Origin of the sequence: Sphingomonas sanguinis NBRC 13937 (assembly GCF_001591005.1) — a bacterium.
Classification (GTDB): Bacteria; Pseudomonadota; Alphaproteobacteria; order Sphingomonadales; family Sphingomonadaceae; genus Sphingomonas; species Sphingomonas sanguinis.
Map to the genome: position 1 here is coordinate 229214 of NZ_BCTY01000001.1, position 57671 is coordinate 286884.

At 64.6% G+C, this 57671-nt stretch carries 50 protein-coding genes (2 of these 50 running past the window's edge); 36 read left to right on the plus strand and 14 right to left on the minus strand.

Going from position 1 to position 57671, the window contains the following annotated elements; all coding sequences use genetic code 11:
• The 6 genes from SSA01S_RS01000 to SSA01S_RS01025 all read left to right on the plus strand — a co-directional run.
• On the plus strand, positions 1–527 hold the 3' end of the coding sequence (locus SSA01S_RS01000; protein ID WP_061778787.1) for a tryptophan halogenase family protein. The gene continues 991 nt to the left of window position 1, outside the view; the window shows 527 of its 1518 coding nt (coding positions 992–1518); its start codon lies off the left edge, out of view; its stop codon occupies positions 525–527.
• A complete protein-coding gene (locus SSA01S_RS01005) occupies positions 527–1246 on the plus strand; it encodes a SapC family protein (protein ID WP_061778788.1) in 720 nt (239 codons plus the stop codon). The genes SSA01S_RS01000 and SSA01S_RS01005 overlap by 1 nt, the downstream gene beginning before the upstream one ends.
• Positions 1239–2270, plus strand: coding sequence for a cupin-like domain-containing protein (locus tag SSA01S_RS01010; protein WP_061778911.1), 1032 nt, complete (start codon positions 1239–1241; stop codon positions 2268–2270). The genes SSA01S_RS01005 and SSA01S_RS01010 overlap by 8 nt, the downstream gene beginning before the upstream one ends.
• Positions 2267–3748 carry a tryptophan halogenase family protein gene (locus SSA01S_RS01015; RefSeq protein WP_061778789.1) on the plus strand — a complete coding sequence of 494 codons (1482 nt, stop codon included), beginning with the start codon at positions 2267–2269 and terminating at the stop codon, positions 3746–3748. Before SSA01S_RS01010 ends, SSA01S_RS01015 begins: the two co-directional genes overlap by 4 nt.
• 8 nt (positions 3749–3756) lie before the next feature.
• Entirely contained in the window at positions 3757–4809 is a 1053-nt protein-coding gene (locus SSA01S_RS01020; protein ID WP_061778790.1) for a LacI family DNA-binding transcriptional regulator, read from the plus strand.
• A 322-nt stretch (positions 4810–5131) separates the two neighbouring features.
• Positions 5132–6973, plus strand: coding sequence for a HAMP domain-containing methyl-accepting chemotaxis protein (locus SSA01S_RS01025; protein ID WP_061778791.1), 1842 nt, complete (start codon positions 5132–5134; stop codon positions 6971–6973).
• Between the two features lie 100 nt (positions 6974–7073).
• On the opposite strand, the gene SSA01S_RS01030 is transcribed toward SSA01S_RS01025, so the two are convergent.
• A complete protein-coding gene (locus tag SSA01S_RS01030; protein WP_061778792.1) occupies positions 7074–9914 on the minus strand; it encodes a TonB-dependent receptor in 2841 nt (946 codons plus the stop codon).
• Between the two features lie 582 nt (positions 9915–10496).
• Between SSA01S_RS01030 and SSA01S_RS01035 the strand changes: the two genes are divergently transcribed.
• The 3 genes from SSA01S_RS01035 to SSA01S_RS01045 are packed head-to-tail and all read left to right on the plus strand — an operon-like array spanning position 10497 to position 12275.
• Positions 10497–10913 carry a DUF4383 domain-containing protein gene (locus SSA01S_RS01035; RefSeq protein ID WP_058733574.1) on the plus strand — a complete coding sequence of 139 codons (417 nt, stop codon included), beginning with the start codon at positions 10497–10499 and terminating at the stop codon, positions 10911–10913.
• A complete protein-coding gene (locus SSA01S_RS01040; RefSeq protein WP_061778793.1) occupies positions 10910–11980 on the plus strand; it encodes a hypothetical protein in 1071 nt (356 codons plus the stop codon). The genes SSA01S_RS01035 and SSA01S_RS01040 overlap by 4 nt, the downstream gene beginning before the upstream one ends.
• Positions 11964–12275: a hypothetical protein gene (locus SSA01S_RS01045; protein WP_244885495.1), complete on the plus strand. Its 312-nt coding sequence runs from the start codon at positions 11964–11966 to the stop codon at positions 12273–12275. Before SSA01S_RS01040 ends, SSA01S_RS01045 begins: the two co-directional genes overlap by 17 nt.
• Here the strand turns inward: SSA01S_RS01045 and SSA01S_RS01050 are convergent.
• From SSA01S_RS01050 to SSA01S_RS01060, 3 genes are all read right to left on the minus strand, one after another.
• Positions 12203–13828 (minus strand): FAD-binding oxidoreductase, encoded by a 1626-nt coding sequence (locus tag SSA01S_RS01050; protein ID WP_244885497.1) that lies wholly within the window; start codon positions 13826–13828, stop codon positions 12203–12205. The genes SSA01S_RS01045 and SSA01S_RS01050 overlap by 73 nt on opposite strands.
• Before the next feature lie 655 nt (positions 13829–14483).
• Positions 14484–14948 (minus strand): metal-independent carbonic anhydrase family protein, encoded by a 465-nt coding sequence (locus SSA01S_RS01055; RefSeq protein WP_061778795.1) that lies wholly within the window; start codon positions 14946–14948, stop codon positions 14484–14486.
• A gap of 242 nt (positions 14949–15190) precedes the next feature.
• Positions 15191–16288, minus strand: coding sequence for a CobW family GTP-binding protein (locus tag SSA01S_RS01060; RefSeq protein ID WP_061778796.1), 1098 nt, complete (start codon positions 16286–16288; stop codon positions 15191–15193).
• Between the two features lie 245 nt (positions 16289–16533).
• Here SSA01S_RS01060 and SSA01S_RS01070 point away from each other — a divergent pair, with 245 nt between their 5' ends.
• From SSA01S_RS01070 to SSA01S_RS01085, 4 genes are all read left to right on the plus strand, one after another.
• Positions 16534–17769, plus strand: a complete 1236-nt coding sequence (locus SSA01S_RS01070; protein WP_061778798.1) for a GTP-binding protein — start codon at positions 16534–16536, stop codon at positions 17767–17769.
• 441 nt (positions 17770–18210) lie between these two features.
• Positions 18211–23148, plus strand: a complete 4938-nt coding sequence (locus tag SSA01S_RS19950) for a DUF8508 domain-containing protein (RefSeq protein WP_061778799.1) — start codon at positions 18211–18213, stop codon at positions 23146–23148.
• Between the two features lie 89 nt (positions 23149–23237).
• Complete coding sequence (locus SSA01S_RS01080) at positions 23238–24977, plus strand: type I secretion system permease/ATPase (RefSeq protein ID WP_240954732.1); 1740 nt, start codon at positions 23238–23240, stop codon at positions 24975–24977.
• Positions 24974–26326 carry an HlyD family type I secretion periplasmic adaptor subunit gene (locus SSA01S_RS01085; protein WP_061778800.1) on the plus strand — a complete coding sequence of 451 codons (1353 nt, stop codon included), beginning with the start codon at positions 24974–24976 and terminating at the stop codon, positions 26324–26326. Before SSA01S_RS01080 ends, SSA01S_RS01085 begins: the two co-directional genes overlap by 4 nt.
• Before the next feature lie 182 nt (positions 26327–26508).
• Here SSA01S_RS01085 and SSA01S_RS01090 read toward each other — a convergent pair whose 3' ends face one another.
• The 7 genes from SSA01S_RS01090 to SSA01S_RS01120 all read right to left on the minus strand — a co-directional run bounded on the left by SSA01S_RS01090 (position 26509) and on the right by SSA01S_RS01120 (position 35862).
• Positions 26509–27336: a MipA/OmpV family protein gene (locus tag SSA01S_RS01090; protein ID WP_206378975.1), complete on the minus strand. Its 828-nt coding sequence runs from the start codon at positions 27334–27336 to the stop codon at positions 26509–26511.
• Between the two features lie 43 nt (positions 27337–27379).
• Positions 27380–28807 carry an efflux transporter outer membrane subunit gene (locus SSA01S_RS01095; protein ID WP_061778802.1) on the minus strand — a complete coding sequence of 476 codons (1428 nt, stop codon included), beginning with the start codon at positions 28805–28807 and terminating at the stop codon, positions 27380–27382.
• Positions 28800–31841, minus strand: coding sequence for an efflux RND transporter permease subunit (locus SSA01S_RS01100; RefSeq protein ID WP_061778803.1), 3042 nt, complete (start codon positions 31839–31841; stop codon positions 28800–28802). The genes SSA01S_RS01095 and SSA01S_RS01100 overlap by 8 nt, the downstream gene beginning before the upstream one ends.
• A 3-nt stretch (positions 31842–31844) precedes the next feature.
• A complete protein-coding gene (locus tag SSA01S_RS01105; RefSeq protein ID WP_244885499.1) occupies positions 31845–33020 on the minus strand; it encodes an efflux RND transporter periplasmic adaptor subunit in 1176 nt (391 codons plus the stop codon).
• Complete coding sequence (locus SSA01S_RS01110) at positions 33020–34081, minus strand: AraC family transcriptional regulator (RefSeq protein WP_240954740.1); 1062 nt, start codon at positions 34079–34081, stop codon at positions 33020–33022. The genes SSA01S_RS01105 and SSA01S_RS01110 overlap by 1 nt, the downstream gene beginning before the upstream one ends.
• 186 nt (positions 34082–34267) lie before the next feature.
• A complete protein-coding gene (locus SSA01S_RS01115) occupies positions 34268–34762 on the minus strand; it encodes a hypothetical protein (RefSeq protein WP_061778805.1) in 495 nt (164 codons plus the stop codon).
• Between the two features lie 77 nt (positions 34763–34839).
• Positions 34840–35862, minus strand: a complete 1023-nt coding sequence (locus SSA01S_RS01120) for a hypothetical protein (protein WP_061778806.1) — start codon at positions 35860–35862, stop codon at positions 34840–34842.
• Positions 35863–36428: 566 nt separating this feature from the next.
• Between SSA01S_RS01120 and SSA01S_RS01125 the strand changes: the two genes are divergently transcribed.
• From SSA01S_RS01125 to SSA01S_RS01135, 3 genes are all read left to right on the plus strand, one after another.
• Positions 36429–37169 (plus strand): helix-turn-helix domain-containing protein, encoded by a 741-nt coding sequence (locus SSA01S_RS01125; RefSeq protein ID WP_156477604.1) that lies wholly within the window; start codon positions 36429–36431, stop codon positions 37167–37169.
• Between the two features lie 554 nt (positions 37170–37723).
• Complete coding sequence (locus SSA01S_RS01130) at positions 37724–38140, plus strand: LexA family protein (RefSeq protein ID WP_082794854.1); 417 nt, start codon at positions 37724–37726, stop codon at positions 38138–38140.
• On the plus strand, positions 38137–39405 hold the full coding sequence (locus SSA01S_RS01135) for a Y-family DNA polymerase (RefSeq protein WP_061778808.1): 1269 nt from the start codon (positions 38137–38139) through the stop codon (positions 39403–39405). The genes SSA01S_RS01130 and SSA01S_RS01135 overlap by 4 nt, the downstream gene beginning before the upstream one ends.
• A gap of 196 nt (positions 39406–39601) precedes the next feature.
• On the opposite strand, the gene SSA01S_RS19390 is transcribed toward SSA01S_RS01135, so the two are convergent.
• The 3 genes from SSA01S_RS19390 to SSA01S_RS01145 form a co-directional block, all read right to left on the minus strand.
• Positions 39602–40333, minus strand: coding sequence for a hypothetical protein (locus SSA01S_RS19390; protein WP_156477605.1), 732 nt, complete (start codon positions 40331–40333; stop codon positions 39602–39604).
• Positions 40334–40477: 144 nt separating this feature from the next.
• Positions 40478–41326 (minus strand): phage portal protein, encoded by an 849-nt coding sequence (locus tag SSA01S_RS01140; RefSeq protein ID WP_244885502.1) that lies wholly within the window; start codon positions 41324–41326, stop codon positions 40478–40480.
• A complete protein-coding gene (locus SSA01S_RS01145) occupies positions 41292–43376 on the minus strand; it encodes a terminase large subunit domain-containing protein (protein ID WP_244885505.1) in 2085 nt (694 codons plus the stop codon). Before SSA01S_RS01145 ends, SSA01S_RS01140 begins: the two co-directional genes overlap by 35 nt.
• Before the next feature lie 172 nt (positions 43377–43548).
• Between SSA01S_RS01145 and SSA01S_RS01150 the strand changes: the two genes are divergently transcribed.
• From SSA01S_RS01150 to SSA01S_RS01245, 20 genes are all read left to right on the plus strand, one after another.
• Positions 43549–44415 carry a GPO family capsid scaffolding protein gene (locus tag SSA01S_RS01150; protein ID WP_061778810.1) on the plus strand — a complete coding sequence of 289 codons (867 nt, stop codon included), beginning with the start codon at positions 43549–43551 and terminating at the stop codon, positions 44413–44415.
• Positions 44416–44458: 43 nt separating this feature from the next.
• The gene (locus tag SSA01S_RS01155) at positions 44459–45556 is read left to right on the plus strand and encodes a phage major capsid protein, P2 family (protein WP_061778811.1); all 1098 of its coding nucleotides are present in this window, start codon (positions 44459–44461) and stop codon (positions 45554–45556) included.
• A gap of 47 nt (positions 45557–45603) precedes the next feature.
• Positions 45604–46503 (plus strand): phage terminase small subunit, encoded by a 900-nt coding sequence (gene gpM / locus SSA01S_RS01160; RefSeq protein WP_061778812.1) that lies wholly within the window; start codon positions 45604–45606, stop codon positions 46501–46503.
• 1 nt (position 46504) lies between these two features.
• On the plus strand, positions 46505–46885 hold the full coding sequence (locus SSA01S_RS01165; protein ID WP_061778813.1) for a hypothetical protein: 381 nt from the start codon (positions 46505–46507) through the stop codon (positions 46883–46885).
• 113 nt (positions 46886–46998) lie between these two features.
• Positions 46999–47235 (plus strand): hypothetical protein, encoded by a 237-nt coding sequence (locus SSA01S_RS01170; RefSeq protein ID WP_061778814.1) that lies wholly within the window; start codon positions 46999–47001, stop codon positions 47233–47235.
• Positions 47232–47723, plus strand: a complete 492-nt coding sequence (locus SSA01S_RS01175) for a head completion/stabilization protein (RefSeq protein WP_061778815.1) — start codon at positions 47232–47234, stop codon at positions 47721–47723. The genes SSA01S_RS01170 and SSA01S_RS01175 overlap by 4 nt, the downstream gene beginning before the upstream one ends.
• Entirely contained in the window at positions 47723–47932 is a 210-nt protein-coding gene (locus SSA01S_RS01180) for a tail protein X (RefSeq protein WP_061778816.1), read from the plus strand. The genes SSA01S_RS01175 and SSA01S_RS01180 overlap by 1 nt, the downstream gene beginning before the upstream one ends.
• A 2-nt stretch (positions 47933–47934) precedes the next feature.
• A complete protein-coding gene (locus SSA01S_RS19955; RefSeq protein WP_061778817.1) occupies positions 47935–48276 on the plus strand; it encodes a hypothetical protein in 342 nt (113 codons plus the stop codon).
• Positions 48273–48788 (plus strand): glycoside hydrolase family protein, encoded by a 516-nt coding sequence (locus SSA01S_RS19960; RefSeq protein ID WP_061778818.1) that lies wholly within the window; start codon positions 48273–48275, stop codon positions 48786–48788. Before SSA01S_RS19955 ends, SSA01S_RS19960 begins: the two co-directional genes overlap by 4 nt.
• On the plus strand, positions 48788–49261 hold the full coding sequence (locus tag SSA01S_RS01195) for a hypothetical protein (protein ID WP_061778819.1): 474 nt from the start codon (positions 48788–48790) through the stop codon (positions 49259–49261). Before SSA01S_RS19960 ends, SSA01S_RS01195 begins: the two co-directional genes overlap by 1 nt.
• A complete protein-coding gene (locus SSA01S_RS01200) occupies positions 49233–49505 on the plus strand; it encodes a hypothetical protein (protein WP_061778820.1) in 273 nt (90 codons plus the stop codon). Before SSA01S_RS01195 ends, SSA01S_RS01200 begins: the two co-directional genes overlap by 29 nt.
• Positions 49502–49828 (plus strand): hypothetical protein, encoded by a 327-nt coding sequence (locus tag SSA01S_RS01205; RefSeq protein ID WP_061778821.1) that lies wholly within the window; start codon positions 49502–49504, stop codon positions 49826–49828. Before SSA01S_RS01200 ends, SSA01S_RS01205 begins: the two co-directional genes overlap by 4 nt.
• Positions 49825–50277: a hypothetical protein gene (locus SSA01S_RS01210; protein ID WP_061778822.1), complete on the plus strand. Its 453-nt coding sequence runs from the start codon at positions 49825–49827 to the stop codon at positions 50275–50277. The genes SSA01S_RS01205 and SSA01S_RS01210 overlap by 4 nt, the downstream gene beginning before the upstream one ends.
• A gap of 2 nt (positions 50278–50279) precedes the next feature.
• Positions 50280–51989, plus strand: coding sequence for a hypothetical protein (locus SSA01S_RS01215; RefSeq protein ID WP_061778823.1), 1710 nt, complete (start codon positions 50280–50282; stop codon positions 51987–51989).
• Positions 51989–52477 carry a phage tail protein gene (locus tag SSA01S_RS01220; protein WP_061778824.1) on the plus strand — a complete coding sequence of 163 codons (489 nt, stop codon included), beginning with the start codon at positions 51989–51991 and terminating at the stop codon, positions 52475–52477. Before SSA01S_RS01215 ends, SSA01S_RS01220 begins: the two co-directional genes overlap by 1 nt.
• Positions 52474–53139: a phage virion morphogenesis protein gene (locus SSA01S_RS01225; protein WP_061778825.1), complete on the plus strand. Its 666-nt coding sequence runs from the start codon at positions 52474–52476 to the stop codon at positions 53137–53139. The genes SSA01S_RS01220 and SSA01S_RS01225 overlap by 4 nt, the downstream gene beginning before the upstream one ends.
• 72 nt (positions 53140–53211) lie before the next feature.
• Positions 53212–54105, plus strand: coding sequence for a baseplate assembly protein (locus tag SSA01S_RS01230; protein ID WP_061778916.1), 894 nt, complete (start codon positions 53212–53214; stop codon positions 54103–54105).
• Positions 54102–54746 (plus strand): phage tail protein I, encoded by a 645-nt coding sequence (locus SSA01S_RS01235; RefSeq protein WP_061778826.1) that lies wholly within the window; start codon positions 54102–54104, stop codon positions 54744–54746. The genes SSA01S_RS01230 and SSA01S_RS01235 overlap by 4 nt, the downstream gene beginning before the upstream one ends.
• Positions 54743–55825 carry a gp53-like domain-containing protein gene (locus tag SSA01S_RS19925; RefSeq protein ID WP_174521617.1) on the plus strand — a complete coding sequence of 361 codons (1083 nt, stop codon included), beginning with the start codon at positions 54743–54745 and terminating at the stop codon, positions 55823–55825. Before SSA01S_RS01235 ends, SSA01S_RS19925 begins: the two co-directional genes overlap by 4 nt.
• On the plus strand, positions 55826–57671 hold the 5' portion of the coding sequence (locus SSA01S_RS01245; protein ID WP_061778827.1) for a hypothetical protein. Its footprint extends 11 nt past the window's final position; 1846 of the gene's 1857 nt are visible here — the first part of the coding sequence; it begins with the start codon at positions 55826–55828; the stop codon falls past the right edge of the window.

Here is a 57671-nt window from a genome sequence, read left to right on the forward strand (position 1 = left end):
GGTTCATGGAGCCGCTGGAGGCATCGGCCATCGTCATGATCGAGCTGTCGCTCGACGCGCTGCTGGACGATTTCCCGGTGGACCGGGCGGTGATGCCGATCCAGGCCCAGCGCTTCAACGCGCTGGGCCGCTATCGCTGGGAGCGGATCGTCGACTTTCTGAAGCTGCATTACGTACTCAGCCAACGCGACGAGCCCTATTGGCGCGCGCACCGCGATCCCGCCTCCATCCCCGACAGGCTGGTCGAGGCGCTGGTGCTGTGGCGGCATCGTGCGCCCTCCGCGCTCGACCTGCCGATGCAGGAGGAGCTGTTTCCGGCGGCCAGCTATCGCTACATCCTGTGGGGTATGGGTTTTCCCGCGCCCCTCCCCTCGCCCGTCCGTCGCGCGGCCCGTCCCGACCTGCCGAACCAGCTTCGTCAGATCGATCAGCGTGCCCGTGCGCTGACAGCGAGCTTGCCGACCAATCGCGCCTATCTCGATGCGCTGCGCGCCGAGCAGGCACCTCTTGCTGAAAGAACCGCCTGATGGCCCGCCACGAAGCCCTAAGCGCCGATGATCATCGCGACTTGCGCATCCTGGAGCGACGCGACGCCGCGCTAGGCGATGCGCGCATGGCCTGCATCACCGTTCCGGCCGAATTTCGCGCGGTGCAGGCGGAATATCCCATCCTGTTCCGTCTCAACGACACCCGCGATCAATTCAGCGCGCTCGCCTTGTTCGGATTTGAGAATGGCGAGAACCTCTATGTGGCGGAAGGCCGCTGGGACGCGCGCTATCGCCCGCTGGCGATCGATATCCAGCCGTTCCTGATCGGCGGCAGCTCCGACGATGATGGCCCCAAGCAGGTGCATGTCGACCTCGACTCCCCCCGCATCGCGACCGGAGAAGAAGGCGTGCGCGTGTTCGACAAGCACGGCCGCCCCACCCCCTATCTGGAGCGGGTCATCGAACAGGTCGGCGCGCTCGACCACGGCTTTCGTGAAGCGGGCGATTTCTTCGCCGCGCTCCAGCGCTACGAACTGCTGGAGCCCTTCACGCTGGACGTGACGCTGGATGACGGATCGGCCAACCGGCTGATCGGCTATCATATCATCGCCGAGGAGCGGCTGGCCGCGCTCAGCGGTACGGCGCTCGCCGAGCTTCAGGCAGCGGGCTATCTGGAGCCCATCTATATGGCAATGGCCTCGCTCAGCCAGTTCAGCGGACTGATCGCACGGCGCAATCGGCGGGGTGCGCGTGGCTGAGGCCGACCCTGGACTATTGAGCACCCTGCCGCGGGTGCCCGAGGTGACGGTTGTCGATGCGGCCGAACTCGACCGCGTACTGCGCGAGGCCGACCGCCCCTTCGTCGTACGCGGGCTGGCCGCCGACTGGCCGCTGGTTCAGGCGGGCCGACGCTCGGCGGAGGCGGCGCGGGCCTATCTGCTCGACCATCGTCGCGACCGGCCCTTCACCGTCTCAGTCGGCGTGCCAGGCAGCGGCGGGCGACTGTTCTACGACGACGCGATGGCGATGAACTTCCGGACGATGGAGGCGGGGCTTCCCGAAATCTTCACCCGCATTACCGAATTTGCTGGCAAGCCGGACGCGCCGTCCATCTATCTCGCCTCGATCGATATGCAGCGCTATTTCGACGGGCTGCACGAGGCGAACCAGATCGATCTGGGCGAGCGCGAGTTGCTGGCCAGCATCTGGATCGGCACGCGCACGCGGATTGCGGCACATAATGACGTCCCGCATAATCTGGCGGTCTGCGCGGTCGGGCAGCGGCGCTTCACGCTCTTCCCACGCGATCAGTTCCGCAACCTCTATCTCGGCCCGGTCGACAACACGCCTGCGGGACGCGCGGTCAGCATGGTCGATTTCCACGCCCCCGATCTCGACCGCCACCCCCGCTTCGCCGAGGCGCTGGCAACCGCGCAAGTGGCCGAGCTGGAGGCTGGCGATGCGGTCTTCATCCCCGCCCTTTGGTGGCACCATGTCGAGGGAACCGCGGATTTCAACGTGCTGGTCAATTACTGGTGGCGCGACGCGCCCCGCTGGCTGGGCCAGCCGCAAGAGGCTTTGAACCACGCGATGATGACGATCCGCGACCTGCCCGCCGACCAGAAGGCGCATTGGCGGGAGATGTTCGACCATTATGTCTTCGCCAATGACGAGAGCGTCGTGGCCCATATTCCCGAGGGCGGTCGCGGTATCCTTGATCCGATGACACCCGATCTCGCGGGCCGTATCCGCGCCTTCCTGCTGCGGGCACTTAGCCGATGAGCGCGCCCCGCCGGATCGTCATCGCTGGCGGCGGCACCGCCGGTTGGATGGCCGCCGCCGCCCTTGCCCGCACACTGGGTCGCGCGGTCAGCGTCACGCTGGTGGAATCGGACGCGATCGGCACGATCGGCGTCGGCGAGTCGACCATTCCGCCGATCATCACCTTCAACCGGCTGCTCGGTATCAACGAGGCCGAGTTCATGGCCGCGACCCAGGCGACCTTCAAGCTGGGCATCCAGTTCGACGGGTGGAAGGGACCGGACGACCGCTATTTCCACTCCTTCGGGCTGACCGGCAAGGATCACTGGGCGGCGGGGTTCCAGCATTTCTGGCTGGACGGCGTCCGCCGGGGTCATGACGAGCCCTATGACGAATATTGCCTGGAGCTGGTCGCCGCGCGTGAGGGCAAGTTCGCGCATCTGCCCGACGAGCGAATGAACTATGCCTATCAGCTGGACTCGACGCTCTACGGCCGGTTTTTGCGACGCATGGCCGAGGGGGACGGCGCTACGCGGATCGAGGGGCGGATTGCCGAGGTCGACCTGAACCCCGACACCGGCGATATCGCCGCTTTGGTGCTGGACGACGGACGACGGGTCGAGGGTGACCTGTTCCTCGACTGCACCGGCTTTCGCGCGCTCCTGATCGAACGCGCGCTGCATGTCGGGTTCGACGATTGGAGCCATTACCTGCCCTGCGACGCCGCCGTCGCGGTACAGACCGAAAGCGTGCGGCCGCCCGTCCCCTATACCCGCGCCATCGCGCATGAGGCCGGGTGGCAATGGCGTATCCCGCTGCAACATCGGCCAGGCAACGGCATCGTCTATTGCAGCCGCTATATGGATCACGACGCGGCGCGAACGAAGCTGCTGGACACCGTCGAGGGCAAGGTCCTGACCGAGCCTAACATGCTGCGCTTCCAGACGGGCGCCCGCCGCAAGCAGTGGCATCGCAACTGCATCGCGGTCGGCCTGTCCGGTGGCTTCCTGGAGCCGCTGGAGTCGACGAGCATCCACCTGATCCAGCGTGCGATCCTGCGGCTGATCCGCCTGCTTCCCGGCGGTCCGATCAGCGCGCATGACGTGGCCGAATTCAATGACCAGCAGATGACCGACATGCTGCAGATCCGCGACTTCCTGATCCTGCACTATAAGGTCCATGAACGGCGCGACAGCGCCTTCTGGCGGCAATGCGCGGACATGGACGTGCCCGACAGCCTGGCGCACAAGATCGCCCTTTTCCGCGAGACGGGCCGCGTCTTCCGCCGCAACGACGAACTGTTCGCCGAGAATAGCTGGGTGCAGGTCATGATGGGCCAGGGCATTACCCCAGAGAGCCATCACCCGATCACCGCGCGCCTCAGCGACGAGGAGTTGGAGCGGCTGCTGTCCACGCTGCGCCAGAATGTCGCGACGACGGTGCGCAGCCTGCCGCCGCACGCCGATTATGTCGCGCACCACTGCGGCACGGTGGCCTGACCCCGACCATGCCGCCCCGTCGTCGCCAGTCCGTCACCATCCGCCATGTCGCCGCCGATGCGGGCGTGTCGCTCCAGACCGTCAGCCGGGTCATCAATAAGGAGCCCAATGTCCGCCCCGAGATGATGGAGCGGGTGCAGGCATCGATCGCCAAGCTCGGTTATGTCCCCTCGATCGCGGCGCAGCGCATGGGCGGATCGCGCTCCTATCTGATCGTCGCGCTCAACGACCGGGAGCGGACCATTGCCGACTGGCGCAATCGCCAGGGCACCGACTGGGTCGACCAGATGATGCTGGGGGGTATGCTGACTTGCGCCGAGCACGGCTATCGCCTGATCGTCGAGTTGGTCGACACCCATAGCGACCATATCGAGCGCGAACTGCTCGGCGCGATTGCCTCGCTTCAGCCCGATGGCGTGATCCTGACGCCGCCGCATTCGGAAAATCCGCTGATCACACAACTGCTGGAGGCCCATGGGATCAGCTTTGCCCGGATCGGGTCGCTCAAGCCGGGCGGCGGCTTTGCGCTGTCGATCGACGATGAGGGCGCGGCGCGGATGGCGACGGACCATCTGATCGCGCTCGGCCATCGGCGGATCGGCTTCATCGCCGGGCCGGACGACTATGAACTGAGCGGCTGGCGGGTCGAGGGGTGGCGCAAGTCGATGACGGCGGCGGGCCTGTCCTGTGAGGGGCAATTGGCAAAGGGCGATTTCAGCTTCGCCTCGGGCCGGATCGCGGCTGGCACACTGCTCGACAGTGCGACCGCCCCGACTGCCATCATCGCCAGCAACGACCAAATGGCTTTGGCGACGCTGGAGCTGGCGCGCGAACGGGGGCTGGCGATCCCGGACGACCTGTCGCTGGTCAGTTTCGACGACACACCGATCGTGCGCTTCGTCCACCCGCCGTTGACGGCCGTTGTTCAACCTATCGCCGATGTCACCGCCCGTGCGGTCGAACTCATCATCGCCGAGCAAGCCGGGCGCCCTACTCCCACCGGTCCCGTCATCACCCCGGCCGAACTCGCCATCCGCGCCTCGACCGCGCCATTGCGATAAGGAAGGCTGCCGGGTCTGCATAGGCCAGGAAATCACCTCGCCCTTAGCGAAGCCACTCGATAAGAGACGAACAGATGCGGGCTGGGACGCTCTGCCGAGGATTCAGCGTTCGCCCTCCTTACCGCCCTGGCAGACGTCTTCGACATGCTCTCCTCTCGCACCAATAGGAATGGCTCTATCGGGACGAGTGCGACCCAAGCTTCTCAATTTAAAGAAATATCCCAGATCAACTCATTGGCAGTTGACTTCTGATAAATTCCGTTTTGCAGTCAAAGTTAAATTTTAAGCATTGGGAAATATACGGCTCCTTCAGGAGGACCGTATGACCATCCGTAGCAAACTCTTCGCCTGCCTGGCGGCGCTGGCGTTGTCGATTGTGCTGCTCGCGACCTTATCGTTCTGGAGCATGAGCACCAACAAGACGGCACTCGACTCGATCCTTCAGGATCGCCTCGTACCCATGCGCGACCTCAAGACGGTCGCCGACAAATACGCCGTCGACATCGTCGATGCCTCACACAAGGCGCGCAACGGCAATTTCACTTTTGCCCAGTCGGCCGCCAAGGTGCGAGATGGCTCGGAAAACTTGCATAAGCATTGGAAGGCGTATCGCGCCACCCAGATCAACGGGGAGGAAGCTGCCCTTGCGACGGAGGCCGAGACCCGGATGCGGGTCGCCGACGAGCATGTCGCCGAACTCCTCACGATCCTCAACAACGGAGACCGCGCCGCCCTTGACGGTTTCGTCCTGAACAAGCTCTATCAGAGCATCGATCCTGTATCCGACTCCATTGGCAAGCTGGTCAACCTCCAGCTCAAGATCGCGGAAAACACCGGCAACGCCGCCACCGCCACCGCGCGGACGAACCGCACCATTATGATCGCACTCGTACTGGGCGGAATTGCGGTGCTGGCCATGTCGCTGATCATCATCTCGTCGAAAGTGGTCGTTCCGATCCGGCGACTGGCCGAAACGATCCGGGGACTGGCGTCGCAGAACGGGACGGCGGATGTGCCGCACCTCGACCAAAAGGACGAGATCGGCGACATCGCGCGATCCGTCGACGTGTTCCGCCAGTCGGTCGTCCGGGCCGAGCAGGAAAAGGCCGTCGCTGCCGCACAGGCGACCGAGGCCCTGGCCACCGGCCTCGCCGCGCTGGCCGACGGCGATCTGACCTTCCAGTTGAAGCAGGATTTCCCGCCCGCCTACGCCAAGCTCCAGTCGGACTTCAACGAAGCGGCAGCCTCTTTGCGCAATGCCCTCTGGCAGGTCACCGAATCCGCGAGCGGGATCAACAGCGGTGCCAACGACATCCGCCAGGCCTCGGACGATCTCTCGAAGCGTACCGAGCAACAGGCAGCGTCGCTGGAGGAGACGGCAGCGGCCATGGACGAGATCACCACGACGGTCCGTTCGACCGCGGAGCGCGCCAACCGTGCCGACTCCGCCGTTCGCGACGCCCGTGACGAAGCGGAACGGTCGGGCGCGGTCGTGCGCCGCGCGGTGGACGCCATGGGCGGTATCGAGCGTACGTCGAACGAAATTTCCGAGATTATTTCGGTCATCGACGGCATCGCGTTCCAGACCAACCTGCTGGCGCTTAACGCCGGCGTGGAAGCAGCGCGCGCAGGCGACGCTGGCAAGGGTTTCGCAGTGGTTGCCTCCGAAGTGCGCGCCCTGGCGCAGCGTTCCGCTGAGGCCGCCAAGGACGTGAAGGCTCGGATCACCGCATCGTCCGTACAGGTGACGGCGGGGGTGCAGCTCGTCGGCGAGACGGGCGAGGCGCTTGAGCGTATCATCGGCAAGATCGGCGAGATCAACGGCCTGGTTTCGGCAATTGCGGCATCGGCCGAGCAGCAGGCCACCGGCCTCCAGCAGGTCAACACCGCCGTTTCCGAGATGGACGGTGTGACGCAGAAGAATGCGGCGATGGTGGAGGAGGCAACCGCCGCGGCGCGCAGCCTTGCCTCCGAGGTCGACGGGATGAGCCTCCAGATCGCCCGGTTCCGGGTGGGCAACGCGCCCGTCGCATCCGCCTCACCGGTCCATGACCTGCAACATCGCGCGGCGACCGCCGCACGCCGTATCGCCAAGCCCACGCCGCCGCGAACGGCAGGCAACACCGCGCTTGCGGTGTCCGAGGACGAGTGGTCCGAATTCTAAGCGGGTGATACGGTCTCGGGCGTGGACGTCATGGTCATCCATGAGGTCCACGCCCGGTCGCGTTCGCCTACGCTTCCCGAGGTGCCGGCTGAGCCATGGATCAGAAGCGCATCCGCACGCCGCCCGTAAAGCGACGGCCGGTGAAGCCGCTATAGGACAGAAGGCCAAAGGAATTGTCCTGATAGGACTTTTCGTTCAGCAGGTTCGTCACGTCCGCACTCAGATCGACATTCTCGGTCAGCTTGTAGCTGATCGACCCGTCCAGCTGCCCATAGGGTCGCACGAAATTGCCGTCGCCGAAGGTGCCGCCGCCATTCGAGTAGCGACCGCGATACGAATAGGAGCCACGAACACCGACGCCATATTTCTCGAAATAGGCGCCGACATTATAATTGTGCCGGGCGACGCCATCCAGCGGAAAGGCCTGTCCGCCCTGCGTGCGGGGGATGGAGGGCGCATCGATATAGGTGTAGTTTCCGAACAGCCCGAACCCGTCCAGCGTCCCCGTGACATAGGACAGCGGCAATTGCGCCGCGACTTCCAGGCCCTTGACGTCGCCGCTGAGCAGGTTGAGCGGCTGGTTCCGCCGGAACTCCAGCGTCGCGCTGCCCCCCGAGCGGTACGTGACCGTATGGGTCTCCGTCGTCTGTCCGGAGACGATATAGTCGGTCAGGTGCTTGTAGAAGCCCGCCACCGACAGCAACCCGCCGCGCGCGAAATAATATTCCAGCGACAGATCGAGCTGATCGGATTTGTAGGGCCTCAGCGCCGGATTGCCCGAAGAGATCGAGCGGATATTCGCATCGACCGAGGTGCCTGCGTTCAGCTGGCCCAGCCCGGGTCGCCCGATCACGCGCGCGGCGGCTCCACGGATGACCAGTTCCGGCGTCAGATTGTACCGGATGTTCAGGCTGGGCAGAAACGAACTGTATTTCGCCTTCAGCGAGGTCTGGCCTGCGGCGGGCACGGTCACCGTCACCCGATCCGCCTCGACGATCAGCGCGTCCAGGTTCGGGACCAACCCCTCCGAAGACGTCCGCGTCTGTACCCAGCGCACGCCGAAGTTACCGGCCAGACGATCGTCCATGCCGGCAAAGTCGACTTGGCCGTACGCGGCCAGCGTCTTCTCCTCGACATTGAACCCTGCGCCCGGCTGCACCGGGATCACCTGATCGTCGTAAAAGGCGGATCGCGGGACCACCGATGCGAATTTGCCCACATCGAACACCAGAAGGCGCGCATTGCCCGGCAATCCCGAGAAATCGCCCGCCGACAGAAAGGCTGCGGCCGGAATGCCCCCGCCGCCCTCGACACCGGGCGTGACGGTCAGCTTGCCATTCGATAGGGCCGCGATCTGCTGAGCGTTCAGGACCGAGAAGGCCGAGGTGTTCCTGAAGCGGCGGCCGCTGGCAAACACGCCGCCCTTGACCGATCGGATGAAGGAATCATCGCCCAGCGCGTAGGTAGCGTCGAACCGCCCTTCGATATTGCGGTCGGGGCTGGTGAAGGCCCCCAGATCCTCGGCATTCAGGTAGAAATTGCTACCGTTCAACGGGTCATAGCCGCGCGAAAAGCCGACCAGGGGACCTCCGCCCAGGCCGTTCGGGAAGGTGAGCTGTGCCGAGGCGCGACCCTGCGCCTGAAGGCCGAAGGTGCGGGTGTCGTTGGTCGCCCGGAAATAGGAACCCTGCGCCTCCAGCGTCAGGTTGCCGCTCTTCCATTTCGCGCCCTGCGCCACCGAGAAGACGTTGATCTTCGAGTTATATTCACGGGCGGTCGCCTGGATGCTGACGCCATCGGCATCCAGTGCGGTCAAGAAGCCCTGCGAGCCGCCGAGCAGCTGGCCGACGAAGCTCGTGTCGATCGTGCTCGATCGGACGCCGTAGTTGGTTCCGCCCGGAATCTGCGGTGCGATATCGGTGAAGCGGACCTGCGCGCGGCTGACATATTGGGTGCTCTTCAAGCTGCTGTAAAAGGCATCGCCATAGAGTTCGAGCTCTTCGGTCGGCTTCCACTGATAACCCAGGATCGCGGTCAGTCGGTCGCGACGCCCTTGCGTATTCCAATTATCGAAGCCGTGCTGGAAACTATAGGTATCGTTAAAGTCGCCATCGACATTGTAATCGATCGGCGGCGACTTGCCGCCCTGTACCGCGCGTCCGCTGCTGTCGAACAGCGGTGACTCGCGACTGGTTTCGGCGCCATAGGTGTTGAGGAACTTCTCGCGGTAGTCGCGGCGCTCAAAGGCGATGCCCGCGTTGACCCCGAAGGTGCCGCTGGCGTTCACCCAATTGCCGAGCGCGGCCACACGCGGCGTCAGCTTCCCGCGATTTTCCTCGTAAACACCTTCGATGGAGGCGCTGAGCGTGGTCTTGCCGATGTCGAGCGGCCTTGCGGTCTTGACATTGACCGTGCCCGACAGGCCGCCTTCGATCATATCGGCGGTCGGGGACTTGAGCACCTCGACCGAGCTGGTGAACAAGGACGAAAAGGCGGTGAAGTCGAACGACCGCGTGCCGCCGCTTCCCAGCGTCCGGCCATTATACTGGACGCGGGTAAATTCCTGCGGAAGGCCACGGATGGACGCGCCAGAACCTTCACCTGCCGACCGGGTGATCTGAACGCCGGTGATACGCTGAAGCGATTCCGCGAGGTTCAGGTCGGGGAATTTCCCGATATCCTCCGCAGAGATGACGTCGCTGACCACATTGGCGTTGCGCTTGATCTGGTTCGCGATGTCCAGCGATCGACGAAAGCCGGTGACGACGATTTCCGCGCCCTGTTCCGAGCCGACGTCGGCGCTCCCGACGCCAGGCGTCGCCTGTGCGGGGGCGGCCGTTGCCGTGGTGGCGTCGATCGGGCCGTTCGTCTGGGCATGCGCGGTCGATCCGACCGCCAGGCACGCCCCCGCTCCGATAAGAAGGCTGAATTTATAGCGCATGCTCTCTCCTTTTTATAAGTGAGAGTGCACCCGCCCATTTGTCACCAATTCGTGACAAAAGCTTGTGCGAGACCGGGCTGGCCCTCCCCCCTCACCGCCACGCTTCCCTGTCCGAGAAATCTTTAATGGCGCATATGAAAGTGTAACGTTACACATGAGAATGCAAGTGGATTTTTGAGGGCCTATTCATCGGCTTGCATCACGGCGGAATTTCTTCGCCATGGGTTGGCTGACGCCGAGGCAGCTTGCGCGGCGCCGGTCGGCGCGGTCCCGTCACGCTTGGGGGTGCATCCAGGATTGTCAGATCCGAAATCACCCGCCGCAACCGAGCGTGTCTTTTCCCAGACCCTTCGCCCCACCCCTCTCATCAGCCAAATTTCAGCGGGTGGTCACATGGGCAGGACTTGCCCAGCCCCCGACTTGCCGAGCCGCGACGTCGATTGGATCGGAGAAGTCGCCGAAGGGCGAAGCCCCCTTGGCGTCACCAAGGAGAAGGCAAAGCCAGCACCCTGATATGCGTTCTTTTGACGAGACGGACTATGCAATAAGCAGGGCCAAAAATACGCGGGAGGAACATCGGCGATGAAGACAGTGCGTGCGATCGGTGCGGCCTATTGCGTCGGCTTTATGCTGGTGGTGGCGATCGGACATATTCCGCCGTTTCTGGATGCGAACGGCAATCTGTTCGGGCTGTTCAAACTCGACCTGTATGACGACAGCCTTCACTTTTTCTCGGGCGTCTGGGCGGGCGTTGCGGCCTGGTGGTCCTATGGCGCGGCGCGGCGCTATTTTCGGCTGTTCGGCCCGCTCTATTTCGCCGACGGCGTGATGGGGCTGTTTCTGGGCAGCGGCTATCTCGACGGTGGCATCTTTCTCTACGGGCCGATCCAACAGTCGGTCGCCGTCCACATCTTCGCCAATCTGCCTCATCTGGTGATCGGTGGCGTGGCGATCTGGGTCGGGTATCGGCTCGCCCGTCGTCCCGAACCGGCACGGTGAAGCGCCGCTGGAAACTGACGATCGCAGCGGCAGCGCTCGTCGCGGGCGCGGTGAGCGTACCGGTCGTCTATATCGAAGGGGGCTGCCGCACGCCCCCGGCGGACCGGGGCAGCACCCCGCCCTATCGTTCGATCCTGCCGCCTGCCGACCGGCGACCGCTGGCAGCGACCTTTCTGACCTATCCCGAATGGCACATCGTCTATGAGGCGGAGAGCTATGCGCGCCATCTGGACCGCGGCGCGCCACCGAGCGCCTTTCCGTTCGGACGGCACATCGCGTCCTTCTGGACCAGCTATTGCACGGTCAACCAACTGACCATGGGTAGCCCGACCGCGAGCGACTACAAGCTGACCATCTATACCATCGGCATCAGCTACACCGCCGAACTGCTGGTCAAGGCGGCCTATGAACGCTCCATCGGGCGCTTATTCGAATCGCTGAGCGGATGGACAAGCGCCGACGACCGCCACGCCGCCACGGTCCAGCGACGCTATGGCGCATTTCTGCACGAAACGCCGTGGTTCCGCTTTCCCTTCGGTCAGGCGCTGCGGGACGAGTGGCGGACCGCCGAACCGGTCCAGCATGCGCGGCATTGGGAACGGCGTTTCGCGCTTTCGGCCGAATATGGCGTGAAGGCTCTCTATGCGAAGGCGATCGACGCGGCCACCCGGGCAACGGTGGGACATGATGAAACCACCTTGCGCTTCGTCGCCCGTGCAGCACCGCAGGCTCTGCGCGCCGTCGATCCCCGGATCGTGCCCATCGGCTCGAGCGCGGACGGTCTCACGATTGCGCAGGCACCGCGATACCAGCAGTTCAACGATATCCTGGGCAAGCTCGCCGACGCGCGGATCGACCTGATGGAGATTGCGGGTAACGGCGAGATATTCGTCACCCTGCTCCTTCCCGCCACCGCCGCGCCGCCGGGCAAGGTACGGCTCTCGCTGCCCATTGACCGGGCGGGATGGTGGCGGGTCGGGATCGTCGTGCCGGTGCGCGCGCTGACCGCCACGCTGCGACAGGTGCGGCAAAGCGGTGGCGAGGTCGAGCATGTCTATGATTATTGAGCGAGCTCTACGCTTCACGGCGCAAGCGGCGCTGGTCCTTGGCCTATGGGTCGGCGTGATGATCGCCATGCCGTTCATCGGCCCCGCCGGACGGCAGGTGGCGGTGGTCGGCGATGGCGCACGGGCGGTCCGGATCGTTGCCGAGGCGGGTGGTCAGGTCGTGGAAGTCCGTCACGGCGCAACCCTGGCGCGCAGCGACGCCCCCGACTTCGTAAGGCGTCTCTACGCCTTGGGCGCGCCGGCCGTCATCGAGGGGCGCATCGCGGCAGGCTGTTTCGCGAAGAAAGGCGCGTAGCGCGCATACCATGTGTTGCTGAACAGGCCTTTCGGGTCCCAGCTGCGCTTGGCCGCGAAGAACGTGCCGATCTCGGGATAGGAGCGCGCAAGCTGCGCCGGGGTATAATGAAGCTGATAGGGCAGGAAGAACCGCCCGCCCTCGCGCAGGCACAGATCGATCAGGTCGCTGGTCAACCGCCGCATCGCCGCCGTCCCCTCGGGCGTGGTGGGCTGGTTGAGATACAGGACCACCGAGAAAGCCGGTTCGGGTGCATAGCTGAGCGCATTGTCCTCGCGCCCGACCGCACGGATCGAGGCATTGACCAGATTGGCCTGATCGGCCCGAAGGATCGTCCGCATTCCATCGATGAACGGGATGATCCGGGCGCGCGGCACGAAATATTCATGGAGGATGTCCGTCTCGCCCGGCAGATTGTTGGCCAGATAGGCGACAGAGTCATGCATCGGGTCGTTGCGCGCGACCAGACAGGCCTCGCCCGAGCCTTGCGCCTGCGCCCGCGACACCGTGCACTGCTCAAACCGGTGTTCGAGATGCTTTTCGCTCCACCATTTCACCCGCTTGAACAGGTCGTTCCGCTTGGCGAGGTTGACGGTCAACCGCCGTATCCGGGTCGCGGCGACTTCGGACAGGGCGGCGCGGTCGAGCCCTTGGTCCTCCGGGTGGCGGGTATAGGTATAGACCAACGCCTCACGCAGCAGGCTGTCGGGTGCGGTCGAGAGATGGACGTAGCTGAGCCCCACGGCCGGGTCGGCGGCGATCCGTCGGAACGTGTCTGGAAATGCGCGATAGTCGATCCGCTTGCGACCGGAACGATAGACATCGTTGGGGACGACATCCAAGGTCGCGGACAAGATGACCCCGAACAGCCCGTATCCACCCACGACGTGGCGAAACAGGTCGGCATTCTCGGTCCGTGACGCAGTGACCACGCGTCCGTCCGCGAGCATCAGTGTGACGCGGCGCAACGATCCCATCACCGCACCCGCCCGGTGATCCATCCCATGCGCATTGACACTGATCGAACCGCCGACGGAGAAGATGTCGGTCGACTGCATCGCCTGGACCGCGAAACGGGGATGGAGGGCAAGCTGGATCGCGTGCCAGGTTGCGCCTGCCCCCACCGTCACCGTGCGCGCCTCCGGATCGAGATGGATCGCGTCCATTCCCCGCATGTCGAGCATCACGCCACCCGCACGGAAGGCCTGCCCGCCCATCGAATGGCGCACCCCCGCCGCCGATACGGTCAGCCCATGTGCGGCGGCATAGCGCAAGGCGGTGGCGACATCGGCTTCGGTCCTGATACGAACGACGCCCGCGACCGGGGTCCGGCTGAGGCAGCTGGCATCGTTGACATGGCCGCCGCGCTGCGACCAGTCGGGTTCCGGAACATTTGCGGGAAGCGGCGAAAGAGGCGAAAGCCGCGGCAGAATTCCGCTGCAATCCTTTGCCCCCACGGGGCCCGCTGCCAGCGGCGCGATGTAAAGTGCAGTACCTCCGGCAACAAGTGCAAGCATCGACACGCCGATGAGCAGATGCTGGTGTTTCGACACTGGCGCTCCTTTCTGCCACAGATGCTTGACGGCGGCGTCTCGTATCTCTGGCTTTCCTAAACCCTGTTGCTATGCCGGTCGCGGTTTCACAACCAGCGAGTATTTCGAGCGTTCGATGATTCTCATTCCTCTCGCTGCCTGAATGGCGCTCGCGGCCTGCTGCAAAGGTGGCGAAAGCGTGTCCATGACCAACGCCTCGATGGAGCAGGTCGCCAAGGTTTGGGTCAACGATCCGATCAATTGGTTACACAACATCCGTTGAAGGCCCACATCCTTGGGCGCATCACGCCGGGGCCGCCCGTTTCCGTTCCTGACAAATATTCCGTTTATCGCCCGGTGATGAACGCTGTCCCAAGCTTGGTGCGATGATGTCTCATCTCAACGTGACGACCCTGACCGCCGCACGCCGCCAAACAGCGTCGGGTCGGTGAAGCAATGAGCGAATAAGCCGGCATTCGCCCGCTCGTTGAGTGGGAAGCGCGCCGCGTCGAACGGCGAGTGGTGGCGTTCCCCAATGGCAATTGCCTGGGTTGGGTATATTCGGATCGAGATATTGTGGGGTGAATGGAAAACGCATGTAAGGTTGGCCGATGGCCCCCGCAGATAGGCGGCAGCCATTCGGCGCAAGGACCAAGAACGCTGCCGCAAGGCCCCATCAGGGTCGATATGGCAAGGACGATTGGTGGAGGATGATGCGAACCCTGCCGTCTTCACATTCCTTGAACACGAAACTCTTGTTCACGAAAATGTGGGTATCGTCCTGTCCGATGAAATGGACATTGCATTGCACGATCGCCAAATCGCCATGCAGGATGAAATCCTCTTTGCTATACCAAACCTTGACCCACGGCTTCAGCTTGAAGCCCGTGTCATCGGGGAATGCCTCGTTCCCCCCGATGAAATAAGCCAGAGCGCCCTCCTTTGTCGGACGAAAAGTCTGGGTGCCGAAGGTCAGGGTCGGTTTGAACAGAACCTTCCCATGGTCATAGTCGTAATTGTCGCTGAGCACCTGCATTGCAACGGCGCGCGCGTCGCCACCCTCGGAATGAGCCCTGCCGACCGCCACCACATTGTCGCACCAAGTCTGCAACGCCTTGTACACCATCGCTTCGGTAAACATCCATTCGTTCCTTCTGAAAGGTTCTGCCGGCTCTTTCGCCGGAGCGGTTGCCGACGCTGATGCTCCCCGCATGACGGCCTCTTCCAACGCATCGAAAGAGAAACAGCAAAAGCCCAGCCAGGACTGATCGCGTCCGCACCTGTCCGCATCGCAACGGCCAGCGGTCCCACGAAACCGTCATGTTAACGCCATGTCGGAGGGGCTCGGACAGTGTCGCAGGCTCAGCATGCTTAAGCCATGAATCAGGCCGGTATCTCCGGGGACACGCTTTCTATCAGCCCTTGAAGCTCGACATTCTGCAACCCCATCGTCATCAGCGCCAGCGTGCCACGCAATTCCTCCGGATCGATGTTGCGGGTGATGAACACCATTCGCGTACGCCGATCCGCCGACGGCCACCGGTCGAGCTCGACCGGTGGGTGAAAGACGTGCTGCACGCCATGGACGACCACGGGTGCGTCATATCCGACCAGGTTGACGATCCCCTTCACCCGCAGCAGATCCGCCCCCTTGAACATGGTGAGAAGTCCTAGCCAGCGATCGAAGGCGATCGGCTCCAAGGGCATATCGAATGTCAGGCAGGTAGCGCGGATACCGGCATTATGTCGGTTCACGTCATGATGATGGTGATGATGATGATCGGCGTGAGATGCTTCCTCCGCCAGCCAGCGGAGAACATCCTCGCTCTTGCTGGCGGGGTCCCATAGGCCGACGTCAAACAATAAGGCGGACTCCACCGCCCCATTGGTAACCGCGATGATGGGCGCAAACGGATTGAGCGTCGCAAGCCGGTCACGGATCATCTGCTGTGCGGCCTCGTCGGCCAGGTCGGTCTTCGTCAGCAGCAGTCGGTCGGCGACAGCCGCCTGCTTCACCGCTTCCGGCTGGGCATCGAGCGTGGCCATACCGGCCGCAGCGTCCACCGTCGTGATGACGGCATCGAGCCGGTAAAGCGGCTCCAGTCGCGGATCGGTCATCAGGGTGTGCAGGATCGGCGCGGGGTCGGCCAGGCCGGTGGTTTCGATCATCACCCGGTCGAACCAGCATTGTCCGTCGCGCGCGAAACGCCATGGTGCATCGCGCAGCGTCTGCGAAAGGTCACCGCGGATGGTGCAACACAGGCACCCGCCCATCATCTCGACCACCAGATCCTCATTCGATCGTGCGATCAGTTCATGATCGAGTCCGACTGCGCCGAATTCATTGATGATGACCAGCACACGCGCCATGTCGGGCGAACGGACCAAGTGATTGAGCACGGTCGTCTTGCCACTGCCGAGAAAGCCGGTCAGCACCGACACCGGGATGCGCGCGTTTGCGTCCGATACGACAGCGCTCATATCGTGCCCACCCTCGCCCCGGCCCGCTGGGTCGCAGCCGCACGCGACAGGATGCGCGAGCGCTGGACATGCGCCGTTATCACGCCCCGCAGCCCTAAGTAGCGGGTCAAGCTCACGACCGAAGCGGTTGCCAAATGGCCCAAGTGCCAGCGTTGCCCGCCAATCCTCTTCGTCGCTATACCACTGGACATCAAGCTGCGTCTCCATATATGTAATGTTGTAACATGTCTCACCGGATACGTGTCATGACAAGCCTCTCTTCGTCCGATCGCCGTCTTCCCGTCACCGTATTGTCGGGCTTTCTCGGCGCGGGAAAGACGACTCTGCTCAACCACATCCTGGCCAATCGCAAGGGACGGCGGGTTGCGGTCATCGTGAACGACATGTCGGAAGTGAATATCGACGCCGACCTCGTGCGTGGCGGCGAGGCTGCCCTTTCACGATCTGAGGAAGCGCTGGTCGAAATGACCAACGGCTGCATCTGCTGCACGCTGCGTGATGACCTGCTGGCCGAAGTCAGGGCGCTCGCCGAAGCCGGCCGGTTCGATTATCTGGTCATCGAGTCGACTGGTATTTCCGAGCCGCTTCCTGTCGCGACGACCTTTTCGTTCCGCGACGAAGCGGGCGTCTCGCTGGGGGATGTTGCACGGCTCGACACGATGGTCACGGTGGTCGATGCCCTGAACCTGCTTGCCGATTATTCGAGCCAGGATTTCCTTGCCGATCGCGGCCAAACAATGGGTGAGGACGATACCCGCAGCCTGGTCGGCCTGCTGGTGGAACAGATCGAGTTCGCCGATGTCGTTATCGTCAACAAGGCGTCGTCGGTATCGCCGGAGCAGCTTGGCATCGTAAAGAAGCTGGTCGCCAGCCTCAATGCGGACGCGGTCATCGTCCCGGCGGATCATGGGCGCGTGGAGCTGGATCTGATCCTCGCCACCGGGCTGTTCGATGAGGAAAAGGCCGCACGCCACCCACTCTGGGCAAAGGAACTGTACGGCTATGCCCATCATCAGCCGGAAACCGAGGAATATGGGATCGAAAGCTTCGTCTATCGCGCCCGCCAGCCCTTTGATCCGGCTCGCTTCCACGCCTTTCTGACCGATGGCGGCCTCGACCATGTCGTGCGGGCCAAAGGCCATTTCTGGCTGGCGACCCGGCCCGACTGGGTGGGTGAACTGGCAGTGGCGGGCAGCCAGACCGAAACGGCCCGTATGGGCCGCTGGTGGGCGTCGATCCCCAAGAATCAGTGGCCCGATGATGGCCGTTTCGAGGAGTTCGTCGCCAGACACTGGGACATGATCTGGGGCGACCGACGGCAGGAACTGGTCTTTATCGGCATCGGCATGGATGAGGCGCGAATTCGAGCCAGGCTGGATGCCTGCCTGGTATCAGGCGTGGCCTTCACGCCCGCGCTCTGGACAAACTTGCGCGATCCGTTCCCGGCCTGGGGCGAACGACAGTTGGAAACGGCCGACTGACGTTCGTGATACCCTCAGGGCGTCATCGCGTCCGTCTATCCCGCGCACGATCGGCAAGCACCGGACTTTGCCCCCCGTGCTGCGATGCTGGTGACCAGGAGCAGAATGCCTGCCGCGATCGGCAAGGCCTACAGGGCCGGGGGCGCGGTTGCTTGGCAACATCCGCGCTTTCCGGGACGATGGTCTATAAGGGAATGACCTCAGGAAATTTGCAACTCCCCAACACCTGACGTCCCTTCACACCGACCTCCTTTGCAGGCCAAAGCCGAAAGCAGGTCCGGAAAAATCCGAGCGGGCTCGCTTAATCGCAGCTCAGGAACGAACAGCGTCTTATGCCGACCCAATTCATCGGATCGCAATATTCCTGTCACGGTGGAATTATAACGTAGCTGTCATGTTCGACGCAGCGCTCGGAAGCTGCGGGGTGTGGGGAAAGCAGTTATGCCGACGTCGGTCTTCATCAACGAATTCCATTACGACAATGCGGGAAGCGATACGGGCGAGTTCGTGGAGATCGCGGGCGCGGCTGGCACCGATCTGACCGGCTGGAAGATCGTGCTGTACAATGGCAACCCTGCCCAGCGCTCGGCCTATGGCACGGTGGCGTTGACCGGCACCATCGCCGATCAGGGCAACGGCATGGGCACGGTGAAGGTCGCCTATGCGGCGAACGGCATCCAGAACGGCGGCTCGGGTGCCGCCGGAGAGCCCGATGGCCTCGCGCTGGTCGATGCGGCGGGCAATGTCGTGCAGTTCCTGAGCTATGAGGGCAGCTTCGTCGCCGCCGATGGCCCCGCCAAGGGCATGACCAGCGTTAACATCGGCGTCTATGAGGACGGGACGCAGAGCGGCACCGCGCTGGGGCTGGTCGGCACCGGTACGACGGCGGAAGACTTCCACTGGGCGCTGATCAACACCGCGACCGCCGGGGCGGTGAATGCGGGCCAGACCTTCGGCAGCGCCGCGCCGACCCCGATGCCCGGCACGTTGGCGATCGCCGACGCCAGCCTGACGGAAGGAGACAGCGGCACGCGGGAGATCGTCTTCACCGTGACGCGCAGCGATGGCACCGCAGGCGGCGTATCGGCGACCTGGACGCTGAACCTGGGCAGCGGCGCGAGCGCGGCCGACGCGAGTGACTTCGCCGCCGATCTGGTGCGCACGGGCACGGTGACGTTCGCCGAAGGCGCGACCACTGCCCAGATCCGGCTGCCCGTGCTGGGCGATACGGTGTTCGAGGGCGACGAGAGCTTCTCCGTCACACTCTCCGATCCGCAGGGCGGCGCGACGCTGACCCGTGCCGTCGCGACGGGAACGATCGCCAACGACGATGCCGCGCCGCCTGCCCCGCGCGCGAACGTCTTCATCAACGAAATCCACTACGACAATAGCGGCACCGATGTCGGCGAGGCGATCGAGATTGCCGGGGCGGCGGGCACCGACCTGTCGGGCTATAAGCTGGTGCTGTATAACGGCACGAACACGCCCGATGCGGCACCGGTCTATGCGACGACCACCCTGTCGGGCACGATCGACGACGAGGGCAACGGCTTTGGCGCGGTGTCCTTCCGCTATCCGGTCAACGGTCTCCAGAACGGCCCGGCCGACGGCGTGGCGCTGGTCGCGCCGGACGGCACGGTGGTGCAGTTCCTGTCCTATGGCGGCACGATCACCGCGGCAGCGGGCACGGCGGCGGCGGGCCTGACCAGCACCGATATCGGCGTCGCCGAGTCCCCCGCGCCCGGCGCGGGCTTCTCGCTGCAGCTCAAGGGGTCCGGGTCGAGCGCGGGCGATTTCACCTGGACCGCGCCGAGCACCGACAGCTTCGGATCGGTCAATGCGGGGCAGAGCTTCCTGTCGGCGACCGGCACGGGGCATCTGCGCGTCAACGATGCCCGCGTCGTCGAGGGCGATAGCGGCACCAGCAACCTGGTCTTCACCGTGAACCGCGCGGGCGGCACCGCCAACGCCGCCACGGTCGACTATGCGGTCCATCTGGACGGGACCGCCAACGCCGCCGATCTCGGGGCCGCGGCGGTGCTGGCAGGCACGCTTCGCTTCGCGGCGGGCGAGACGAGCAAGCAGATCGTCGTGCCGATCGCGGGCGATACCGTCGGCGAAGGCAATGAAACGCTGTCGGTGACGCTGGGCACCACCAGCGGCGATGTCGTGATCGATCGCGGTACCGCGACCGGCACGATCGTCAACGACGACCCGATCGCACTGTCGATCGGCCAGATCCAAGGCGAGGGTCACAGCTCCGCCTATGTCAACCAGACGGTGGCCACCAACGGCGTCGTGACCGCTGTCGACTCCAACGGCTTCTACCTGCAGTCGGCGGTCGGCGACGGCAATGACCGCACGTCCGACGCGATCTTCGTCTTCACCAGCACCAAGCCGACCGTCCTCGTCGGCGACGAGGCGACGGTGCGCGGCAAGGTGGCGGAATATGCCGGGGACGCCAAGGGCCTGACGGTCACGCAGATCGTCACCCCGACGGTCACCGTTGCCAGCCATGGCAATGCGCTGCCCGCTGCAGTGCTGATCGGGACGGGCGGCGTCCTGCCCCCGGCGCACACGATCGATCACGACCCGCTGACACATTACGACCCCGCGAACGACGGCATCGATTTCTGGGAGTCGCTGGAAGGGATGCGGGTGACGATCGATACGCCCCAGGCGGTATCGAACACCAACGCCTATGGCGAGACCGACGTCGTCGCGTCGCATGGCGTCGGCGCCACCGGCATGAACGATCGCGGCGGCATCACCATTGCGCCCAATGCCGACGGCACGATCGACTACAACCCCGAGAAGATCCAGATCGACGACGACAGCGCGATCTTCGCGGGCTTCAAGCCGGGCTACACCATCGGCGACCAGCTCAGCAGCGTGACCGGCATCGTCCATTATTCGTTCGACAATTACGAGGTGCTGGTCACCGAAGCGGTCACCGTCACGAAGGACGTGACGCTGACCAAGGAGGTCACGCAGCTTCAGGGCGACGCCAACCACCTGGCGATCGCCACCTATAATCTTGAAAATCTCGACACGTCGGACAACAAGTTCGACGTGCTGGCGAGCAACATCGTCTATAATCTGCGCGCGCCCGACATCCTGGCGGTGCAGGAGATCCAGGACGCCGATGGTGCGGGCAGCGGCAGCGACCTGTCGGGCACCGTCACGGCGCAAGGTCTGATCGACTCGATCTACGCCCAGTCCGGCCTGCGCTACGCCTATGTCGAGATCGCGCCGACCACCGCCAATTCGAGCGGCGGCCAGCCCAATGGCAACATCCGCAACGGCTTCTTCTACAATGTCGACCGCGTCTCCTATGTCGAGGGCAGCGCGGCGCTGATCACCGGCAGCGCCTATAACAACAGCCGCAACCCGCTGGTCGCGCAGTTCGAGTTCGCCGGGCAGAAGATCACCGCGATCGACGTCCACTTCACCTCGCGCGGCGGCAGCGATCCGCTGTGGGGCAACACCCAGCCGCCCGCCGACGCGGGCGATGCCGCGCGCACCGCGCAGGCGGCGGGCGTCAAGGCCTATATCCAGGAGCATCTCGCCGACGATCCGTCACTCAACGTGGCGGTGCTCGGCGACTGGAACGGCTTCTACTTTGAAAATGCCCAGACCCAGCTGACCGATCCCGCCAAGGGCGGGGTGCTGACCAACCTCAACACGCTGCTCAGCCCCGAAGAGCGCTACAGCTATATGTTCGGGGGCAATGCGCAGCAGATCGACAATATCCTGGTCACCGGCGGACTGCTCACCAACGCGCAATATGACTCGGTCCACCTCAATTCGCAGTTCGGCGAGGATCGCCCGACCGACCATGATCCGCAATTGGCACTGCTCCAACTTGGCATGGCGCCGCGCGACCTGGTGTTGAGCCATGATGCGGTCGACGAGAATCTGGCGGCGGGCGCCGTCGTCGGCACCTTGTCGGCGACCGACACGGCCAATGACCGGCTCACCTATACCCTGGTCGACGACGCAAAGGGCCTCTTCGTGGTCGATGCCGCGACCGGCGTGGTTACCACCACCGCGCCGCTCGATCATGAGGCGGCGGCATCCTATGCGCTGGTCGCAAAGGTCACCGACAGCGGCGGCCTGTCGACGCAGCAGGCGTTCACGGTCGCTATTGGCGACGTCAACGAGGCGCCGGTCGCCCTGGCGCTGAGCGGCGACCACGTAGCGGAGAATCTCGCCGCCGGAACGGTCGTGGGCACGCTTGCGGCCAGCGACCCGGAGGGCGATGCCCTCGCCTATAGCCTGATCGACAATGCGCAGGGCCTGTTTGCGGTCGACGCGGTAACGGGCGTGGTGACGACGACCGCCGCCCTCGACTACGAGGCGGTGAAGAACTACCAGATCGTCGCGCGGGCAACCGACACGGGCGGCCTGAGCACCGATCACGGCTTCACGATCGTGGTCGACGACGTCAACGAGGCTCCCGTGGCGACGGCGGATGCGGTGGCGGTCGACGAGGATGCGACCACCGCCAATCTCTGGTCCACCTTGCTCGGCAACGATCGCGATCCCGACACCGGCCAGACCCTGTCGATCGTCAAGGTGGACACCAGCGATACGCTGGGTAGCGTGATCTTCGATGCCGCTACGCAGACGCTGAAATATGTCGCGGACCATGACGCCTTCGATGCGCTGGCCACCGGCGCGTCGCAGGTGGATCGCTTCACCTACACCGTGTCGGACGGCCAGGGGCTGACCAGCACGGCCAGCGTGGCGGTCACCGTGACCGGCATCGCCGATGGGGTCGTCCGCACCGGCAGCATCTTTTCCGACACGCTCACCGGCACGGCGGGCGAGGACACGCTGTCCGGTGGCCTGGGCCACGACACGCTTTACGGCCTGGGCGGCCATGATCAGCTCAGCGGCGGGCTCGGCAACGACCGGCTGTTCGGGGGCGACGGCAACGACGTGCTGTTCGGCGGGCTGGGCCATGACGTGCTGGACGGCGGAGCGGGCAACGACATCCTGTTCGGCGGGCTCGGCAACGATACGTTGAGCGGCGGAGCCGGGGCCGATACCTTCCATTTCGGCCGCCTGGACGGCAGCGACACGATCACCGACTTCGACACGGCGCGCGACGCCCTGGTGCTCGACGACGGTATCCGCCTCGCCCATGCACGGGTTCAGGACGTCAATCGCGATGGCGTCAAGGATCTCGTGCTGAGCTTCACCCAGGGAACCAGCGTGACGCTGCTGAATGTCAACGACGTCAAGGCGGTCAAGTTTTCCGGCCCGGATTACTGGTCGGATCACCAGCCGGGGCTCGACGGGCTGCTCGACGATGCCGGCGATTTCCTGACGCATGCGCTGCCCCGGTTCGTGGACTTCAGCCACGGCTTCTGACCCTCGACCCCGTCGGCGACCGGCCGCGCGATCCGTTGGTGGATCGCGCGGCCTTCGCATTCTGACTATGCCATTTTGAATCTACGGTGATGATGCTCGGGCACGATCTTCAGGCCCCTATTCGCGACGCATTGCGGCAATGTCGGCGGCACCTCGCCGCCGCCGCAGGGTTCAGCGCGCTGGTCAATCTGCTCTATATCGCGCCGACCCTGTACATGCTGCAGGTCTATGACCGCGTGGTGCCGACCCAGGGGGTGCAGACGCTGCTCTTCCTGACGGCCGTGCTGCTGTTCGCGCTGGCGACCCTGTCGCTGCTCGATCGGGTGCGCAGTCGGCTGTTGGTGCGCGCGGGCGTCCGGCTCGACACCGCGCTATCGCCCTTGATCCTCGATGCGACGCTGGGGCGGCCCGACCTGCCGGGCGCGCGTGCCGCGTTGCGCGAGTTCGACACGATGCGCGGTACGTTGACCGGACCGGGCATCCTCGCGCTGTTCGACGCGCCCTGGGTGCCGATCTACCTGCTGGTCTGCTTTCTGGTGCATCCCTGGATCGGCGTGGTCGCCGTGCTCGGCTGCGTCGCGCTGCCGATGATTGCCTGGCTCAACGAGCGCGCCACCCACCATCGGCTCGACATCGCGCAGCAGGTCGCCAGCCAGTCCTATGCCAGCCAGGACGCGCTGCTCGGCGCGGCGGACAGCATCCGTGCACTCGGCATGCGACGCGCGATGGTGGCGCGCCAGCTGCGCCAGCGGCGCGCCATGCTGATCGCCCAAACCGAGGCGAACTTCGCGGCGGGCGGTTTCCTGACCGCGGGCAAGTTCGTGCGGCTGGCGTTGCAGTCGCTGGCGCTCGGGCTCGGCGCCTGGCTGGCGGTGGATAACCAGATTTCGGGCGGCGCGATCTTTGCCTCCTCCTTCCTGATCGCCCGCGCGCTCCAGCCGATCGAGCAGCTGATCGCGACCTGGCGGAACATCGTGCAGGCGCGACAAAGCTATGCCAGCCTGCAAGCGCTTCTCGCCACCGCACCCGCGACACAGCGCCCGACGCAACTGCCCCCGCCGCGCGGCGCGATCCAGCTGGAGGGCGTGACCGTGCTGACGGACAGTCGTGACGCGGCGATCCTGCACGGCGTGTCCTTTGCAATCCAGCCCGGCGAGGTCATCGCGCTGATCGGACCGAGCGGGGCGGGCAAGTCCACCCTGATCCGCGCCATCGCGAGCGCGCTGACGCCGGAGCGCGGCACGATCCGTTTCGACGGGGCGGATGCGCGCGACTGGGACCCCGAACGGCTCGCGACGCATATCGGCTATCTGCCTCAGGATTCGGCGCTGTTCGCCGGGACGGTTGCCGAGAATATCGCACGCTTCGCCGGAGAGACCGGCGAGCGTGACGAGGCGCGCGATGCGGCGGTGGTGGCCGCCGCGCAGCAGGTTGGCGCGGATGCGCTGATCCGTCGCCTGTCCGACGGTTACGATCACCGGCTGGGCCTGGGAGGACGCGGGGTCTCGGCGGGCCAGGCGCAGCGGATCGCGCTGGCCCGCGCAGTTTATGGCGATCCGGCGATCCTGATCCTGGACGAGCCCAATGCGCATCTCGACGCCGAGGGCGACGCCGCGCTGGTCCAGGCGCTGGCTGCGTTCAAGGCGGCGGGGCGGACGATCCTGATCGTCTCGCACAAGCTCGGCATCCTGCCCGTGGTCGACAAGCTGCTCGTCCTGCGCGACGGTCGGGTCGAGGGCTATGGACCGCGTGACGACATCCTGCCCAAGGTCATGCCGCCACGCGTCGCCCCGGCACCGCCCCCCGCCGCCACGGTGCGATCGGCATGAACCACACGCCCCCCCTCCCCTCGCCGGACGCCGCCGCGACCGATCTCGCCGATCCGCGCCGGGACATCCGACTGGGCCTGATCGTTGCGGCGCTGTTCTTCATCGGCTTTTTGGGCTGGACGCTGTTCGTCCGGCTCGACGCTGCCGCCTATGCACCGGGAACGCTCGTCGTCTCGGGCCAGCGTCAGGCCGTACAGCATCGCGATGGCGGCATGGTCGGCCAGATCTTCGTCCATGAGGGCGAGCGCGTCCGGCGCGGCCAGCTACTGATGACCCTCGCTGCTGCCGAGGTCCGGGCGCAGGAACGCGCGCTCGCCTCGCAGGCGATCCGCCTGCTGGCGCAGCGTAGTCGCCTGGAGGCGGAACAGATGGGCCGGGCGACCATCACCGAGCCGCGCGAATTCGCCAGCCTGGCGCCGGAGGATCGCGACGAGGCGCGGCTCGCCATGCGGTTGCAGCGGACCGAGCTTGCCGCGCGCACCGCCGTGCTGGCTGCGCAACGCGGCGCCCTGGGCGAGCGGGTCGCCCAGTCGGGCGAGCAGGGCCGCGGCCTTGGCGAGCAGGCGGCCGCGGCGCGCGAGCAGTTGCGGCTGATCAACGAACAAATCGCCGCGCTCCGACCGATCGCCAATCGCGGCTTCGTCTCGCAGACCCGCATGCGCGAGTTGGAGCGCGCCCGCGCCGAACTCGAAGGCCAGCGTGGGCAGTACACCGCCGGAGTCGCGCAGACCGCCGGTGCCGTGCGTGAGAATCGCATTCAGGTATTGGAGGCCGAGCGCGTCTTCCGCGAGCGGACGGCCGCCGACCTGCGCGATGTCGAAAGCCGGTTGGGGGAGGTCATGCCCAGATGGGTGGCGGCGCGGGACCAGCTGGCGCGCACCGCGATCCGGGCCCCGGCGACGGGCGCCGTGGTCGGCCTGACCATCTTTACGCCCGGTGGCGTGATCGCGCCGGGCCAGAAGCTGATGGATATCGTGCCCGAGCGCCAGCCGCTCCGCATCCAGGCGCGCATCGCGCCGGACGACGCCGACGATCTGCATGTCGGACAGCGCACGCTGGTCAAGTTCCCGGGGCTGCACGAACGCACCCTGCCCAACCTCGACGGGACACTGAGCCGCCTGTCCGCCGACAGCTTCACCGACGAGAAGACGGGCCAGACCTATTTCACCGGCGAGGTGACCGTGCCGCTCGACCAGATCGCGCTGATCCGCAAGGTGCGGGGCCGCGACTTCGCGCTGCGCGCCGGAATGCCGGTCCAGGTCCTGATCCCGCTACGCAAGCGCACCGCGCTGGATTACGCATTGGAGCCGCTGGTCGGAAGCTTCTGGTCTTCATTTCGGGAGCATTGACTCGGCCCGGTGACCTTCGAGCAATGATATTCAGACAATCTGGCATCGACTTCGAACGCTTAGGAGTACTGCACAAAAGGAAGGCGATATTCTCTCCGTGAACTACACATCTATGCCACGCAGAACCGGATGGTGGTTTGGCCGACGCTGAGCCGCGGGATTGGCGGCCGCGCTATGGCCGGTTAAAAGCTATAGGCGAGCCCCAGCGCCCCCAGCCACTGGCCGCGAGACCCGGCCTTCGCGACGATCGGACTATCGCCGATGCTGCCGGTCATCGCCCCGTACGTGCCAAGCGCGACGAGTTGGACGCCGTGCAGGAGATTGCCACGCACCGTCCGAACCCCGATCAGGCCAATGGTCCAGCTTTTCAACCCTCCCTTCGCATCATAGACGGGCAGGCCGCTTCGGATGCTGTCGGCGGGTGAGATGCTGTAATAGGTTCGGGCATAGCGATCTTCGGCGATGTCGGCCGATGCCGTAAAGGCCACCGCCGCATGAAGCGAGAGCGGCGTGAAATAGGTCAGGCTGGGCTGCCAGACCCCCGCTTCATGCACGCCGGAGACGTCGTGCCGATAAGACAGCGCCATGGTGAGCTTGTCATAGGAGCTGGTCACCACTCCCGTCTTCTGAACCCCGACATAGCCGCCCATTTCAACGGCCAGGCCAAGTGCTCCGAGCGCCCGCACACGAGGATCGTGAATAGCGCCCATGGCGCTGCGATTGAAATTGATCTGGGCAACCGGCCCCACCTGTACCTGCCAGACCGGCCCGGGTCGATCGCGCAGCAGATTGAGGCTGGCCTGGTTGCCGGCAACGACGAAGCTGTGTCCCTTGACCGATCCGATCGCGGCGGGCGCGAAGACCGGGCGGTAATGATCCGAACCCTCATAGTCGGGAACGACCGCCAACCCCGCACCGACTGCGACGATGTCGCGATCGAGGGGGTCGGTGTCCTGACGGGACTGGGCCGTGACGGGCGCAGGAAACAGGCAGGCGGTCAGCCATGCCATCGCGCCAAAGACAGGAAATTTCGACACAGGAAGAACCTTTCGATCAGCCGCCGAGGGCGACGTGCAGCTGGATGCGGGCGAGCGCGCCAGCGATGGTCTGGCGGAGCAGCGCCCGCTCGGCGGCGGTCTGTGCGGCTTGCGCCTCGATCAGCGGCCCGGCGGCGATGTCGCCGCGCCGATATCGCGCCTCGATCGCGGCCACGGTTTGCGTTTGGGCAAGGCTGTCGATCGTCGCCAGCACCCGCCGTCGGTCGAGCGTCCGCACCATGGCCAGCGCATCGTCCACCTCGCGCCAGGCATCGCGCACCGTCTTCTGATAGGTAAGGGCGGCGCGGCGCTCTTCGGATCGACGGAGCGACAATTGGCGTTGCAGCCGCCCCCCCGCAAAGATCGGGATCGACAGCACCGGGCCGACGCCGGTGGTACGCGCATCCCACCCGAAATCGGCCAGGTTCAACACGTCGATGCCGAAGAGGCCGGAGAGGTTGAGGCTGGGATAGAAATCCGCCTGCGCGGCACCGATCGCGGCAGTTGCCGCGTGCAGCGCGGCCTCCGCGGCCAAAATGTCCGGTCGGCGGCGGGCGAGATCGCTGGGAATGCCGGGCGCGGGGGCGGCCAGCATCGGCATAGCGAACCGATCGGTCGCGTCGAGAGGTGGCGTATCCGGGTTGCGGCCGACCAGCACCGTCAAGGCGCGGGCGGTGCGCGCGATATCAGCGTCGAGCGTCAGCAGCGCATCCTGTCTCGCCCGCCGCTCCCGATCCGCCGCGCGAACGTCGATGCCGGTGGCCAGTCCTCGCGTCTGGAGTGCCGTGGCGATGGCGAGCGTACGGTCGCCCAGCGCCTGCTCGCGAAGCGCAAGCCTGCGCTCCTCCACCAGTCCGCGCCATTGCCAATAGGTCTGCGCGACCGCTGCCTCGACCGACAGCCGCGCACCCCGGGTGGCGGCGTCCGCTTGCGCGGCCCCGGCGGTGGCGGCCTCCACCTCGCGCCGGGTTTTGCCCCATAGGTCGATGGCCCAGCTGGCGCTGATATCGGTCTGGTAGAGATCGAAGGCATAGCCCTTGGGGATCGTAGCGTCGGCGGCATTCGGCGACTGGCCCAGCAGCGGCGCCAGGACGCCGGCCAGCCCGGCGGTGCCGATGCGGTTGCGACTATAGCCGAGCTGTGCGCCCACCTGCGGCAGGCTGTCGGCATGCTTGGCGTCGCGGGCGATCCGCGCCGCGACCAGCCGCTCCTCGGCGATGCGCAGGTCGAGATTGGCGGCGCGCGCCTCATCCTCCAGCCGGTCGAGCAGCGGGTCGCCGAAGCTGCGCCACCAAGGCGCATCCGGCTGGGCCGGTGCTGCGACGCTCCCCGGCCACCGCGCGGGCAGGTCGGCGAGGGGCGGATGGAAATCCGGGCCGACCGTGCAGCCGCCCAGCAGCAGCAGCGCAGCCAAGCCCGCGCCGACGGTGCGACGATCAATCATGCGCGGTCTCCTTGGCAGTATCCTCGCGGCCGAAGAGCAAGAGGTAGAAAGCGGGCAGCGCGACCAAGGTCAGGATGGTCGCGCCGATCAGTCCGCCGATCATCACGATCGCCATCGGCCCCCAGAAGATGTTGAAGCACAGGGGGATGAAGGCGAGCACGGCGGCCAGGGCGGTCAGCACCACGGGGCGCGCGCGGCCGATCGTTGCCTCGATCACCGCGGTACGCACCGTCATCCCCTCGGCCCGGTGCATCTCCACCTGATCGACCAGAATGATGGTGTTGCGCATGATCATCCCGGCCAGCGCGATCAGCCCCAGCAGCGCGACGAAGCCGAACGGCGCGCCCGTCAGCAGCAGAGCCGCCACCGCGCCGATGATCCCCAGCGGCGCGGTCGCCAGCACCAGCAGGGTTCGCGGCAGGCTCTGCAACTGGATCATCAGCAGCACGAGCATGATCCCGATCGTGACGGGCAGCAGACGATAGATCGCGCGGTTGGCGTCGGCGGACAATTCGCCGTCGCCGCCCTCCGCGATGTCATATCCGGGCGGCAGCGCAGCGCGGATGGCGGCGATGCGCGAAGCGGCGGCGTCGACGATTTCGGAGGCCTGGACGTCGCCGATCATGTCGGCCTGCACCGTGATGGTTTGCGCGGCATCGCGCGTCCAGACGATCGGCTGTTCGGTGGTCGGCGACAGCGTTGCGACCTCGCTCAGCGGCACCATGCCGTGCGGTGTCGATACGGGCATGTCGATCAGACCGCCCAGGTCGTGCCGATCCTCGGCCCGACCGCGCACTATGATATCGATCCGCTTTGTCCCACGCAGCACCGCGCCGCCGGGCGCGCCCGACAACGTGGCGGCAAGATCGCTCGCCACCTGCGCCCGGTCCACCCCCAGCGCCGCCGCACGCGCCGGATCGATCCGGTAGCGCGCGACCGGTGCGGCGATGCCCCAGTTGATCTGAACCGCCGTGGACGATGGGATGGCGCGCAGCACCGCCGCGATCCGCTGAGCGATCGCGCGCAAGCGGATGGGATCGGGCCCGGTCACCCGGTATTGGACCGGCGATCCCAGGCTCGGCCCCAGCGACAGGCGACGCACATGCAGGCTGGCGCCCGGGATGCCCGGCATCCGCTCCAGCGTCTCGATCAGCGCATCGCGCGCCGCCAGATCGCTGGCCACCAGCATCACCGTCGCGTTCGCCGGATTGGGCAAGGCCGGACCATAGGGAAGGTAGAAGCGCGGCGCCCCGCGACCGACGAAGCTGTCCACGCTGCGGATGCGCGAGTCGCCGTGCAGCAGGGTCTCCAGCCGCCGGGTCGCCGCCGCGGTCGCCTCGATCGAGCTGCCCGGCCGCATCGCGAGGTCGACCATCACCTCGGGCCGGTCGGAATAGGGAAAGAATTGCTGCCGCACGCGTGTCGCGCCGAGCAGGCCGACCGCCAGCAACGCGATCGTGATGCCAGCGACCAGCCAACACCGGTTCAGCGCCCACTCGATCGCGGCGCGCAGTCGCCGGTAGAGTCCGGCCGGCCCGGCCGCATGGCCCTGCCCCCGCGCCATGTCCGGCAACAGCTTGACGCCCAGGAACGGGGTGAAGACCACGGCGACGATCCAGCTGACCAGCAGCGCCGATCCCGTCACCCAAAAGATGCCGCCCGCATATTCACTGGTCGTCGACTGAGCGAGACCGACCGGCAGGAAGCCGACGACGGTGATCAGCGTGCCGGTCAGCATCGGAAAGGCGGTGTGCGTCCAGGCATAGGCTGCGGCCTGATGCCGATCGACGCCCTGCTCCATCTGGACCACCATCGCTTCGACGCTGATGATCGCATCGTCGACCAGGAGGCCGAGCGAGAGGATCAGCGCGCCAAGCGAAATCCGCTCCAGCCCGATCCCCGCCACCCCCATGTACAAAGCGACGATCGCCAGCGTCAGCGGCACCGATAGCGCCACGACGATCCCCGTCCGCCAGCCGAGCGTGACGAAGGCGACGACCAGCACGACGGTCAACGCGCAGAAGAACTTGATGAGGAAGGTGTTCACCGCCTCGCGGATATTGGCGCTCTGGTCCTCGACCTGCGTCAGCCGCGCACCGGCGGGCAGCGTGCGCCGAACCTGCTCGGCGGCCGCGCGGATCGCCTTGCCGAAGCCAAGTCCGTCCGCGCTCGGCCGCATCGACACCGCCAGAATGACCGCCGACCGGCCGTCATGGCGCACCACCGCCTCGGGCGGATCGGCAAAGCCCCGCGCCACCGTCGCCATATCACCCAAACGCATCGCGCCGGACGGCGTCGGGATCGACGCGCTTTCCAGATCGCGAACGTCGTCCACCTCGCCGTCCAACCGTACGGGCGTCTGCATCGCGGCCTGCACGCCGCCCGCCGGGGCAATCGCCTGACGCTGCGCCAGTACCTGGGCCAGGCGACCGGGCGACAGGCCCATGCCCGCCAGCCGCCGCGGGTCGACATCGACGAACAACCGCTGAGGCAGTTCGCCGATGATCTCGGCCTTGCCCGCTCCGGGTACGCGCAGCATCGTATCGCGCGCCTGCTCCGCCAGCCGGACAAGCCGGGCATTGTCCGCGCCGGTCAGGGCAAAGACGTAACCATAGACGTCGGCATTGTCCTCACTCGCCGCCAGCGAAGCGCCGCCCGGCAACGCCGGCTCGATGTCCTTCAGCTTGCGCCGGACCTGTTGCCAGACATCCTTGATCTGTCCCGGAGGGGCTGCGTCCTTCAGCTCGACGGTGATGACGCAGGCGCCGTCGAGGCAATAGGTCTGGAGATAGTCGAGATAGTCGATCCCGCGTAGCGTGCGCTCGACCGGATCGGCGACCTGCGCCTGCATCTGCGCCGGGGTCGCGCCGTCCCAGCGAGCGGAAACGATCATTTCCTTCAGCGTGAAGCCGGGATCTTCGTTGCGCCCCAGCGCCAGGAACTGCGCCGCGCCCGCGACGAAGAGCAGCGCGATCAGGAAACCCACCAGGGCGGGGTGCCGGATCGCCCAGCGGGAGAGGTTGAGCCGGTCCATGGCTTAGTGGAACCCCGGCTCGATACCGGCATCGACCACGCTCTGTCCGTCGACCAGCGTGTCGGCGGCGGTAGCGACGATCGACTGGCCATCGCGAAGACCCGTGACCAGCGCATCGCGCCCCAGCCATGACGCGATCCGCACCGGCTGACGCCGTATGTGGCTGTCGGGCTGCAGCGTCCAGACATAGGGGCGCGTGTCCGCATCGCCGATGGCAGACAGGGGGACGCGGACCTGCTGGTCCGGCGTGGGGGTGCGCAGGGTAAGCGTGGCCATGCTGTTGTAGGGCGGTGGCGATCCCGTGCCGCTCAGGACGAAGCGGGCATCGCGCAGATGCGACGTCGGATCGCCCTCCGGCGCGAGGAGGCGCAGCCGGGCGGTGAACGTGTCTGCGCGGCTCGGCATGCCGACATCGGCCATCATCCCGGACGTCAGGCGCAGATCGGCCGGTGCGTGGATCTCCACCTCGGGCGCGCCGCTTGCGAGTTTCAGCACCGCCCTGCCCGCCTCGACGACGCTGCCCGGTTCGACGAGGCGCGCGGTGATGACCCCATCCTGCGGCGCGACCAGCATCGCGTCCGACAGCATGTCGCGGCTGCGCCGAACGACTGCAGCGGCAGCGGCGACCTTGGCGGCCGCCGCGCGGGCGGCCAGTGCCCGCTGGCGGACCTCGGCGCTCGACAATGCGCCAACGCCGTCCAGTCCGCGCGACCGGTCGGCCGCATCCTGCGCTGTCCGCGCATCGGCGGTGGCGGCGGCGAGCTCGGCCTCGGCCTGCGCCGCTCCGGCGTCGGCTTCGGCCTTGCTCAGGCGGCCCAGCACCTGACCGGCGCGCACCGTATCGCCGACCTGAACGGTGAGCGTCAGCACCCTTCCGGGCCGTTTGAACGCGAGCATCGTCTCACGATAGGGGCGCACGACGCCGCTGAACTGGCGAAGCGCGCCGCCCGCGGCATGAACGGGCACGACATCGACGATCGCCGTATCACGATCGGGTTGCTGTGACGGCGGCGACGCACAGGCGGACAAGCCGGACAGGGGTAGCAGAAGCGCGACGAAGTGACGATGGCGAACAAACGGCATGACGGCCTCCAGAAAGCGGAACGGGCGCGCCATGCCGGGTGTGACGCGCCGCGCCTCCCGGATTTCCGATTTTGACCGATCGATTTCGAAATTCATCAGTCCGACAGGGGCGGAGTCCCCAGATGGCGGCGACGGTAGGCGCTGGGTGTCTCGCCTTGCCGCGCCTTGAAGCTGCGGTTGAAGACCGCCAGGCTGCCAAACCCTGCGTCCATCGCAATGGTCAGGATCGGCACGTCCGCCTGTTCGGGGTCAGCCAGCGCAGCGCAGACCTCGGCCACGCGCAGTCCGTTCAGATAGTCGCTGATGTTGCGATGCCCGAAACGGCCATTCACCAGCCGACGGACGCGATATTCGGGCACGTCGAGCCGCGCGGCGATCGCACCGATAGTCAGCTCGGGCTCGCGGTACAGGCGGTCCTGCATCATCGCCCTATCGAGCGCACGGGCGAGCGGCTCGTCCTGCTCCTGCGGCGGGGACGGATCGGTGGCGATCACTAGGGGCAGCGTGCTGTCGGGCGCGGCGGATGCGAACATGTCCCGATGCCGCAGTCCGAACAGCAGCAGCGCGAGACCGAACGTCCCCATCAACATGCCGATCGCGCTCGCGATACCGGCCATGGCAAAGCTGCCGAAGACCCGACCGACGACCTCCGCGCCGATCGTCCAGAGCACGACCATCGTGACGATGACGACGAACGCCACGCGCGCGCGCCGCCGCGCCTCCACTAGATCGGTCGCGCGGTTCTGCCAGGCATGGCGCAGCGCATCGACGGTGAGGGCTATGCCCGCGACGTACAGAAGCCCATCGAGCAGATGGAGCGGTGCATGCGTCCCCCGCTCGCCGCCGATCACGGCCGCGCTGACGCCGAGATAACCCAGCGCCAGGCCCAGTTCGGCAACGCCCGGGCGGAAATCGTCATCGAACCACGAACGGGCAAACAGCCAGAACAGCGGCAAACTCGCCGATCCGGCAACTTGCAGCACCGCGTTGAGCATCGGCAAGCCCTGCATGAAAGGCAAGCCGGCCACCTCCGCCAGCAGCGCGGCGAATGCCAGGGCCGCGCCGTAGCGACCAGCGCGGGTCGGTGCTTCGCTGAGGAATAGCGCAATCGCCAGTGCGAGCAACGTGGCGATGCCGCCGTGCAGCGAGGCTTCCATGGAGAGCAAGCGGTTCTTTCTTGGCCAGCGGTGATCGAGGGCGAGAAACACGCAATAGGCAGTTTGCTAGAAGACCGGAACATCAAGGTGTCAATGGGGGGACGTCCTACCTCACGCGCGCCGCAACTTGCGGGTTGGCTCTTTCCGCCGCTGCCAAGGCCTGCCGTAACGCAGCACGATTGCCGATCAATGAGGCTCACGCCCCGGCACATCCTCAAGCGGTATAACTTTTCCAAAGTCGGGATGAGATGCGAACGAAGCACGAATGGACGAGGCATCAGGGGCCTTTTCCAACAGCTTGCGCCTGGCCTCTTCAACCGCAATTTCTTTCCGCATAGCCAGCGCGCGCCGGAGGATTGCAGGGATTTGTCCAGCTCGAGCAATGATTGCCGATACGGCTGCTAACACAATTGCAGCCGCTGCCCGTGGTAGGATTTCCGTCGTTAGGTACGGTACTTTTACTAATATCGAAGGCGGCTCTACCGACAGCGCCATCAGCCCAGCGAACGCGATGGCGGTACACCCGAACATCAAGAAAAGCGCATCCATCGCCAATCGAATCTCGGTGTCGAGCTTCTCTATTGACTGTACCGACCGACCGCTGGCCGTCATCCCATTCACGAGCAAAGTAATAGTCGGCAATAGGCTGGCGCTGAAAAGTCCGAGAAATGTCACGAGCATATGGCTGGCGTCGCCCGACAATATGCCCGGCGACAACGAGGCTCCGACTGCGGCTGATGCCGCTAAGCCCAGCCAAGCTACCCTTCGAACCTGCAATCAATCTTCCCAGTTGCTGCCCAATCGCGCAAAGCGTTCACAATCTGTTCCATAGCACTGGCCGGGTCGAGAAGCGAGCGCTGCGTTTCGACCTGCCTTTGCACGGACAGTTTCACGATGCCACCTTTCTCCGAACCATTGCCTCGCAACCCCAAGTCGGACGCATCGATATTCCGTAATGCCTCATTGATCGTAGCGCGCGAAATCGCCTTCTTCCTGCGGCGCTCCTTGATGAAAACCTTGAAGTACCCTTCGATCCAACCATCGTCAGGTACCTCGCCCTTGAGGCTGGTGATAGCCTCATTGCTCCATCCGAGCATGCGCAACACGTCGAAGACGGTCGCCCCCTCATCGCGGGCTGCGCCGGCCTCACGTCCCGCGATTTCAGCGCCGCCGTCACGCTGGCGCGCCGGCCGCTCATCGCTCCGATTTGGTGTGGCGGCGACGGTAATCTCGGACGACTCATCGAGCTCCTTTCCGTCACCCGCGAGGAATTTCCCATTGAGGATGATGGCGCGCCCCGGCTCCAGTTCATCAGCCTTTTGTAGGAGCGCGGTGAGGTAGCGCTCGAGGGTTCGCCCCCGGACTTGTTGACCTTCGATCAAGCCCACGTGATTGCCGATCACAGCAAAATATAAGGCTCCCTTCAGAACACGCGTGCGCTCGCCGACATTCAAGTTCTGCAGCACAAATTCAGCCGTGTCTTCATCCAAAGATTGGGTCACAGCTTGGACATCAGATCCCTCCTGCAGCTGTATGAGCTGGCCAGCAAAGATAGGGCCGTCCCAGGTGCCTGGATCGGTCAGCTTGTTGAGAATGACGAAGCTCTGGTCTTGGTCGATATCCAGGATACGATGTTTGGCGTTGGTATCCCAGCGCCGCCGCCGAAGGACATCGACCAACATTGCCTTCAGGTCAGCGTGTTCACCCAGCTCGTCAGTCTTCATCTGGCGATATTGAATTGTCGTTGTTTTGCTCGGCACGAATCTCTCCTTGTTGATCAAGAATGAGCCACAGGAAATGATAAGAGTCGAGCCGATAGTTTCTATAGGCGGCTAGCCAGTCTGCCGCCTTAGGTTCGTTTGTATTGGGCGGGTTTGAACTTTTGGCGCGACTTCGAATTACACCGTACCTAATATGCAGCGGATCGTACCCGGCGCGCGACGTGCGAAGGCAGCCTCAGAGGTTGATAGGGTTCAGAACCCCGCGCGTCGGGAAATAAGTCCGGGAACCTGCATGCGGGTGGCCGAAAGCTCCTTTCGGAGGCGATTCCAAGGTCATCTGAATGATCGGGGAGAGAGGATTAGATCCTCCAGCCCCTGCCTCCCTAAGACAATTCCTACGCCGCAAAGTGCAGAACGGCCTGTGTATAACTATTGGACAACTCACCAAGCCCTTAGAAAAGCTTGGCTGGGGCGGCAGGATTCGAACCTGCGTATGACGGTACCAAAAACCGCATTAAGTCTAAGTTTTCCGCCATCTCTTTGCAGAATACGACGAAATCGTCCGACACAACTTCAACAACTTACAACAATTCCGCAGAAGATGTTTTCCATGCGGTGGCGTCATAATGGCGGCCGGTTTCGGCCAGCTTGCCGCTTCCATTCTTTCAACCACGCCCGGCCATCGTAAAGAGGGTGATGCAACTGATCCGGTACGTCGCGGCAGCTTTCACGAGGACAGTCGCCAGGCAAAGCCTTGGCGCCGCCATGGTGACGGCGATCGTCGCAAATGGAGCGTGTTCAAAGGTGCGGCCCTGTGTGCCTTTGACAAGCTCTACAAATCGCACAGCGTGCAGCTGCGTCAGGAGCGGGCCGATCGCCGTGCTGGCAAGCGCGAGGACGTCACCGATCCGCGCAAGCGGCTGCATGGCGACGACCGCGCGGTCCTCGCCTATTTGCTCGATCGGTTCAATCACGTCACCGGTGAGCTTTTCCCGCGCATCAAAACGATCGTCAGCGCCGTCGGCAAGAGCGAGGGGTTCGTTAAGGCGGCCCTCGCACGCCTTCGCCAGTTTGGTTTCGTCTGCTGGGTACGCCGCACGAAAACCAAGCAGGGGTCGGAAGGGCAAGCCGGGCCGCAGCTAGAGCAGACCTCGAACGCATATTTCTTCGCGTGGGGGGAGCAGTTGGTCCACGAGGCCAAGGGCGCATTTCAGAATCTGGTGACCATTGGCCTGAAGAAGTTGCGGGGCTCAACCGGTGTGGCGAAGCCCGCGTGGCCTAGCGACCCCGCCCTGGCAGCGGCGCTTGCGGGGGTCGCGGCCGGGATCGATCGCCGCGACCTTCCTGTGTCTAGCGCGAGTACATAATTTGCCCACTACCCGGAGGAAGATCTAAGAATAAAAGGAAACGCTACGCGTTGCGCTGTTAGATGGATGCCCCCCGCCTCACCCGAGCGGAACCACCGTTCCCACTCGCCAAGATCCGGCGGGCGGGTGCGTCGGCTATGCCGACGCGGTGCTGCCTGGGGAGCAGCAAGCGGCTTTTGCACGCCTCCCCACACAGGGCCGCCAAGCGTATCTGGGTGCATCAGGATGCATCACCGGCCGAGCGCTAGTTTCGCCTCTCAGTACCCCGGAAAACCGGGCTGCATCAAATGTTGAGACTGCATCAAAAGCGACCCAAAAAGCAGGCGGGCGAGGCGGGGGGTCCTGCGCGGAAATCGGGGTCGCGACGAAATCGAACAAAATCGTATAATAAAATTACATTGTAACATTTTTGCCACATTTTATAATTTTATTACTTAATTTTAGTATACTATTAGGCCTGCAAAAAGCGGCTGAAAATGAGACACTAACGCGGACGTTGACCGATGTTCTATTTATGTTCCAGATGGCAGCTTAATTGAGTCGCTGGAACGTCGATGCAACTGCGTGAGATCCCCTACCACCTGGTGCCGCGCGAGGTGCAGATGCTCCTATGTCGCACGCCCGCTGGGTTCCCCTCTCCGGCCCAGGACGACATGGAGGAGCCCATCGACCTGGGTGCCTGGCTCGTCGAGCAACCAGCCGCCAGTTACATCATGCGCGTCGAGGGCGGCTCGATGGTGGGGGCTGGCATCACCGACGGTGACCTGATCGTCGTCAACCGCGCCAAGCGCCCGCGCTCGGGATCCATCGTGGTGGCGCTGGTGCACGGAGACCGCACCCTCAAGCGTCTGAAGAAACTCGACGGCCGCTATTGGCTGGTCCCCGAAGCCGAGGGCTTCTCACATATCCTCGTCGACGAGTATGTCGACATATGGGGTGTGGTGGTGGGCGTGGCGCGCAGGGTCGTATGACCACCCCGATCGCCCTGATCGACTGTAATAACTACTACGTCAGCTGCGAACGGGCTTTCGACGCCAGCCTGATCGGCGTGCCGGTCATCGTCCTGTCGAACAATGACGGCTGCGCCATCGCCCGTAGCGCCGAGGCCAAGGCACTGGGGATCAAGATGGGTGATCCGCTGCACCATCTGCGCGACCTGATCCGCCAGCACGAGATCCGCGTCCGGTCTTCTAACTATGCGCTCTACGGCGATATGCAGCGCCGGGTCGTCGCGGCCTGTGAATCATTCGTGCGCGATTTTGAGATTTACTCGATCGACGAGATCTTCCTCGACCTGGCGGGTTTCGAAGACCGCGACCTGGTCGACCATGCCCATCGGTTGCGCGACCAGGTGCTGCGCTGGACCGCGATCCCTACCTGTGTCGGCATCGCCCCGACCAAGACGCTGGCGAAGCTGGCGAACGCCACCGCCAAGAAACAGCCTGGGTTCGGCGGCGTCGCGGATCTACGCGACGATCGCCTGCGCGACGACGTCATGCACGCCTTTCCGATCGAGGACGTTTGGGGCGTCGGCCGCGCAACCGCCATGAAGCTGACGGCGCTGGGGATCACGACAGCGGCCGCGCTGCGCGATATACCGATGAAACAGGCGCGCGGGGTCGGCACCGTCGTCTTAGAGCGCCTGGTCGCCGAGTTGCGCGGCGTCCCGTCCAACGCGATCGAGGCGGTCGAGCCCACTCGCAAGGGCATGGCCGTCACCCGGTCGTTCGGCACGCCGGTTACCCATTTCGACGCGATGATGGGCGCGCTGTCGCAATACGCGCTGCGCGCCGGGGAAAAGCTGCGCCAACACGGCCTGGTCGCGGGCAGGCTGACCGCGTTCTTTCATACCAATCGCCACAAGCCTGACCGGCCGCAATATGCAGGTTCCAGGGCCACTACCCTCCACCCGATGACCAGCGACAGCTTGGAGCTGATCGCGGCCGCCAGGCGCTGTGCAGAGCGCGCCTGGCGGGACGGCTATGCATACACGAAGGCCGGGATCCTCCTGGACGATCTGACGATCGCCAGCGAGCGACCACGTACGCTATTCGAAGGCGACAGTGACCGGCGCGACCGATTGATGGCCGCGCTCGACCAAGTGAATGGTCGGTTCGGCAAATTGACGATCGTGACGGCTGGTCAAGGTTTCCGGCGCCAATGGCAGCTTCGATCGGATATGCGGTCACCTGCTTGGACAACTAACATTGCGGATGTGCCAATTGCCACTGCGTGAACAAGAAACATTCAACCTTTTTCGTTATTTACAATCATAATACATGAGAAATTCGTCGCTAAAATGTTGATTATTAGCCTTCTATTGTTTGCATTAGTTATACATTGATGACCAATTAAGCTATGTAATCAAATTCCGATTTATCTTTTTGATTTAGTTCGATCGAGATTTAACAAATCCATATTCATGAAAAATCTCAATCCCGATGCCAGGGATCAAACATAGAAAATAACTTCTTCCACCTTTCGGTTAGCTGACGCAGCGTCGTTAATGATTCAACTCGTAGATTGTATTCAACCATTTTACCCTTGAAGGTAGCTGTATAAGTTGCTCCGTTCCCATCAAATTGAATATCACCGTCGATAAAAAAATTTATTCCATCTCCATTAATTCTATAATTATCTGTAGTAATTGACGACTTTAATACGTGCTTGTCGATTTTGTTACTAGTCGAACCAAACTCTCCTGGATGAGCTGCAGACGTGCGGGCACCGGAAATTGTAGGAAATGCCCTTTTAAATGATTCTACTATCCTCCCTTGTTCGCTACGATCTATAGCTACAGCAACGCTCTGACATTGTGCAATATTATTACTAAGACTTTGCATAACCTCCTGATAGCCATACGCAGCAAGCGCACCAGATCGAACCGCTATCCTTGCCCATCCATCATATCTATTTTGCTGCTCACGGTATTTACTCCACGCGCTCGCGTCATTTATGTAGCCATCTGGGCCGACCTGATCATATTCAGCGATATCTTTTTTCCTATCGTGATAAAGTTTATCAATAATGCTGTTACAGGTCAGCGTTAAGTCTAAACAAGAAGCAAACTCTTTAGTTAAACTTTCTAAACTGTAAATATTTCTAGAAATAATATTCAATTTTTCTCTATCTTCAACATTGACTTTGCTATGATCGAGTTGCATGAATTTAACCCTTTCCTGATTCGCATCATATATATCATAGCATCATACTATGCATTCATGTAACTGGGTAAATGTGAGTGAAATTTTGCAATTAACAAAGCATAATACGCATATTTTAATTCATCAAATAGATAATTATTAGTCTTAAAGAATTTCAACACTCTCAATTGATCTTCTGGTGACGACTACATTTAATAACACCTCATCATTAATCCGCAGGAACTTCGACAGCAGCGGTATAATCTCCAGCATCCAGAACATGCCGGTCGCATCCTTCGGGCTTCCGAACGAGGATCCCTGCGCAGGCACGATGCCAAGCAGCTGGGGCGGTACCCGGTGCGCCGCCAGGACGTCGTCCCGGGTCGCATTCTTAATGTCCATAAAAACGTCCTTGGCGCCCTGCTCGGCAACCGGGATGATCTTCAGGCTCCCCTCCTTTCCCGCCGGCGCGTGGACGAACAAATTGCGGAAATTGCCCGGCCCCTTCGACGCGTGCAGCGCTGCGCGCAGCTTCTTGGTGTCCCGCTCATCGATATCGCCAGTCGCATAGAGGATATACCCAGCATGGCTGCCGTTCAAATAATAGCGGCGCCGGAACAGCGTTGCCGCCTCGTTCAGGAGCGCCGCCTGGATCGCCGAGATATATTCGGGCGATCCATAGATCTCCTGGTTGATATCGGGCTGCATGATCTGGATCACCGCCCCGGCCGGATATTCGACCTCCGGCGATCCGCCGGGCACGTACCAGAACACCCCGGGCTTCACCCCGCGCCGCATGTATTTGGCGGGGAGATAGTCCAGACGGACCAGCCCCCCGAACCGGTTGGCGATCTTAAGCAGATAGCATTCGCCAAACACTAGGAAGTCCTGGACGATCCGCTCGACCACTGCGCTCGACAAATACGGCGTCGCCGCCAGCTCGGAGACGACGATATTGCGCTTGAGCAGGATCGCGCTGCTATGATGCGGCGATGCGTTGAACGACCGCGCCAAGCCGTCGCGGGATAGCGGCGGCTCGTACCACCGATCGTTGCGATACACCTGCATGACCGTATCGAGCAGGGTGCGCCGGTCCAGGACCGACTCCGGGTCGCCAAACGTGAACGCCTCGACGCCCCGCTGTTCTGCGACCGCCACGGCAGTGGTGGCGTCGGAGATAGCCATATGGCCCGCCGAACTCGTCTCCGAAGCCGTCATACGACGGGGCCTGGTCTTCTTCGTCACCGATAACCTCCATGCGCGTCTTGGGTCGCGACTGACCGTCGAGCGGTTCATTGATGAAAATATGCATCGCGGCCCACGCGACGTCGGCATGGCCGGTGTCGTCTGCGCGGCTGGCCTTGAACGTGATCGCCTTGCCCGACTGCGTCAGAGCCTTCTTGATCGACAGGAACGCCGATTGCAGGTCGGTCCAGCCACCGTCGAACTCGACGCGGCCGCGCGAGATCGTGTGCTGCGCCTTCATGACCATCTGGGTCTTCGCCTCGAGCGAATACTGGATCTTCACGACGCCGCGGTGTCGATCGTTCAGGATCTGATAGACGCCCGCGCCCACCCCGGACGCATCGACCCCGACATAGGTGCAGTTGTAGCGCTTGAGCCGGGCCAGGATAAATTCCACCTGCTCCTGGAAATCGGCGCCGCGCAGCTGATGCTTTTCGAGCAGCCGGAACTTGCCGTCCGGCCCGTCAGGCGGGAGCGCGATGACCAGCGCGGCATTATCGCCGTCCGTGCTCTCCTGCGGATCATAGCCCGCCCACACCTCCCGATTGCCGACCGGGCGGTCGGACAACAGGTTGACGTCGCGCCAGTCGACATCCGCGTCGACCGTGCAGCGTTGCAGCTCGTTGAATTTAAACGCGGACAGGCTGTCGTCGACAAACTGGCACCCGTACAGGTTCGCATATTCGTCCGGCGCGTTCTCGTCCCTCACCTCCGCCAGGTCGAACAGGTCGCAACCCTGCTGCGCCGCATCCTCCAGCGTCAGCATGTGGCGCCAGATCCGATCGGCGCCGAGGTGACCCGATTTCAGCGTCTCATAACTGACGTCGATCGCGACCTGGACCTCTTTCTTGCGACGCCGGTTGAACGCCGCGCCGGTCCACAGCGAATAGGCCTGGTGCGCCACCGTCGACGGCGTCGACAGATAGGTCTTACGCCAGTGCTTGTGGCTGGCCATAGCCTTGGCGACCTTGTTCAGCTCGTCGAAACCGAACGTCCAGAAGAACTCGTCGAAATAGAAATTGCCGGTATAGCCCTGCGCCGTGCGCGCATTGGTGCCGAGGAAAATCAGCTCGGCAGTCGGCTTGTCCTCGGGCAGGCCCTCCGCCGATACGACGATCGGATCGCCCTTCAGCTTGACGCCCACGCGCGCGGCAAACTGAATGATGTATTTCTTGAAGACGTGCGCCTGATTTTTCGACGCGGATAGGAATATCTGGTTACCGCCGCCCTTCAACGCATCGAGCAAGGCTTCCCGCGCGAAATAAAAGGTCGCGCCGATCTGGCGGGACTTGAGGACCATGCGGGTTCGCTGATCGCGGTTCTCCCACCACAACTCGTTATATTCAAAATTCTCCTTGTGAAAAATCTCCTCCAGCCGCGCGATCTGTTCGGCTGTGAAGTGGTTCGGTGGATCCTTGGCCTTGCGCTCACCGGCATTGCGATTGGCGACCTTCTCATTGAGGTCGCCTTCATGGCCGCCCGGTGCCTGGTAACGTCGCACCCGCGCACCCGCCACGACCTGGCGCATCAGCAGGTCGATTTCCTTGAAATCGCCGCCTGTCTTGTGGTCCTTCGCGATCAGCGTGTTGAGGCGACATTCCAGCGCGTCCTCGATCTTGGACAGCGATGGCGCCTCGTCCCAGCGGTCACGATCTTTCCAGCTTTGGACGGTCGCACGCTTCAGCCCCAGATCGTCCGCGATCTGGGTGACCCCCCACCCCCGCCAATACAGGCTGCGCGCCTGGCGCTTTGCGTCGACGGGGATCGGCATCGTCGATGCCGGAAGCGGCATGCCGTGATCGGGTGGGAGCTTGTCCATCGAGGGGGACGGTAACCACCGCCCGTCCCTCCCTGCGCCCTCTCGCTCTTGTAGAGACCGTCTCTACAAGAGCGCCGCGTTGCGCGCCCGCGCCCCTTGGCCCCTGTTCACCTGGTCAAAACGGCCCTGCCCGGCCGTTCGCCCGAACCGACCGCCAAGGACCCGACCGATCATGGCCAAGACCCCTTTTTTCTGTATCGCCGTCGAAGGTGCGACCGCGACCGATGACCGCGTCATCACCCGCGACATGATCGACCAGTCGGCAGCCGACTATAACACCGGCACTTATACGGCGCGCATCAACTGCGAACATATCCGGGGCTTCAGCCCCGAAGGTCCGTTCAACGCCTATGGCTCGGTCGTCGCGTTGAAGGCGGAGGACCGCGAGATCACGATCGGCGGGGTAAAGCAGGTCCGCCGCGCCCTGTTCGCGCAATTCGACGCCAACGATCAGATGGTCGCCACCGTCAAGGCCGATCAGAAAATCTTCACCTCGTCCGAGTTTCAACCCAACTTCGCCAAGACCGGCCGGTTCGGTCTCGTCGGTGTCGCGATCACCGACAACCCCGCATCGCTCGGGACCGACGCGCTGAAATTCTCCGCTTTCAAGCCGATGTGGGATTCCCGCAAGTCCGACCCGTCAAACTTCTTTGGCGCTGCCGAGGAAAACCTGTTCTCGATCCAGCCGCCCGCCGTCATCATTCAAGAGGATGCGGCCGCAGCCGGGGCCTTTGCCGCCATGGCGTCGTTCTTCAGCCGTTGGACCGGTGGCAACCCCGCCCCCACCCCACCCGCGCCACCCGCCCCTCCGGCGACGACGTCGAACCCGCCCGCGAACGACAATTTCTCGCAGGTGATCGAAGGCCTGGGACTGGTGAACGCCAGCATCACTGCGCTCAGCGCGAAGGTCGAGCGCGATGTCTCGACCATCCGTGGCGAGGTCACCTCGCTGACCCAGCGCCTTGAAACCGAGCCGAGCGGCAACTTCACGCGCGATCCGGCCACGGGCGGCAACGCCACCATCCTGACCGATTGCTGATCGGCCCCGCCCTCCCCGCCGTAAAGAACAGGACCCGCCTCCCATGAAGAACACCACCCGCGTCGCATTCAACACGATGCTTGGCCAGATCGCGACCATCAATGGCGTCGAGGTCGACGTCGTCCGTGGCGAGAAGCAATTCTCCGTCGCGCCCGTGGTCGAACAGAAGCTGGAAGAGGTTATCCAGCAGTCGAGCGAATTCCTCGGCAGGATCAACATCATCCCGGTCGATGCGCAGGAAGGCGCGAAGGTCGGCATGGGCGTCACCCGCCCGATCGCCAGCCGCACGCTGACCAACAGCGGGACCGGCGTCCGCCGCAAGCCGATCGACCCGACCGACACCAGCGACCGGGGCCGCTATTTCTGCGCGCAGACCAATTCCGACACCGCCATCAAATATGGCAAGCTGGACATGTGGGCCCACAAGCCCGAATTCCAGACGCTGTATCGCAATTCGATCGTCGCGCAGCAGGGCCGCGACCGGATCATGATCGGCTGGAACGGCGTCGCGCGGGCGGACAACACCGACATCGTCGCCTTCCCGCTGCTCCAGGACGTCCATTTCGGCTGGCTCTACAAGATCCGCTATTACGCGCCGATGCGCCACATGGCGGGCGGCGCGCTGACCCCGGCGACCCGCGACGCCACGACCGGCCGCGTGACGGCGGGTGGCAAGATCTATGTCGCACTCGGCGTAGTCGGTGTCGAGGTTGACTATACGAACATCGATGCGCTGGTCACCGACGCGATCGAGAACATGGATGAATGGCATCGCGACGACACCGACCTAGTCGTGATCGTCGGGCGCGATTTGGTATCGGATCGCTTCCTGAACGTCATCAACGCGGCCGGTGACCGTGCAACCGAGATGGAGGCGCGCAACCGCATCCTGACGCTGCCCAAGCAGGTCGGCGGCAAGACGGCCGTGCTGGTCCCGTTCTTCCCCGCCAATGCCATCCTGGTCACCAAGCTCGAGAACCTGTCGATCTACGTCCAGAACGGGTCGCGCCGTCGCACGATCCGCGAAGAGCCGGAGTTCGACCAGGTCGCCGATTATCAGTCGGTGAACGAGAGCTATGTGGTCGAGGACTATGGCTGCGCCGTCCTGATCGAGAACATCGAGCAGAAGAAGAAGGCCTAACCGCCCTCTCTGCTTCCCCCCTGTAGCCCGCCACCCAGGACACGCCCATGAGCCTCGCTCGCCAGACCCGCGACCACGTCATGTCGCTCATCGCCGCAGCCGGTGCGTCCGTTCCTGACGGTGGCGGGCTCACCCCTGCCCACTTCCGGCCGGAAACCCTGGCCTACACGCCCGCCATCGAGGTCGCTGCAAAGCAGATCATGCTTCGCCTGACCCATGATCTGCGCCGCCTGAAGGACATCAAGTCGGTCGCCAATAAGATCGTCGCCAAGCGCCAGATGATCCCCGAATATCTGTCCTGGATCGAAGGAGAACTGGCGGCTGGTGAGGCGGTGGAGCGCGGCAAGCTGGCCACTTCGCTCGCTAGCGAAATCCTGCCGACGGTGATGGTATGGGCGATCGATACCGCACAATGGCCGCTGGCGCTGCGCCTGGCGGCGCACGTCCTGCGCCACGACGTGGCGCTCCCCGCCCGCTACGAACGCGACGCCCCGACCCTGATCCTCGAAGAGATTGCCGAGGCCGCGATCCGCGACCAGGTCAAGGGCGTCCCCTTCCCCCTCGACGTCCTGCGCCAGGTCGAGGACCTGGTCGACGGCATCGACATGCACGACCAGCCCCGCGCCAAGATGGTCAAGGCCATCGGCGCCGAGCTGGTCCGCGCGTGCGAGGCGCTGCCCGAAGGATCCACCGATCGCGCTGCCGGTGCCACCGCCGCCATCGAGCGCCTGCGCCAGGCGGTCGAGCTGGATCCGCGTATCGGCGTCAAGTCCGTCATCCAGCGGCTCGAAAAGTCGCTGCCCAAGCCTTCGACCGAGAGCCTTTCCATCCCGACCGGCGTCGGCGGGACCGACGCTCATCATGCCGCCCCGGCGGTCAACGCGGTCTCGGTCGAGTCCACGCCCGCGAAGGATGTGAACGACGCCACCCAACCCCAGGAGCCGTAATATGCGTATGACCCGGATTACCCTTCTGCTTGCCGCCTTCGTCGCCGTGCCGCTCACCGCCTGCGGCCCCACGCCGCAGGAACGATGCGCGGGCGCCAAGGACGTGGTGACCTGTACCGCCGTCGTCAACTCGGGCGGTGATGTTAAGGACTATCTGGTCGGTGGCCTGGCGGGTGCCGCGCTGGCGTCGCAGCTGTCCGGCGGGTCCGCACGCCCGACCGTGATCCACCACGCCCCCCGCTACGACTATCGCAGCGCCGCCTATTACGGCCCGTCGCGCACCCGGACGGTCACGACCAAGACCCGTCGCAGCCTGTTCGGCGGGGGCACCGTCACCCGCACCACCACCAGCTACCGACCGAGCCACCGCTCGCGTCGCTGACCCGCTCGCCCCCCGGCGCCGGGGGCGGATCGCGCGTGGCGAGAGGGGTCTTCGGACCTGAGGGCCGCCACGGACCCGATCCCCACCCCTGGATCTCCCAAGAAAGCCCGCCCATGCTCGCCTCGCTCCTGATCGTCATTGCCGTAATGTGCCAGGGCTTGGGGGCATGGGCCGCCCTTGCCGGTGCCATGGCCTTCGCGTGCCAGCTCGACCCCGCGACCATCGGCCTGCCTCCCATCCCGCGCGCGCGGATCCGCTGCGCGCTGTGGGCGCTGGTCTTCACGATCGGCCTCGTCCTGACGCCCACCGGCGCCGCGCTGGCAGCGCATGTCATCGGCGCGGCCGCATGACGACGACCTTCCTGGCCACCGTCCTACCGGGCGATCCCGCCCCCGCGCCCGCCCCGGTCGCGCCGATCCCCAGCGGCGGATGGTTTCCCGCGATCGACCCCACGCTGTTTCGCCAGGAACAGCGTGTCGACGCCAACGCGATCACCGACGCGCGCGTCCGCCAGGCGCTGATCGCCGCGATCATCCGCGTCCGTCGCGATCTTAGCGAATGGCGCGCCGAACAGGCGGCGGCAGGCTTCGCGACCCTCGACGAGGTCCCCGCCGATCATGTCGACGGCGCGTCCGAGCTGGTGATCCTCTACCGCCGCGCCGTCTTCACCGCCGCCAAGGCAGAGATCGTCGAGCGTTACGTCGACGTCGACCTGACCGGCCGTGGCGAACGCTCCGCCGAGCAGCTGGACCCGACCGTCGCCGAGCTGCGCCGCGATTCCGTCCATGCGGTCCGTGAGATCCTGGACGTCGGTCGCATGACCGTCGAACTGATCTGATGGACCAGGTTCGCGCCCGCGCCGGTGACACGCTCGACGCGCTGATCTGGCGCGAACGTGGCCTCGGGCCGGACGACCTTCCCGCCGTGCTCGATGCCAATCCCGGCCTCGCACAGCTGGGCCCGATCCTGCCGATCGGAACCCCCGTCACTCTCCCCGACGCGCCGCCCGCCAACCGGCAACGCGATGTCGTCCAGCTCTGGACCTGACCATGCAAAAGCTCATCCACGACGCGGGCGATGCGCTGCTCGCCTTCCTCATCACCCTCATGCCCGGCGTCGCGGGCGCGGCGGTCAGCCTGGTCTACGAACAGGGCCTCAGCTGGTCGAAGCGCGTGACCCAGATGATGGTCGGCATCACCGTCAGCTATTTCGCGCGCAATGTCGCCAACAGCCTGACCGGTTGGGACGACTATCTGCTCCAGGCCGTCGGCTTCGTCGTCGGCATGACCGCCTTCAAGGCGACGCCGAACCTGATCGCCGGGCTCGTCGAACGCGCGCCGCTTCTCCTGATCCTGGTCGATCGCCTGATCGGAAAGAAGGACGCCAAGTGACCTATGATCGTGCCCGCCTGGCGCGCGAGATCGCGCGCGACGAAGGCGACAAGCTGGAGGTCTATCGCTGCTCGCAAGGGTTTCGAACGATCGGCAAGGGCCGGAACCTCGATACGGTCGGCATCTCGGCAAAGGAAACCGCCGCGCTGGGCATCACCGTCGCGAGCTGCATCGCGAAAGGGATCACCCAGGCCCAGTCCGACGCGCTGTTCGTCAACGATCTCGCCAGTGCAGAGGCGGATCTCGACCTGTTCCTGCCCTGGTGGCGACACCTCGATCCGGTCCGCCAGCGCGTGATGCTGAACATGTGTTTCAACCTGGGGATCGGCTGGCCTCCGACCAAGACCACCAAGGGCGCGGGCCTGCGCAACTTCGTCAATACGCTGCCGAAGATCCGCTCGGAAGATTGGACGGGCGCCACGGCGGGGATGAAAGCCTCGCTCTGGCATCGCCAGGTCGGTGCCCGCGCCGTCCGTCTCGAGGCGATGATGCTCAACGGAAAGGAACCGTAATGGCCTGGATCAAGTCGCTGTTCGGTGGCCTGAAGGACGAGTTGCGCTTCATCCTGTTGCTCGCGGCCGCCAGCGTCGCCGCCTGGCAATATGTCCAGGCGCGCCACGCCGAGCGCGACCGCAACGAGGCGATCCACCGCGCCGAGCTGGTCTGCACGGCCGTGGGCGTTGACTGGCAGGAAAAGCATCCGCGCGGCCCCGGCACCGCCTGCGCCGATCGCGCGCGCCAGCTCCGCACCGATCGCGAAGCGACCGATCGCGAGACGGCGCGCCTGATCTCCACCGCGATGGCTCGCGTCAACAGCCTGACCGACGCCGATGCCCAGGCCGCGCGCGCCGCCATCGCCCGCGCGAGCGCGGCCCAAACCCGAATGGAGAAAGCCAATGCGGATGCCGATGCGGACGATCACGTCCGCGCTGACTGGATCGCTGCTCTTAACGATCTTGCCGGGCTGCGCCGCCCGGCGCGGTGACCTGACGCCCCCCGCCCCCGTCGCCGTCGCGATCGAGCCGCCCCGCCCGCCCGCCGATCTGATGACCTGTGCCGAACGCCCCGCCGCCCTGGTCGAGGATCCCGCGCTTGCCGCCACGGTCCCGGCCACCTGGCGCCGTGGCTTGATCGGCCTAGCGCGTGCGGCGGGCGTCAACGCCGATCGTCTCGACCGCCTGACCAACTGGATCGCGCCGGGCTCCTGCCCGCGCAAGGAGCAACCATGACCGCATCCACCATCGAACAGCGCCGGGCGATCTACGACCGCACGGCGGACCGATCTCGCGAAACCTTCGTGCTGGCCACCGCCAACGCCGCCAGCCCGGCCGTGACGGTGGCGGGCGGCGCGTACCAGCTCGACGCCACCGCGACCGTCTATGGCGAAATCCGCCTGGATATGCAGCGCGGTGACGGGACCTGGACGCCGATCGCGTCGGTGACCGGCGCCGATCGCCCGGTCGACGTCCGCCTGCCCGCTAACGCGGTGGTACGCATCGTCCTCGTCGCCACGACCGGCGCCAGCGCCAGCCTGAACCGGGTGCCCGCATGATCCGCAGCTTGATCCTGATCGCCGCGGCGTTCGTCGCCACCCCGGCCGCTGCCCAGGTCGCCAAGGACGTCCGCGCGCCGGGTGGTTTCGCGCCGATGCAGGCGCCGTGCGTCCGCCTGGGTAACGGCGCCTGCGAACCGGTCACCGCGACGTCGCCGATGCCGGTCACCAACCGCGCTGAAACATTCAGCCTGGCGATCAACAATCTTGTCGCGCCCCCGGCTGCGCTCTGGGGCGGCAACTATGTCCTGGCGCAATCCTGCGCCAGCTATGGATCGGTCACGCTTCGCTATCGCGGGTCGGACGGCGTCACCATGGTGGCGATGGTCACCAAGATGACGGCGGACACGGGGGGCGGGACGCTCGTTGCCTTCGGCACCAACGCGATCGTCGACGTGGTGCTGACCGGTGCGACGGGCTGCAACGTCACTCTGGCACGGATTCCCTGACCATGAAGAAGATCCTGGCGGCGCTCGTCGCCTTCCTCCTGGCGGTCCCGGCCGCTGCGCAGATCCTGGGTGGCCCCCCGGCCGCTTATGGCGCGGGGCAACCCGCCGGAACCCCGACTCTCCCCGCCTGGTACTTCGGACAATCGAACTTCCACACCGTCGGCGCCGATCTGTACCGGATGGCCGCGTCGGACGCGAACCGATTGACCGAGCTGTCCGACCTGTATCTCCCCGCGCAACCGGCGGGGATGCGCCTGGTCTTCGTCAATTTCGGTCTCGACCCCAACACCCGTGCGCCTGGCACCGCACGCGAGTTGAGGCCGGGCAACACCAACACCCTCGACTATGTCGTCGCCTTCACCGGCGCGAATGGGACCGGCACCCGCGTCGTCGTGACCTTTGGTGGCGCGGGTAGCGTGGTGATGGGCGATGGCGGTTTCGCGATCAGCGATCCCCTGCCCACCGCCTGGCCAGGCGGTTGGGTGCGCAGTTCGATCACCACGGCGATGGGCGCCGCCCGCCCGCGCGGTTTCACCAGCATGGGCCAGCTTGGCGAATATCGTCGTCACCTCGCGGCCCCCAATGCCACCTATGCGGCGGGCGGCTCGATCGCCAGCGTCGGGCTGACCGCCAACACGACCAACGGCTATTCGCCTATCGCGGTCCTCGTCCCCTGGTCGCGACAGCCTTCGGTTTTGGAGCTGGGGGACAGCATCACCCAGCAGGACGACATTCCACAACTCGCCAGCGCGCGCGGGATGATCGGCGGGATCACGCGCGGCCTCGACGACGATGGCGGGCCGGGCCGCTTCGGTGTCGGCAATTTCGGTCATCATGGTTCGCAGATGGCGGACTTCATCGACCTGACCGATGGCCGTTTCGGGCTCCGCTACAAGCTGCTCGCCTATATCCGCAACACGTTGAACGGTGGTCAAGCGTGGCCCTTCTCGACGATCTGGAGCCAGGGCCTCCGCAACGATTTCTCCGCCATGCCCTATGCGGACGGGACCGACCCGGCCGTGGCGGTCGCGGACATGCAGGCGCGCGCCCTCGCCTGGTGGCGCTTCCTCGCACAAACCTTTCCTGGCGTGCCGATCATCCAGTCGACCGTGACCCCGCGCACTTCGGACGCCACCCAGGTGCGTACTTCGCTCGCCTCGCAGACGGGCAACGGCCTGACCAGCCAGGCACCGCTTCAGACGTTCAACAACTGGCTGATGACCCAGCCCGCCCCGCTCGCCCTGGCGGTCGACCTGCGCGCCGCCTATCAAGCCCCCGACGACGGGACCGGCGTGCCGAAATGGAAACTGACGCCCCTCGCCTCCGCTGGCGGAGGAACGCTCGTCGCGGCGGTTGCAAGCGGGACCGACATCAGCGGCGCCGGGATCCGCTTCACCTCCAGCGTCGCGCCGCAGAGCGGCAACTATCTGGTGTTCGAACCAGGCTCCGCGAACATGGAGGTGGGCCCGCACATCGGCACGTCGATGGTCAACAACGGTGACGGTTCCTACACGGTGAAGCCGCCTCATTACTATGCGACGAAAAGGGCACATGCTGCCGGGACGATCGTGTCCTCGACCAACAGCGCGGACGGCACCCATCCCGGCTCCGGCGCGCAGCAGGCCGCCGCAATTCCGGTGACTGCCGTAAAGTCTCTGATCCCGTTCCTCCGCGCCGTCGACGCTGCGCCGCTGACCAGCGTGCGGCCGTAATGCGCAAGGTCGAATCGCTGCGCGCTCTGCTCGTCCGCGCCGTGCCCTCACTGGCGGACGATCCCGCCAAGCTCGCCAGCTTTGTCGATCGCGGGCGGGTCGCGGTGCGGGCCGGAAACCTGTCCTTCGAATATCGCTTCACCCTCAACCTGGTGATCGAGGATTATGCGGGGGACCAGGACGCGGTGATTGTGCCAATCATCGCCTGGATCGCCGATAACCAGCCCGAATTGCTCCAGCGCCAGGACAGCGAGCCGTTCGGTTTCGAAAGCGAATGGCTGGCCACGGATCTGCACGACCTGTCGATCACCATCGACCTGACCGAGCTGGTCCGCGTCACGCGGGTGGCGGGCGGCGTGACCATCGAACATCTGGCGGACCAGCTGCCCCCCGATCACTTTCCCGGCGCCGAGGATGCGCGCCTGTGGACCGGCCTGGCGGACAACCTGGTCGCGGGCATGACGGCGATCGTCGCCAGCCGGTCATGAGCGACGACTTCGCCCCCATCGAGGCGCTGGCGGGCAACCTCCTGCAAAGCCTGTCCGGCGCCGATCGGCGCGCCCTGCTCCGCAAGCTGGCACGCGCGTTGCGTGCGACCCAGTCGGAACGGATCGGCCGCCAGCAGAACCCTGACGGATCCGCGTTCGAGGCCCGCCGCCCGCGCCGCGAACTGCGCCCCGGCAACTATGCGGTAAAGTTTCTGTATCCCAAGGGGGACGCCAACCCCCGCGCGGTTTTCATGAAATCCTGGGTGCGCCAGGGGCCCCTCCTGACCGGTTTCGATGCCGAGGTGGGCGCGATCCGTTCGTTTTTCTGGGACAAGGTCGACCGCTGGCTCCCAGTCGAGCCCGAGGATCAGAACAAGAATGCCGGTCGCCTGCGCCGTCGCGCCAATCTGCGCCGCCAAGCGATGTTTCGCAAGCTTCGCTCCACCCGGTTCCTGCGCTCCGGCGCGACCGATACCGAGGCGTGGATCGGCTTCACCGGCCGCGCCTCGGTCGTCGCATCGATCCATCAGGATGGTGCCATGGATGCACCCAAGCAGGGCGGCCGCCAGATCCGCTATGCGCAACGCGGTCTGCTCGGGCTGACCGAACGCGAACGCACGATGGCGCTGGACATGCTGCTCGATCATGTGGCCCCTCGCTGATCTTGTAGAGAGCATCTCTACAAGAGAAGGGGGTCGCCAGCCCTTGGCGCCGCAAACGACATGGTCGCCACCATGGCCGCCACCTCAACCACCATCGACCTGTCGCGGCTGACGCCGCCCGAGCTGGTCGAACAGCTCAATTTCGAGGCGATCGTCGCGACGATGGTCGCGGATGTGCAGAGGCTGCTCCCCACCTTCGACGCCACAATCGACAGCGATCCGGCGGTCAAAGTCCTTCAGGTGGCTGCATATCGCGAACTGCTGCTGCGCCGCCAGTTTCAGGACGCCGCGCTGCAACTGTTCGTCGCCTATGCGGGCGGCGGTAACCTCGATCACCTTGGCGCACTGGTCGGGGTCGTGCGCCTGACCATCACGCCCGCCAATCCCACGACCGGTGCTGCGGCGGTGATGGAGGGCGATGACGATTTCCGCCAGCGTATCGTCCTGGCTCCCGAACGCTTTTCCACCGCCGGGCCCGAACTCGCTTACGTCGCGCTCGCCAAGGGCGCGGCCGGTGACGTGCTGGACGCCAGCGCCACGACACCCGCGCGTGGCGAAGTCCTGGTATCCATCCTGTCGCGGACGGGCGATGGCACCGCGCCCGCCGCCTCGATCGCGGCCGTGACCGCCGCGACCAGCGCCCGGGACAAGCGGCCATTGGGTGACGCGGTGACGGTCAAATCCGCTGGCATCGTCAAATTCGCCATCCGCGCCAGCCTGGTCACCTTTGCCGGTCCCGACCTGTCGGTCGTGCTGGCCTCAGCCCGAGCCAGGCTGGACGCCTATCTGGTCGAGAACCGTAAGATCGGCCGCACGATTACCCGATCGGGGATCAGCGCCGCGCTGACCGTCGCAGGTGTCCACCGCGTCGACCTGACGACCCCCGCCGCTGACGTAACTTGCGACCGGACCCAAGCCGGATGGTGCACCGGCATCGTGATCGATCACGGGGGTTATGCGTCGTGACGCTGCTCCCCCCCAACGCGACCGCGCTCGAACGCGCGTTGGAAGCCGGTGTATCGCGCATCAGCGCGATAAACACGCCGATCGACACGCTGCTCGATCCCGCCCGTATCGCCGCGCAGTGGCTCCCCTGGCTCGCCTGGGGTTTGTCGGTCGACGCCTGGGACAGCGGCTGGTCGGAGGCGACGAAGCGTCAGGCCGTATCCGAATCGATCGCTTTGCATCGCATGAAGGGCACGCGCGGCTCGGTCGACCTGATCCTGTCGCGCATCGACGGGCTGTCGCGCGTGATCGAGTGGCACGAGGATCGCGACCGGCTGTTGCCCGGTACATTCGAGATCGAGATCCCGCTTGTCACCCAGGCCGGGGCGGCGGGCGGCGCGCGGGCACAAGCCGCGATCGTCGATGACATCATCACGGCGGTCGAGCGGGTGAAGCCGCTACGCGAACACCTGACGGTCGTGCAGGCCCTGACCCTGTCGGGCGGCGTCGCCGTGCAGGGCCACGTCCGCATGGCCGCTTATCGCCGCGACGACGCCGCCCTGGTCAACGACACCTCACCCGCCTGGGACTTCTACCTTCAGACCGAGCTTGGCGAGCCGATGCAGGCGGAAACCGGCTCCATCCTGGACACCGCCGCATGATCCCGCTGACCCTCACCATCACCCGCGCCGGTATGGCGAAATTCACCGCCGCGCAGCTGACCGCCGGGCTCGACCTGACGATCGCGGCGGTGGGGCTGACCGACCGGCCGATCGTCGCCGCCCCGACGCTAGAGGCGCTGCCTGGCGAGTTTCGTCGCATCACCATGGTGTCGGGCAAGCAGGTGGGCGATGCGGTCGTCCACCTGACGATGCGCGACGATGCAGAGGTCGGCTATACCGCCTATGGCTTTGGCCTGTTCCTGGCGGACGGCACCCTGTTTGCGGCCTATGGCCAGAATGAAGCGCTATTCCAGAAATCGCCGCGCGCGACCTTCCTGTCCGCGATCGACATCGCGTTTCCCACCGGTGACATCACTCGGCTGACCTTCGGCAACACCGATTTTCTCAATCCGCCCGCCACGACCGAGGTGAAGGGTGTCGTCGAGCTGGCAACCGAAGCCGAGGCGATCGCCGGGACCGACATGCAGCGCCCCGCGCCCGTCGGTGTGACGACCAAGCTGGTCAAGGCCAGCGAAGACCGTCTGAAAGCGCTGATCGATGCCATAAATGCGTCGCTCGGCGCACTGTCCGGCGCGATCGGGACCGCGCTCGACGGCCTGGCGGCCCGGACAGTTTTTGGTTCGGGCCTGGTCAAGGGCGGCGGGCGCAACGACACCAATCGCACGCTGACCGTCGACGCCGCCAGCGCCGCGCAGATTCGTGCCGGGCTTTCGGGCGATACGGCGATCACGCCGCGCGAACTGATCGCGGCGGGGGTGTTGTTCGTCGTCGAGGCGAGTGACGGCTATCGTCACCTGTCCGATGGCACGGTCGAGCAATGGGGTTCCGCGCCGACACGCGCGACCGAGGGAGCTTTCTCCCTGAATTTTCCCCGGCCATTTCCGACAGAGTGCACCGGGGTCTTTTCGACCGCGATCAATCGTGGCGGCGCGGTCGATGGTCAGACGACCATTCAGCAGGTCGCGCTGTTTGCCGACCGCGCCGACCTGTTTCTCCAAAACCACCAATCGACGAACAACGACGCTGTCGGCTTTAGCTGGCGCGCGTGGGGGCGCTAAATGGCCAAGATCACCGACCTTCCCGTTACCCAGGCGCTGACGGGAGCCGAACTGCTCCCGATCGTCCAAGGCAAGTCGACCAAGCAGGCGACGCTGGCCAGCTTTCGCGACCTGATCGTGCCGTTCCTCCAATTCTGGTACAAGGGCGACCGGGGCGATACCGGCCCCGCCGACGCGTTCCGGCTCGATCTGGCAGCGCTGCGAAGCGCTGCCGTCCTTGACGGCAAGTCGGACTTCGATGGGTCCACCTGGTACTGGATCGCGGGGGATTATAGCGCGACGCCTGCGGATGAGATCGACGCGATAGTCGTGAAGTCAGATCATGTGCCGCTAACGCAAGGGGCATGGCGCCGTCAGCGTGCATCCGGGCTGGTCACCAAGCCGCGCGCCAAAGCCTCTCCTTCCATGACCCAGGAGGAAACCAACAACGAACGCATCAGCCTGTATCAGGCGATGACCCCCGCAATGCGCAACCTGACGAACCTCGGCCGCTTCGTCGACGTCGGGCCCGCCGTAAAAGCGTGTCTCGACGCCGCGTTCGGTGGGGAGAACCAAGGTGTCGCGGTCGGTGGCAAGACATTGGAGATCGGTGGCGGCCGCTACTATACCAGCGTCCCGCTCGACTGCACCTATCGGGCGGATCAGAAGATCGACGACGACGGCGATCTGCGCCGCGCCAACATCGTTGGCGAGGGGTCGAACAATACGGCGATCTTCTACACGGGCCCGGCGGCTTCCCCGGCGCTACGCGTCGCCGGGTATCGCGGCACGACCAACAATGACGGTGTGCTCATGCGCACGCGGATCGAGGGGCTGTGGCTCCGGCGGCACCCGATCGGCGCGCGCACCGGCATTGGCCTTCAGGCCCGTTACGTCGTCGGGCTGTGGCTCAGTGACGTCATCATTGAGGGGTTCGACCTGAACGCCGACCTCCGCGACATCATCCAGTTTCGCGCCGATGAATTGCAGTTGCTGACCGCCAATGTCGGGCTGCGGGCGCAGCTTGGTGACTTCACCAATCCCAACGTTTTCCAGATGCGCGGCGGACAGGTCAGCGGGACACGCGACATCGGCCTGCACCTGATCCGCCCCGCCAACGCCCTGATCGACACGGTCCGGTTCGAAAATTGTGGCATGGACGCTGACAAGAGCAGCACCATACTGGCGGAACTCGGGACCCCGGAGGGCTCCGCCAGCCTGACCGTGTTCAACTCCTATTTCGAAAACTGTCAGGGTAATGCGGACCTTCAGCTTGCCCACGGCTATCCCTATAATGCGATGGTCAAATGGTACATGAACACCTGCCACCGGGGCGGCGGGCGTTTCGTCAAGCATCATATCGATGCGGCGATTACCGGTCTTGCCGCCAGCGCCAACGCCTCGCTGGTAATTGATCACGGGCCGCAGGAATATCGCAATGTCGGAACCTATGAATCCAGTCGCCTGCGCCCTGCCGTGCGTATTCAGACCAAGGGGATCAAGTTGATCGAGAACCCCGGCAACATCTACCCCAGCGACAACGAACGGCCGGAAACCTATGGTTTCCCAATTCTCGGCGACAAGACCGAAGTGATCAACGGGACCGTCTACGCGGACGGGACCTACGACCAGGACCCGGCCGCCACGACCAACATCGCGCGGGTAGAATTGCTAGCCACGCCGGGCCTGTTTCGCCTGCACTATCTCGTCCCCCCACGCGACGCGACGCGGATCAATCCGGTCGTCACGCTGAACAATGTCCCGGGCATGGTAAGCTGGGCGTTTCGAGCACCGGGCCATATCGACGTTCAAACCTTGTCGCCGACCGGTGACGGAAAAGCATTACCTTTCACCATATCTGCAATGG

Bases quoted from the DNA above. Each gene is read 5' to 3' on its own strand.
- SSA01S_RS01005 (WP_061778788.1), top strand. From the start codon at position 527: ATGGCCCGCCACGAAGCCCTAAGCGCCGATGATCATCGCGACTTGCGC.
- SSA01S_RS01015 (WP_061778789.1), top strand. From the start codon at position 2,267: ATGAGCGCGCCCCGCCGGATCGTCATCGCTGGCGGCGGCACCGCCGGT.
- SSA01S_RS01020 (WP_061778790.1), top strand. From the start codon at position 3,757: ATGCCGCCCCGTCGTCGCCAGTCCGTCACCATCCGCCATGTCGCCGCC.
- SSA01S_RS01025 (WP_061778791.1), top strand. From the start codon at position 5,132: ATGACCATCCGTAGCAAACTCTTCGCCTGCCTGGCGGCGCTGGCGTTG.
- SSA01S_RS01030 (WP_061778792.1), bottom strand. From the start codon at position 9,914: ATGCGCTATAAATTCAGCCTTCTTATCGGAGCGGGGGCGTGCCTGGCG.
- SSA01S_RS01035 (WP_058733574.1), top strand. From the start codon at position 10,497: ATGAAGACAGTGCGTGCGATCGGTGCGGCCTATTGCGTCGGCTTTATG.
- SSA01S_RS01045 (WP_244885495.1), top strand. From the start codon at position 11,964: ATGTCTATGATTATTGAGCGAGCTCTACGCTTCACGGCGCAAGCGGCG.
- SSA01S_RS01055 (WP_061778795.1), bottom strand. From the start codon at position 14,948: ATGTTTACCGAAGCGATGGTGTACAAGGCGTTGCAGACTTGGTGCGAC.
- SSA01S_RS01060 (WP_061778796.1), bottom strand. From the start codon at position 16,288: ATGAGCGCTGTCGTATCGGACGCAAACGCGCGCATCCCGGTGTCGGTG.
- SSA01S_RS01070 (WP_061778798.1), top strand. From the start codon at position 16,534: ATGACAAGCCTCTCTTCGTCCGATCGCCGTCTTCCCGTCACCGTATTG.
- SSA01S_RS19950 (WP_061778799.1), top strand. From the start codon at position 18,211: ATGCCGACGTCGGTCTTCATCAACGAATTCCATTACGACAATGCGGGA.
- SSA01S_RS01080 (WP_240954732.1), top strand. From the start codon at position 23,238: ATGATGCTCGGGCACGATCTTCAGGCCCCTATTCGCGACGCATTGCGG.
- SSA01S_RS01085 (WP_061778800.1), top strand. From the start codon at position 24,974: ATGAACCACACGCCCCCCCTCCCCTCGCCGGACGCCGCCGCGACCGAT.
- SSA01S_RS01090 (WP_206378975.1), bottom strand. From the start codon at position 27,336: ATGGCATGGCTGACCGCCTGCCTGTTTCCTGCGCCCGTCACGGCCCAG.
- SSA01S_RS01095 (WP_061778802.1), bottom strand. From the start codon at position 28,807: ATGATTGATCGTCGCACCGTCGGCGCGGGCTTGGCTGCGCTGCTGCTG.
- SSA01S_RS01100 (WP_061778803.1), bottom strand. From the start codon at position 31,841: ATGGACCGGCTCAACCTCTCCCGCTGGGCGATCCGGCACCCCGCCCTG.
- SSA01S_RS01105 (WP_244885499.1), bottom strand. From the start codon at position 33,020: ATGAATTTCGAAATCGATCGGTCAAAATCGGAAATCCGGGAGGCGCGG.
- SSA01S_RS01110 (WP_240954740.1), bottom strand. From the start codon at position 34,081: ATGGAAGCCTCGCTGCACGGCGGCATCGCCACGTTGCTCGCACTGGCG.
- SSA01S_RS01115 (WP_061778805.1), bottom strand. From the start codon at position 34,762: ATGCTCGTGACATTTCTCGGACTTTTCAGCGCCAGCCTATTGCCGACT.
- SSA01S_RS01125 (WP_156477604.1), top strand. From the start codon at position 36,429: ATGGCGGCCGGTTTCGGCCAGCTTGCCGCTTCCATTCTTTCAACCACG.
- SSA01S_RS01130 (WP_082794854.1), top strand. From the start codon at position 37,724: ATGCAACTGCGTGAGATCCCCTACCACCTGGTGCCGCGCGAGGTGCAG.
- SSA01S_RS01135 (WP_061778808.1), top strand. From the start codon at position 38,137: ATGACCACCCCGATCGCCCTGATCGACTGTAATAACTACTACGTCAGC.
- SSA01S_RS19390 (WP_156477605.1), bottom strand. From the start codon at position 40,333: ATGCAACTCGATCATAGCAAAGTCAATGTTGAAGATAGAGAAAAATTG.
- SSA01S_RS01145 (WP_244885505.1), bottom strand. From the start codon at position 43,376: ATGGACAAGCTCCCACCCGATCACGGCATGCCGCTTCCGGCATCGACG.
- SSA01S_RS01150 (WP_061778810.1), top strand. From the start codon at position 43,549: ATGGCCAAGACCCCTTTTTTCTGTATCGCCGTCGAAGGTGCGACCGCG.
- SSA01S_RS01155 (WP_061778811.1), top strand. From the start codon at position 44,459: ATGAAGAACACCACCCGCGTCGCATTCAACACGATGCTTGGCCAGATC.
- gpM (WP_061778812.1), top strand. From the start codon at position 45,604: ATGAGCCTCGCTCGCCAGACCCGCGACCACGTCATGTCGCTCATCGCC.
- SSA01S_RS01165 (WP_061778813.1), top strand. From the start codon at position 46,505: ATGCGTATGACCCGGATTACCCTTCTGCTTGCCGCCTTCGTCGCCGTG.
- SSA01S_RS01170 (WP_061778814.1), top strand. From the start codon at position 46,999: ATGCTCGCCTCGCTCCTGATCGTCATTGCCGTAATGTGCCAGGGCTTG.
- SSA01S_RS01175 (WP_061778815.1), top strand. From the start codon at position 47,232: ATGACGACGACCTTCCTGGCCACCGTCCTACCGGGCGATCCCGCCCCC.
- SSA01S_RS01180 (WP_061778816.1), top strand. From the start codon at position 47,723: ATGGACCAGGTTCGCGCCCGCGCCGGTGACACGCTCGACGCGCTGATC.
- SSA01S_RS19955 (WP_061778817.1), top strand. From the start codon at position 47,935: ATGCAAAAGCTCATCCACGACGCGGGCGATGCGCTGCTCGCCTTCCTC.
- SSA01S_RS01195 (WP_061778819.1), top strand. From the start codon at position 48,788: ATGGCCTGGATCAAGTCGCTGTTCGGTGGCCTGAAGGACGAGTTGCGC.
- SSA01S_RS01205 (WP_061778821.1), top strand. From the start codon at position 49,502: ATGACCGCATCCACCATCGAACAGCGCCGGGCGATCTACGACCGCACG.
- SSA01S_RS01210 (WP_061778822.1), top strand. From the start codon at position 49,825: ATGATCCGCAGCTTGATCCTGATCGCCGCGGCGTTCGTCGCCACCCCG.
- SSA01S_RS01215 (WP_061778823.1), top strand. From the start codon at position 50,280: ATGAAGAAGATCCTGGCGGCGCTCGTCGCCTTCCTCCTGGCGGTCCCG.
- SSA01S_RS01220 (WP_061778824.1), top strand. From the start codon at position 51,989: ATGCGCAAGGTCGAATCGCTGCGCGCTCTGCTCGTCCGCGCCGTGCCC.
- SSA01S_RS01225 (WP_061778825.1), top strand. From the start codon at position 52,474: ATGAGCGACGACTTCGCCCCCATCGAGGCGCTGGCGGGCAACCTCCTG.
- SSA01S_RS01230 (WP_061778916.1), top strand. From the start codon at position 53,212: ATGGCCGCCACCTCAACCACCATCGACCTGTCGCGGCTGACGCCGCCC.
- SSA01S_RS19925 (WP_174521617.1), top strand. From the start codon at position 54,743: ATGATCCCGCTGACCCTCACCATCACCCGCGCCGGTATGGCGAAATTC.